Here is a 57,671-nt window from a genome sequence, read left to right on the forward strand (position 1 = left end):
AGTAAAATCACAAGGTGCACTTGTTGAATATGGTAAAGGTATAACGCTTGGTAAAGTTATTACTGCTTTAATGATCGGTATGTTTGTAGCAATACTTAACCAGACGCTTATTAATGTAGCACTACCGGTATTAATCAATGATTTTAGTATTTCAACATCTACAGCACAATGGTTAACAACAGGATTTATGCTCGTCAATGGTATTTTAGTACCGATTAGTGCATATATGATTCAGCGATTCACATATCGTCAGCTTTTCTTAACAGCGATGTTATTCTTTACAATCGGTTCAATTATTTGTGCCATTTCATTCAACTTCCCGTTAATGATGCTTGGACGTGTTATTCAGGCGGTTGGCGCAGGAATATTAATGCCGTTAGGAACAAACGTATTTATGACGTTATTCCCACCTGATAAACGTGGTGCTGCAATGGGTATGATGGGGATCGCAATGATATTAGCACCGGCGATTGGTCCAACGGTAACAGGTTGGGTCATTCAAAACTATCATTGGAATGTTATGTTCTATGGTATGAGTATTATCGGGATTGTTTCCTTAATTATTGGTTTCTTCTGGTTTAAGATTTATCAACCGACTAAGGACGTTAAACTTGATATTCCCGGCGTAATATTCAGTACACTTGGATTTGGTAGTTTACTATATGGATTCTCTGAAGCAGGAAATAAAGGATGGGATTCAGGTATCGTTATTTCAACGATGGTTATTGGTATTATCTTCATCGTGTTATTTATCTATCGAGAAATGACAATGAAGATTCCGATGATGGATTTACGCGCATTGAAATATAGTGGATTTTCATTCACATTACTCATCAATATTATTGTAACGATGAGTTTGTTTGGAGGTATGCTTTTATTACCTGTTTACTTACAATCTATTCGTGGATTCTCACCACTTGATTCTGGATTATTATTATTGCCTGGATCTCTTTTAATGGGTCTAATGGGACCAATATCAGGTAAATTACTTGATAAGATTGGTATTAAACCAATTGCGATTTTTGGTTTAGCTATTATGACCTATGCAACGTGGGAACTTACGAAGTTAAGTATGGATACAAGTTATGGACATATATTAAGTATCTATATTCTGCGTTCGTTTGGTATGAGCTTTATTATGATGCCGATAATGACAGCAGGGATGAATGCATTACCACTTCGAATGATACCTCATGGTAACGCAATCAGTAATACTATTCGTCAATTAGCTGGTTCTATTGGCACAGCGATCTTAGTTACCGTGATGACACAACAAACAACAGGACATATGGGAGATATTGCAAACCAATTAGATAAGACGAATCCAGCAATAGCTAATTCGATGACGGAAATTGGACAGCAAATGGGTAACAGTAATTTAGGCTCACAAGTTGTAATGGGACAGTTACAGAAGATGGCGACGATTAACGGAATTAATGATGCGTTCTGGGTTGCAACTGCATTAAGCTTCCTTGCATTTGTGCTGGCATTTTTCTTAAAAGGAAAAGATCATTACTCAACTGACGAAGTATAACTGAATATTTTTATAAACAAGGAGATAAAATGATTTATCATCCTTGTTTATTTTTATATAATGATTGGTAAGGAGTGGGTTGTATGAAAACCAAGTATATTGATAAACGCAGCTGGCGCCGTTTAATCAGAAAAGAATATCATGAAATTGATGTCAAAGATGAACAGTTTGAAGGCATTATCGGGGAAATTATCATGGAGAAAGTAAAGTCACCGTTAGTGGTTAATATTATTGGAGAAGACGTTGTCGTTGCAGATGATGGCTATCGCTGGCTACAAATATTACCCAAAGATAAACATTATAGTATAACAGTGATGTATAATCGTGAAAGTCAACCTATTCAATATTATATCGATATAAATGAAGCAAATTTTCCTGAACTTGGTCAGGCAAGAACGCATGATCTTTATTTAGATGTACTCGTATTACCTGATGGTCGTTATGAACTGGTCGATGAACAAGATGCTAAACGTGCATTGCGTAAGAAAGAGATTACGAAGGCACAGTATGATTTTGCGTATCAGACAGCAAATGAGATAATGCAGCATGTAAAGAACAACTTTGGCGATCTGGTAAAGTTGGCGGTCTATTGCAAAGAAAAAATAGAGAAATAAAATGTGCCTATCGAGGATGATAGGCACATTTTTTAGCTTGAAATATAATCTCCGCCATTGATGTGAATTGTTTGACCTGTAACATACGTAGAATCATTACTTGCTAAATACACATATGCCGGTGCGTTTTCACTCGGTTGACCACGACGTCCTAAGGCAGTTTCGTGGCCATGCTTTTCAACCTTCTCAGCCGGGAATGTTGCCGGGATAAGTGGTGTGTAGATAGGACCTGGAGCAACAGAGTTTACGCGAATACCATCTTCAGCAAGACTTTGCGATAATGAGCGCGTAAATGCAGTGATTGCACCTTTAGTCGCTGAATAATCAATTAAAGTCTTAGAACCGCGATAAGCAGTAACACTACTTGTGTTAATAATCGTATCACCTTTAGCAAGATGAGGAAGTGCTGCTTTTGATAAATACATCATACCAAATACATTTGTCGCAAATGTTTCCTGAATTTGATCTGCTGTAATATCTAAAAGACTATCTTGTGGGAATTGTACACCACCGTTATTAACTAATATATTAAGGCTGCCAAAGTCATTAACCACATTTTCAATCAATTGTTTACAATCATCTTCTGATTTTAAATCATGTTGATAAGCTTTTGCTTTTGCGCCGAGTTCTTCTAATCTCTTCACTGTATCATTAGCATCCGTTGATTCATCGAAATAACCGATTGCAACATTAGCACCTTCTTTAGCATACAGAATAGCGACAGAACGACCGATACCTGAGTCACCACCGGTAATCAGTGCAACTTTACCTTTTAATTTGCCACTTGCTTTATAATTCTCATCTTCAGCGATCGGCTTAGGATTCATGTCTTTCTCACTACCAGGCTGACTATCTTGAGTGTAACCTTTAATCTCTTTGTCGATCTTCTCGAATTTATCCATCAATAACGCCTCCTAAGTAAGTATGATTATATTATTCCCTGATTGAAAATTATGAAACGACGTGCAAAATTTGAATTGAAAATTAGATTAAGTTGGGTTAATATATATACAATTCAATAAGAATTTCTTCAGATGAGAAGAGTAACTTAATGACTTATGATAGAGAGCATGTGGCTGGTGGAAACATGTATAAGTTAAAAGTGAATGGGCTCATCATATGAATACTGGTTAACACATATACCAGTCGGAAACATGACCGTTACAACATGTGCGTTATGATAGTAGCGATTAGGTGGTATAGCGAGAGACTCGTCCTTATTTAGGGACGAGTCTCTTTTTTAGAAAAAAATGGGAGTGATGATTATGAAAACGATACTTACAGGTATTAAACCAACTGGGGAGTTGCACTTAGGTAATTATTTAGGAGCCATTAAACCGGCTGTCGATTTATCTCAGGATACAGCAAATCGTTATGCGTATTTTATCGCAGATATACATGCTTTAAACAATGATCAGATTCGTAAAGAAGGTGCAATCAATACATTGTCGTATAAAATAGCAGCAGCATTTATTGCATTAGGCTTAGATACAGATAGATGTCTTTTCTATAAACAATCTGATATACCTCAAATTACTGAAATGACGTTTTATTTAATGAATGAGGCATCTAAAGGTCTACTTAATCGTGCACATGCTTACAAAGCTAAAGTACAAGATAATATTGCAAACAATTTTGATCAAGATAAAAATGTAAATATGGGACTGTTTAATTATCCGGTATTAATGGCTTCAGATATATTAATAATGGATACTGATATTGTGCCAGTTGGTAAAGATCAAATACAGCATATTGAGATCACACGAGATATAGCACAAAGTATCAATCACCAATATGGCGATATTTTTAAATTACCGATTGCTCAAGTGGACGAAACGACAATGTTATTACCAGGAAATGATGGTCGTAAAATGAGTAAGAGTTATGGAAATACGATACCGCTATTTTCGACCGAAAAAGAATTATATAAAAACATTATGAAAATTAAAACGGACTCTATTCCATTAGGGGAACCAATCCCAACTGAAAACTCAGTAGTTTACACTTTATTTGAAGCATTTCTGGACAAAAGTGAAATGATTGACGTAAAGCGACAATTTGAATCGGGCGTTGGTTATGGAAATTTGAAGAAGAAATTATTTGAAGTGATTTATAACGAATTGATAGATAAACGTGAGAAATATTTCGAATTATTGGATGACTATAAATATATTGATACAATATTAGAGAAAAATAAAATAATCGTGCGTGAACAAGCTCAAAAGAAAGTTGATCAACTTAAAAATAAAATGTTGAATCATTGAAAATATATCAAACAAGTCCGATAAAAGTAATATATCGGACAAGAAATCCCCAAATAGCCTATTTATCAATCAAACAAGTCCGATAAAAGTAGGATATCGGACAAGAAATCCCCAAATAGCCTATTTATCAATCAAACAAGTCCGATAAAAGTAATATATCGGACAAGATTCCATCGTGATATAAAGGAGAACAATACTATGTACGACGCACATATTCATCTAGATAAATATTCTGAATCTAGGCAGCAGCATATTCTTCAAAACGAAGCGATTGACGGTTTGATTGCTGTGGCCATGGATTATCAAGGTTCTCAAAAGTTACTCGATTTATCTCAGCACAAGCAAGTTAATGTCGCACTCGGATTCCATCCTGAACAACCGTTAAATTATACTGAAATTAAGGAAATATTATCTCTGATCGATAATCATCATAATCAATTAACTGCTATCGGTGAGGTAGGTTTACCTCAATATTTAAGACGAGAACAGCCAAAGTTAAATGTACGACCATATATAGAGGTACTCGAACAATTTATTATTAAAGCGAAACAATATCGCTTACCGATTGTACTGCATGCTGTTTATGATGATGCACTTGTAACACTAGACTTACTGCAAAAACATGCAATTGAAAAAGCGCACTTTCACTGGTTTAAAGCGAGTGATATTGTAATCAATCGATTATTAGCTACAGATTATATGGTGAGTGTTACACCTGATGTATTGTGGAATCCAAAGACACGTAAAGTTGTCACTTCTTTCCCGCTTGAAAGATTAATGGTTGAAACAGATGGTCCATGGCCCCACGATGGTTTTGAGCAGCATCACATTCATGCTCAGTTATCTGCTATAATAGAAGAAATTGGACATATAAAATCAATCGATACTGAAACTGTTAACCAGACAATAAAAGACAATACGATTCGATTTTATAATCTTTAGAATTGAGGATTGTATATGAAAATTGATGATTACAGATTACTCGTTGCGCTTGCTGATGAAGAGACGTTACGTAAAGCAGCAGACACATTATATATATCACAGCCTGCAGTGAGTCAGCGTCTTAAATCTATTGAAACAGAGTGGGGTACTGAAATCTTTATACGTACGAAAAAGAAATTAATCGTTACAACAAATGGAGAAATGATTATTCAGCATGCCAGAAAGATGTTAAAAGAAGAAACGAACTTAAAAGAGATGATTCATTCATCAGATGGTGTGGTCAACGGTAAACTTTCAATAGGTGTATCTTCTTTAATTGGTCATACTATTTTACCGATAGTTCTAGGAAGATTTGTAGAACGTTATCCGAATGTAAAAATACAGCTGCAAGTAGGTTCATCTGCACGCATTACAAACAATCGACATGACTTTCATGTGTCAGTAATACGTGGGAGCAAGATTATGAATTTACATAACGAGTTATTAATGAGTGAGAAGCATTACTTTATCTATCCAAAAAGTAAGGCACACGAACTTGATCAGTTGCCGATGATTGAATTTCAGGCAGATCCAATTTACCTAAAGGAAATTGAACATTGGTATACCGAGCAGTTTAATAAGGAATATGCACCACAAATAAAGACCGATCAAATTTCCACTTGTAAATCATTGTTATTAAATGGTGTTGGTATGACCGTGTTGCCGGAAATCGTAATGAAAGATATTGACAATGACTTATTTGAAATCCAGTTGTTAGAAGTTGCTAACAACCCATTACTGCGTGAAACTTATCTTTGTTATGAAACGGATATGTTAAGTTTACCGCAAGTGAGTGCCTACATAGAATTGATGAAAGAAGTAACTGCTGAATATCTTGATATAAAGAAATATGTGCCTATTATATAGTGCGAATGCGATGTGTATTCGTACTTTTTTCTGTGTAAATTTGGTATATTAGTCTAGAAGAGAGGGAGTAAATATGGATGTAAATCAAATATTCAGCAAAATTGAAGAACAGACTGAGTTTGTAAAGATGGCAGAAGAATTTCAATATTTCTTTAAAGAATATGAAATGGGACTTCTGGAATTGACAAGTGATATTGAAATTATTAATCTTGAATGGCAGGCACGACATGGCTATTCACCATTTGAACATGTCAAATCACGTATTAAAGCACCACTTTCTTTACGCGAAAAATTAAAGCGTAAAGGCATTCCTATCACACTAGATGATATTAGATCAAATATATTCGATATTATTGGTGTACGCATTGTAACGACATTTGAAGAGGATGTTTATAAAATATGCGAGCTTCTCAGTGGACGAAGTGACTTAAGGATCGTACGTGTAAAAGATTACATCAAAAATCCAAAACCAAGTGGCTATAAAAGTTTACATCTTATTGTTGAGACTGAACTTGTACTGTCAGAAGGTGTGAAGTGGATACCTGCTGAAATTCAAATCAGAACACTAGCAATGGACTTTTTCGCATCAACTGAACATAAATTACAGTACAAATATAATACGAAACAACTAAGTGATGAAATCCGAAAAGAACTAAGAGAAGTTGCTGATGCATCAGCTGAACTTGATCGTAAGATGACTGAGGTACGTAATACAATTCTACTAGGGTAGGTGTAAATATGATAACGTCAGTACTGGCACAAGGTGTTGGAATAATGAATGAGGATGCTGTTGTTATGAATGAAGCGGCAAATATTTATGGGGTAATTGACGGCGTTACAAGTTTGAAAGGTATTTTGATTGATAATATCACACCTGGAAAACGTGCTGCGGATGCTGTTAAAGCTTCATTCGAACAAGTTGATAACAGCATTACTTTAAATAATGCAACTGAACTTGCAAATGCCAGCATTCAAACGGAGATGGAAGCATTGAATATCGCTATCAATCATCCAAAAGATAGATTCCAGTGTTGCCACGCAGTTGTAAAGCTTCATGACAATATAGCCGACTATACGAGTTCAGCTGACTGTGTTATCTACACGATTACAAAAGATAATAAAGTAAATCAAATCGTGCCTGATTATAGTAAGAAGAATGAAAGTGATCGCGTAAGGTACTGGCAGGATAAATATCCTGGTGTGTACGAATCAGATATATTACCTGAAGAAATGATTGAAGCCATTGATAATGCGAAAAGTACAGCAAATATTCCCGGGGGATATTCGGTAATGAATGGTGATGTAAATTTCAATCAGTCATATAATCGTGGACAATTTGATATAACAAATTTATCACATATCCTGATGACAACAGATGGGTTCTTTGATATAGAAAGACTAGGCTTTGAGAAATTCGTTCAGAAATTTATTCATGATGGATTAGACGCTATGCTCGATTATATGATCACGAAAGAATTAGAAGATATCGAGAAAATTCATTATCCACGAGTGAAATTGCATGATGATAAAGCAGCAGTATTAATCACATTTTAAATAAACGTGACTATACAAATTATATTATTGCTTTATAATATAACAGTATTGCAAGAAGTTATAATAAATAGAAAGTAAGTGTATATATGTTTAAAAATTTATTAAGTATAAAAAATTATGTCTTATTTCTTATTAATATGACATTACTCGGTATGGCATTGGCAATTACGGTGCCATTCTTTGTGCTTTATGCAACACAGGAACTTGGTATGACACGTGGTCTATACGGTGTTATGATGGCGTTATTTGCACTTGCTGGATTTGCTGTAAATACGATTGTTGCCAGATTTTCTGACAGAGCAGGATTTAGCAGAAAGTATATGATTATGTTCAGTTTAGCAATGGCATCAGTTGCATTTAGTATGTATTACCTAGTTTCTAATCCATACCTCTTTATTGCATTATATGTATTCTTTGGTGGTATGTCCGCACCTGCGATGCCTCAAATGTATGCATCTGCAAGAGAAAGTATCAATGCATCTGCTTCAAGTAAAAATGCAGTATTTGCAAACACCGTATTGCGTTCAATGTTTAGTTTTGGATTTCTGTTTGGACCATTAGTTGGTACAGTCTTACTTAAACAGTTTGGTTTTGGGGGCATTTTTGGAGGAACTGTAATCATCTACTGGATTGTATTGATTACTTTCTTAATCTTCTTCCACGAAGTAAAGCCTGAGAAAGTTGTCTACAGTTCTAATAGAATTGAGCCTGTTGCTCCAAATTTAGCAAAAGATATGTACTTATTGATTCCGTTTCTAGCATTTGTATTCTTACATGTTGGGCAATGGATGTATACTTTGAATATGCCGCTTTTTGTAACAGAATTTATAAAAGAAGATGAAGCCAATGTAGGATATCTCGCGAGTTTATGTGCAGGACTTGAAGTACCGTTTATGATTATACTTGGCGTACTTGCAAGTAGATTTCAGACAAGGACATTATTGATGATTGGTGCAGTTTCTGGTGGTGCCTATTACTTCTCGATCGGAGTATTTGATAATGTAACAGCAATGTTAATCGGCCAGGTATTGCTTGCGTTCTTCCTGGCGATATTACTTGGATTAGGAATTAGCTATTTTCAGGATATTCTACCTGACTTCCCGGGTTATGCATCTACATTGTTCTCAAACGCGATGATCGTCGGGCAATTAGTTGGTAATCTTTTAGGCGGCGTTATGAGTGGTATTGTTGGATTAGGTAACGTTTTCTTTGTATCAGCATCATTCATGTTGCTTGCATTTATTTTATTAATATTCACTAAACCTGTAAAAATGGAGGATTTAGGATGACATTCATACTATGGACATTAGTTATATTAGCTTTTTTATCAGCATTCGTAGCATTAGTGATGCCAATGATACCTGGTATATTGATGATGTGGGTTGGCTTTTTTATCTATCATTTTGCGATTAACAATAATGAACTATCATGGTTCTTCTGGATAGCGATGGCAACACTTACGATTATTATTTTACTAAGTGATTATGTATTAGGAAGTCGCTTTGTTAAGAAGTTTGGCGGAAGTAAAGCAGGGGAGCTTACGGCAGCAATCGGTATTATACTCGGTAGCTTCTTCTTCCCGCCATTTGGTATTATCATTCTACCGTTTGTTGCAGTATTCATTGTAGAACTACTGATTCAGCAAGATTTTAAACGTGCAATGGATGCGAGTATCGGATCGTTATTAGGCTTCCTTACAAGCACGGTGGCCAAGTTTATCATTTTAATTATTATGGTTATATGGTTTATATTTGATATCATCATTTAAAAAAATCATCCCAAAGCATAAACTTTGGGATGATTTCTTTATCTTATAAAGGCAATTTCCTTATCATTTCGTGAAGCATTAAATAATAGCTTATAGAGTAAGTAAAACGCTACGCCAATGCCGACATTAACATACCAGGGGATATGAACAACTGGGCCGATGTGTACTAAATCTGGTAAGAACATCGAAACGAGGAATGGAATAACCATCACAATCCATAATACAAAAAATATTGTAATTTTTTGTCCTCTTGTTTCATCATCTTTAAAAGCGCTAAGTTGTAAATATTTGAAGATACCAAAAATGATTGCACCGATAACAAGTGAAGTTATAAGATTAGCAGTTAATTCACTACCGAGATAAATCGCATTGTCTCTGTGTAACAGATTTACGATGATAAAATCAGCAATACCTGAAATACCTCTAAATATTGCAAATAGTAGAAATAACATTGAAGCACCAAATATCCACATATTACGCTTCGATTCTTTAGGAATCTCAGCAACTAAATCTTTAGCAAATTGTTCTGGATCATTGCCGAAGAATTCCTCAGTCGTAACATCGTGCATCTGTGCTTCTAGTAAGTGATCTAATAAATCCATTAAAGTCACTTCTGTAACGCGCTCTGAAATTGATAAATCACAGCGTAAATACATCAATACTTGTTCGTAAACTTTTAAATTTTCTGGTGTCAGTTCTTCACGTTTTAAATTGTTTTGTTCGATAATATCTTTTGTTTTCATGACATTCACTCCTTATTAATCAAATGAGATATTGGTCCGACAATTGCATTCCATTCTTCGACCATGTTCTCGAGTTCTTCTTCACCCTCAGGCGTAATAAAGTAATATTTTCGTTTCGGTCCGACATCACTTGCCCGCATTTCACTGGTAATCAAATTTTTCTTTTGTAAACGAAGAAGAACTGGATAGATTGTCCCTTCGCTGATGTTACCAAGTCCGGAATCGAGTAACTTCTGTGAGAGTTCATAACCATAGACTTCTTTTTCTTTAATGATTGAAAGGACGCATGCATCGAGTAATCCTTTCAATAACTGAGTGCGCATACTCAAAAGTTTCACCTCTATTTTGTAATACAAGATAGCTATTCTTTTAAAAGCTACTTTGTATTACCAAGTAGCTTATTTATAATATATAACTTCTCGTTTTGGATGTCAAATATTGTTTTAAATAATTTGAGTGGGCTGAATTTATGGTATTCAGCCCACTCACATCAATTCATTTAACTATTTTCTTTTTCCCATCTTCGCATTACGATTTGCTTTTCCTTGTTGGGTCATCTTCTTCCATTTGTTACGTTCAGCGCTCATCTTTGCTTCATCATTACGTCGTTCCACAAATGCAAGTTCTCTTAAATATTTATTATATCGTTCAAATCGCTCTTCAGTTAATTCACCTGATGTTATAGCAGCATTGACTGCACACCCTGGTTCGTTCGTATGGGTACAATCATTGAATTTGCATTGTACGATAAGTGATTCAATATCTTCAAATTCAGTTACAAGTCCTATATTCTCTCCGGTACTCCAAAGCTGGAACTCACGCATTCCTGGTGTATCGATTAATATTCCACCATCATCTAGTACAATGAGTTCTCGGTGAGTTGTCGTATGTTTCCCTTTATCATCGGTCAATCTGATTTCACCAGTATCCATCACTTCTTTTCCTAATAATCGATTGATTAAGGTAGATTTGCCGACACCACTTGATCCAAGTAATGTGCCTGTTTTATGTGCTTTTATATAAGCTTTAATAGTTTCTATATGATTATCACTATCGTGCTGTACAAAATAGACGGGTACCGCTGGTGCTACATTGCTTAATTCAGCAATCATAATTTCTTTTTCTAATTCTGTAATTAAATCAGCTTTCGTCATAATGATAATCGGTGTTGCACCTGAATCATATGTAGCGATTAAGTAGCGTTCTAATCGATTGGTGTTAAAGTTATCGTTACAACTCATCGTAAGAAAGGCATAGTCGATGTTCGTCGCGATTATTTGTGGTTTCGTTTGATTACCGGCAGCATTTCTGATGAATTGTTGTGTTCTTGGTAATATATGTTGAATAATACCTTTATGTTCATTTGGAAATGGTTTGACCAGCACAAAGTCTCCGACTGCAGGGATTTCTATAAGATCATGACTACTGAATTTATCTTTACCAGAGAGCTGAACGAGGTATTCATCATCTTCAGTAAGTGCACGATACATCCCTTTATGTTGTACAGTTATTCTTGCTTTAAGCAATTTTTCATCGATTGCATTTGCTTGTTTCATTCGTTCTTCGTTATATCCTAATTGAGTTAGAAATTCCATTATATTGCTCCTTTTCTATATAAAAATACCCGTGGCGATATATCGTCACGGGTATACGAGCAATAAATTAGCGAGTAATGTCCATGACGAAATAAGATGTAGCATTTACCAAATTAAATTTCGCCATAAAACATCACTCCTTTCTTTTTTATTATCATAATAAGTTTTATGGATTATGTCAATATAGCATTATAGGTAAATGTGAGACATCATTATTTCGTTTAAATGGTGTTTCATCTGGAATGTTGGTATATTAAATGTATTAACAAGAAGGAGGTATTTCAATGTTTCGTATTAAACAGGATTTTATGAATCAATATCGTATGGAAGCAAATACGACAATCGCATGTCTAAAAGAGTTAACTGACGAGTCTTTAGATCAGGCAGTATCAGAATTAGATCGTACTTTAGGGGAGATTGCTTGGCACGTTATTTCAAGTGTCGGAGGTTTTGCCGAACGTGCCGGTTTAAAAGTAGCAGGTGCAACATTTGATTCAGCTAAACCAGAAACAGTTGCTGAAATGGTAACAGCTGCTGAGGAAATTTATAATAATACGTTAGCTGCTTACGATGCTTCGTTAACAGACGAAAGTTTAATTGAAGATGTTGATTTCTTCGGTCATAATATGCCGAAAGGTCATCTGCTTTATTCGATGATTGCTCATCAGGCACATCACAGAGGTCAAATGACAGTATTGATGAGACAGGCTGATTTAAGAGTCCCACCAATTTATGGTCCATCTCGAGATACGCAATAATTTATATGTAATAAACTTGAAAGTAGGTAGTCGATTGCAGACTGCTTACTTTCTTTAATTTTGATAAACTTTTATGTGATATTGATTAGTTTAGGGGTATAATTATTTATCATTATAGATAAATAGAGGTGACAAATGGAAATTTTTATTATTATTTTAAGTCTTGTATTTGCAATCATTGTCTCTACGATTGTTAATTATTATTTTCCAAAGGTGCCACTCGCCTTCATACAGATCATTATCGGGATGCTTATATTCTTAACACCGATTCCTTTACATGTTGAATTTGAACCTGAACTTTTTTTGATGGGGATTATCGCTCCACTTTTATTTTTAGAAGGTTATCATGTATCAAGATTAACTTTTATAAAATATTTAAAGCCAATCATCTTAATGGCGATGGGACTGGTATTTACAACAGTGATTGGATTAGGTTATATCGTACACTGGATGATGCCATTTCTTCCACTCGCAGCAAGTTTTGCACTCGCTGCAATCATTTGTCCTACAGATGCTGTAGCAGTGCAGGCAATCGCTAAGGGAAAGCAACTGCCTAAAGGATTAATGACTATTCTAGAAGGTGAGTCGTTACTTAATGATGCTGCTGGTATTTTAAGTTTTAAGATTGCTTTGCTCGCATTAACAACCGGTACATTCAGTGTTAGTGAATCAGTATCACAGTTTTTTATTGCTACTGGTGGTGGTTTACTGATTGGTTTATTTGTCGGTCTATTGTTTGTACAGCTGAGAATTTTCTTAATCAGAAAAGGATTCTTTAATGAATATATCTTTATTTTAATTCAGCTTTTAACACCGTTTATAATTTACGAAATTGCTGAACAAGTTCACGCGTCAGGTGTTATCGCGGCTGTAATCGGTGGAATCGTACACGGTATTGAGCGCGATAGAATGAGTCAGGCAACGACACGTTTACAGATGGGTTACAATAATACTTGGGGATTATTATCAACTGTATTAAATGGATTCGTCTTTACTTTACTCGGTTATTTAATCCCTGAAGTGACTACTTCTCTTGTTGAACATGGTAATGAAGATATCTTTTCGACAGTGATGTATATGCTTATTATTGCGCTTCTTGTATACTTCTTTAGATTTATCTGGGTATTTTTCCTATATGATATGTTTTATATTCGAGAAAGTCGTTTTGAACGTATATTAAATCGAGAGAATATTGATCAGAAAGAAGTTCGACCAAATCGATTCAAGTATGCGTTGATTGCAACTGTATGTGGTGTACACGGTACAATCTCTATGGCAATTGCATTGACGATCCCAAGAGAGATTGTTCACGGAGAAGTATTTAATTATAGAGATAATCTATTATTTATAGCTGCAGGTGTTATTGTCATCAGCTTAGTTGTCGCACAAATCTTCTTGCCAATATTGACGCCGAAAGTTAAAGAGGCTGTTGATGAATCGATGCTTAGCTTTAATGATGCGCGTATCAAGTTAAAAGAATACGGTATTAAATATATTCATGATAATACGACAGAAGAAAATAGTATGATTGCTGGAAATCTAATTCGTCAATATACGATGCAGGTTGGTTTTTATAGTGAAGTAACCGATAGAAATCATAGTCCGAAAGAAATTGATCGCCTGCATGCGATTGCGATGAATGTGGAAATGAAGACTTTAGATGAAATGATTGATTCAAATGAAATTACTCAAAGTTCATTTAACAACTATGTACAATATATTGAACGTTCTAAAATATTTCACTCTACTAACTTTTTTAGACGTATGCTGTTTCTATTTAGAATGCATCGCAAACGTAAAGAATTTGCAAATCGCATTAATCAGGCGAGTTCTTTATCGATAAAGAATAATTTATATGAAATACAAAAGGTCGCTGCGCGAGTTCATTACAATGTCGTTCAGCGTTTAAGTGAAGAAATGACTTTAGACAATCGTGTGGAAATTGCATTAGTATCAGATAATTATTTAAATAGGGTGAATCAATTAAAACGAAATGCAACAAGTGAGACACTAGAAGATGACGAAACGTTATTTGCACTAGATGTATTAAATGCTGAGAAAGATTTAGTCAACCGTCTTTTAGCTAGAGGAAAGATAACGACAAGTTTAGCAGTAGAACTCAGACAATCGATTAACTATGATGAAATGATGTTGCTCGATACATATGAGGATGACTAACATAGAGATAGTGAATACGAAAGAAGCTTCCAGCAAATCAAATGCTGGAAGCTTCTTTTAATTATTTAGTGGCGTCTTGCCTTTAAAGTTTACAAGATCATATGCAAGTTTTACATCTTCATCACTCGGTGGTTCAACATCAGATAAAGGATATTGAATACCTAATGCTTCCCATTTATGTACCCCAAGTTGATGATAAGGAAGTATTTCAAATTTTTCTACGTTCTCTAGACGATTGATAAATTCGCCGAGTTTGATTAAATCTTCTTTATCGTCTGTTATACCTGGCACAAGTACATGTCTGATCCAGACAGGTTGTTTTCTTTCTGAAAGCATTTGAGCAAATCTTAATATATGAGTATTAGGTTTACCTGTTAGTTTCAAATGTTTCTCATTATCAATATGTTTAATATCTAATAGAAATAAATCGGTGTTCTTCTGCATTTCATCGAAATGATGCATAAATGCTGGTGTCTCATTAAAGCAACCTGCAGATGTATCAACACAAGTAGAAATACCATGCTGCTTTAACTTTGCAAATAACTCTTCAAGGAATGGTAACTGCAGTAACGGTTCACCACCACTAACAGTTACGCCACCACCTGAAGCGTTAAAGTAGGGGATGTAAGGAACTACTTCTTCTACAATTTCATCAGCAGTAACTTCTCTTGAAGGTGCACCGATTTCCCATGTATCAGGATTATGACAGAACTGGCAACGTAGGAGGCAACCCTGTGTAAATAATATATAGCGTAAACCAGGTCCGTCTACCGTACCTAAACTTTCTACTGAATGAATATGTCCTTTAATCATTTAAATCCCCGTCCTTTAATTACTTAGTGCATTGTTATATACTACATTTTTTCATGGAATGTTCTTGAAATAACATCTAATTGTTGTTCTCTTGTTAATTTAATAAAGTTTACTGCATATCCTGATACACGGATTGTAAGTTGAGGGTATTCTTCTGGATGTTCCATCGCATCAAGTAAAGTTTCTCTGTTAAATACGTTAATGTTTAAGTGGTGACCATGCTGCATTGCATATCCATCAAGTACACCAACTAAATTTTGTTGTTGTGAATCATCTTCTTTACCTAATGATTTAGGTACGATTGAGAATGTATTAGATATACCATCTTTACAGCAATCATAAGGTAACTTCGCAACTGAAGATAATGAGGCTAAAGCACCGTTTTTATCTCTGCCGTGCATTGGGTTAGCACCTGGTGCAAAAGGTTCTCCTTCTTTGCGACCATCAGGTGTATTACCTGTTTTCTTACCATATACAACGTTTGAAGTGATAGTAAGTACTGACATTGTATGTTCTGAATCGCGGTAAGTTTTGTGTTTACGTAATTTACCCATAAATGATTCTACTAATTCTACAGCGATATCATCGACACGTGCATCATTGTTACCGTATTGAGGGAAATCTCCTTCAGTTTCGAAATCTACAACTAAACCATCTTCGTTACGGATTGTTTTCACTTTAGCGTATTTGATTGCTGATAATGAGTCGGCTGCAACTGAAAGACCTGCAATACCTGTAGCCATTGTACGAATAATTTCAGTGTCGTGTAAAGCCATTTCAATTCTCTCATAGCTATATTTATCATGCATATAGTGGATAACGTTTAATGAGTTAATATAAACGCCGGCTAACCATTCCATCATTTGATCAAATTGTTTGTAAACTTTATCATAATTTAAAATTTCATCAGTGATAGGCGCGAAGTTTGGTCCAACTTGAGCGCCGCTTACTTCGTCAACACCACCGTTGATTGCATATAATAATGTTTTTGCTAAGTTTGCACGTGCACCGAAGAATTGCATTTGTTTACCGATCTTCATTGCAGATACACAACAAGCAATTCCATAGTCGTCGCCATAACTTTCACGCATTAAGTCGTCATTTTCATATTGAATTGAGCTTGTTTTAATACTCATTTTTGCACAATATTTTTTGAAGTTTTCAGGTAAACGTGTAGACCATAATACAGTTAAGTTTGGTTCTGGTGCTGGACCTAAGTTATCTAATGAATGTAAGAAACGGAAAGAGTTTTTTGTAACTAATGGACGTCCATCAATACCGACTCCACCGATTGATTCAGTTACCCAAGTAGGGTCTCCAGAGAATAATGCGTTGTAATCTGGTGTACGTGCAAATTTAACTAAACGTAATTTCATGATGAAGTGGTCGATGATTTCCTGTACTTCGATTTCTGAAATTGTACCAGCTTTTAAATCACGTTCTGCATAAATATCTAAGAATGTAGATACACGACCTAAACTCATTGCAGCACCGTTTTGTTCTTTAATTGCTGCTAAGTATGCTAAGTAAGTCCATTGAACAGCTTCTTTAAAGTTTTCAGCTGGACGAGAAATATCAAATCCATAAATATTACCTAATTCTTTTAATTCATTTAATGCACGATATTGTTCAGAAACTTCTTCACGTAAACGAATAATGTCTTCTGACATTACTGATGATAAGTTATTGAAGTCTTTTTGTTTTTCATTCATTAAGAAATCTACACCATATAATGCAACACGGCGGTAGTCACCGATAATACGACCACGTCCGTAAGCATCTGGAAGACCGGTAATGACACCAGCTTTGCGACAAGCTAACATTTCTTTAGAGTAAGCATCGAATACACCAGCATTGTGTGTTTTACGATAATCTGTAAATGTTTTTTCAGTTTCTTTATCTAATTCATAGCCATATGCTTCACAAGCAGCTTTTGCCATACGAATGCCACCAAATGGTTGCATAGAGCGTTTGAAAGGTTTCTCAGTTTGAACACCGACAATTGTTTCAAGATCTTTATTTAAATAACCTGCGTCATGCGATGTGATAGTAGATGGTATTTTTGTATCCATATCCCACATACCACCACGTTCACGTTCTTCTTTTGTTAACTGCATAACTTGATTCCATAATGTCTTAGTTGCTTCAGTTGGTCCAGCTAAAAACTCATCTTTACCGTCATATAAAGTGTAGTTTAGTTGGATAAATTCACGAACGTCGATTCTTTTGTTCCATTTACCAGTTTTAAAACCTTCCCAAGCATGTGTTTTTTTAGTTTCTTCTTTAAACATATTAATCCCTCCAAAATTTCATTATGTTAATTCCTTCACAATTCCATTATAACAACTTTACGTGAAATTAATCACATTATTTTTGGAAACGGTTAATTTTTTTAAAAATGTTGATTTAAAGCTTTTTATCTGTAATGGTACACATTATTATTTTGTTTTTTGTATATATAACAGTTAAGATTTATAGCTTTTGGAGTCCATTAATATTTAAGTTTAGTGTGGAGTTATCAAACATATCCATGTACAATAAAAAAGGTGAAATAACATGAGGAAATTATTGATAAATGAAACAATTAAGATAAAAGAAATTGCGGCATTACATGAACATATCCCATTAACTTACGATTCATCATATAAAGTAACACCTTTGGATATTGATTTGCGATACGAATCAATTCAATTACTGATGAAGAATAAGCAAGATCAGATTATAGTCCTGGAACAAAACAACAAAATCTGTGCATACATTTGGTATGCAATAGATGATGGAATACATATTAAATCAACATTTGTTTATCCGGAATATCGTAATCAAGGATACGCGATACAACTCAAGAACTTTGTTGAAACAATCGCCAAAGAACAACACATTGGTATTATATACAGTGATGTTGATACGAGAAATTTTCCGATGAAACAATTAAATGAAAGATTAGGCTATCAATTTAAAGAGCATAGTAATCGAATGATAAAAATAATAGAGGTGCAAAATGATTAGAACGCTTTATATTGATGAAACGAATACGTTGCATGTTTGTGATTCACCCTATGATATAGAAGTAACGCCGAAATGGTTGTGGGTGGATATGAGTGAACCAACAAAAGAAGAGAATTTACTGCTAAGTCAGTTTTTTCACTTTCATCCATTATCTATTGAAGATGCAACGACGGTTAAACAACGCCCGAAATATAAAGAATATGATGATTATTTATTTTTCGTCTTTCATGCAATTGACTTGCGTACGATGAAACCTGAAGAAATTGATATCTTTATCAATTCAACCCTTATTGTGACTTATCATAAAGAAGCTTCTGAAGAGGTGGATAAAGTCTGGCATACGATGCTAAACAAAAAGCCGAATGAAAAGGTTACGACAAATGAAGTGATGTATAAAACGCTTGACGCCATCGTCGATAACTATTTTCCTTTCGTATATGATTTAGAGGACAAAGTATTCTCGTTTGAAGATAGGCACTCAGTAGATATATCAACTGAGAACTTAATAGATGAAACGTTTGATTTGAGAGAAGATCTATTATTGATTAGACGTACAGTATTGCCAATGCGAGATTTAGTATATCGACTATTAGAAGGCAGAGTATTGGCATTAAGTAAGAAACAGAAAATATTTCTGCATCATATTAATGACCATTTAATTAAGCAGGTAGAGATGATTGAATCTTCCCGTGAGATGACAGCGGATATTCGTGATAATTATATCTCTCTGAACTCTTTTAGAATGAATAATATCATGAAAATTTTAACAATATATTCAGTAATTTTTATGCCACTGACTTTAATTGCAGGAATTTACGGGATGAACTTTGATGTCATGCCTGAATTGCACTGGAAATACGGATATTTAGCAGTATGGATTGTGATGATTGCTATTACGGTTGGAATGATAGGCTACTTCCGAATAAAGAAGTGGTTTTAATATAAAAGGAGCAGAATTAAATTTCTGCTCCTTTTATCATTATTTCACATATGTACTACAATAATAAATATTGTGCCATTCTTTAAACATTACACCTTTGTCACCTTCGATAGGGTCGTGTTCTGGTAACTTTACACTATTTATCGTACTGTTAATTGTTTGGATTTCTTCATAGCTTGTTAACGTTTCAACATCAATATCTGTTGGGTATGCACCGACTACTTTAAAATCTTTACTTGCTTCGAGACTTTTATGACCATAGCCTGCAGGGAGTAATAATGCATCACCTTGTTTTACTTTTAACTGACTTCCTGATTCACCGCCTATCATTAAGGTTGCTTCACCTGAAGCGATACCAAGCACTTCATGTGTATTAGGATGGAAATGATGATAGTCAAATACACCATTTGTCCATATACCTGTCCATTGATTATGTTTAAATATTTCAGTAAAATCTCCTTCAACTTCCTGATAGACGATAACTGGCAGGATCATGTGATTCGGTGTGCTTTTTGATACAGGACTATGAATTATTTTATATTTCATAATTATTCCTCCTCTTAATGATATATTATTATTGTTCGTTATTTCTTTTTATAAAGCAAAAGATAAGATTTTAACCAAATGTTAATTCCATACGAAATTTATATTCTATGTTAAAATAAAGATAGAATGATGAAGGTGGGATTAACTTGAAAAACTTTGCGTACTTAGCAATTTCAGGTGCTTTATTTTTAACTGGCTGTAGCAATGATGATACAACAGCGATAAAAAAAGATATAGAATCATTAAAGCAGCAAAAAGATAAATCAGAAAAAGAATATAAATCATTACAGGAAGATAATAAATCGATTGATAAAGAAATTAAAGAAAAGCAGTCTGAAATAGATACGCTGAAAAAAGAAAAAGAAGCTGAAATAAAAGTTCAAATTAAGCGTGAAGAAGCTGCGAAGAAAAAGCAGGAGGCTATCGATAGACGCAATCGATTGATCGCAAAACAAAAAGCTGAACAGGAAGCTAAAGTGCGTGCGCAGAAAGAAAAGAAAACAGCACAGGCAAGAAATAAAGCGACCATGCCAAACACAATTGCGGCAAGTACAAATGGTAAAATTCAAACGATTAAATCAATTCGTAACGTCGGACTTGATTTTAATGATGCCGGCATGAAGACATCAATTAACCGTATACAAATATTTAAAGTAACAGATATGCCCAAAGATCAGGTCGTACTGTTCGATGGTGAGACAGAAGGTTATGTACTAATCTATGAAGTAACTGCAGAGAATACTTTAGATAAGCCGTTATATTATAATAATATCGGTGTTCTGGATTTAGGTGATAAGAAAATATTTTCTGAAAATGCTTCTTTTGTACCACCGGAATTACAGGAAAGTTCAATGAAGAAAAGTAAGAATAATTACAGTGAATATGCGCCAAAGGAAAAAACAATAAGTTATAAATCAATCGCTATTAATAAGGAAGACTATAAGCAGGTCGAAGCAGGTAAAGCGCATCTATTTATTAAAGGTGGCGTTTCACAGGCGAAAGATATGAAAGATAAAACAGATACGCAGTCAACAGGATATTTAATTCAGCAGTGAAAGAGCTAGATATTTTGAATGTTTTTTACGGATAGAATCGGGAATATGTAAGAAAAGACTACGGAGGCGTTCGATATGCATGAAGAGAAATTTGTACTGCTGGAAGGTAAATCATTTAAATTATCAGAAATAGCACGTGAACTTGAAGCAATTACGGGTTACACTGTTAAAGATAGTTATGGAGATATCAATCGCATTGTTGCACAGAAACCAAACTTTGATCAGGATTTTGAAAGTTATTTAGTTACTTATGAATTCAACGAATCAGATGATTTAGCAGATGTAACTGTTACAACACCGAAAGATGAAGATGTCAATTTTCAAAATGACAAAGTTAAAGTGAGATTAATTTCTTATAAAACTAAATAGTAACAACAAAATAAACTTACAGTAGTGTATTAGTGTATATGTCATAATATATATTAATACACTATTTTAATGAGGATGCATATGAAAAAAATAACAGCATTATTTGCAGCAACGATATTTCTAACTGCTTGTAATTCGGCAGATGAATCTAACACAACAAAACTTAAATCTGATGACGCAAACGAAATATTATTTGATGCTTCGCATGGCGTGACTGCTGGTGAAGCGGATTGGGTTATCGATGGTGGATTTTCTACGTTTAATGATGACATTAATAAGTTAGGTTTCACAACAGCTTCTACAGATTATCAGGCAGAGATTACACTGAAATTATTAAAACAATATAAAGCATTTATTATGCCGGAACCAAATATACCTTTAAAAGCAAGTGAGCAACAAGCGATTAAACATTATGTCAATAGTGGTGGTAGCATCATGATGATTGCAGATCATTATAACGCTGACAGAAACTTAAATCGCTTTGATGCCTCGGAAATTTTTAATGGATATCGACGCGGTGCATTTCGCAATATTACAAAAGGTATGTCACAGGATGAAATAAATTCTGACAGAATGCAGGGATGTTACATCAAGCGATTATTTAAGTAAAACTTTCGGAGTACGATTCAGATATAATGCATTAGATGATGTCGTATTGTCAGCGAAAGACGAAGACAATGCGTTTGGACTGCTCGATAATGTTGAGAAAGTAAATATGCATGCCGGCAGCACAATCATGATAGCTAATCCTGAAATCGCTAAAGGTATCATCTACCCTGAAAAATTATCGAAACATGATAAATGGTCGCATGCGGTAGATCAAGAGGTCTATACGAATGGTTTTAAAGATGAAGGTGCCTTTATAGCTATTAGTAAACTAGGAAAAGGCAAAGCCGTATTTATCGGTGATTCATCAATCGTTGAAGATAACACACCAAAATATGTGCGTGAAGATAATGGTCAGGAAAAGCAGACATACGATGGTATTCGCGAGATGGATCATCAAACTTTAATGGAAAATCTCGTAAAGTGGATGATGAAACAGGAAGACTATTCTTCTTTAAATGGTAAGTTTTCTTTGGATAAGCCAACGAAAGTGTTAAAATTTGAAATACCTGAGCAATCAACAGAACCGAAACGTGAGCCTTGGGGAACACCTGGACATAATTATAAATGGTACGATCCATCAACTTTTGAACCAGGTAGTTTTGGCAAAGATACAAAGCATGTAACTGTACCAGGTAGCAATCATCAACAGAATAATAAATCTATAAATAATAAAAAAGAGAATGAAGATAGTAAAAGTACACGGGAAAAAACGATAACCGGAAGTAAAATTGACGTCCAGTATCCAAAGACGGTAAATATCGGTCAGCGTTTCACCGTGGATGTTTATACTCAGGAACAGCTGGATCAAGTTTCAATTGAACTGATTGATGCAGATGGTGAGCAAGTCGGTCTTTTTGATGGCAATCCGCCCGGACAATCGCGTGCTTATGATACTAAAAAAAATGAAAATCGTTTTCATAGCTATTTTCATGGTAAGATAGCTAGAGAAGCGAACGGTGAGATTACGATTAATATATATGCGAAAAATCAATTAATACAAAAAGAAAAGATGATTGTGAGGTAAGGCAGTGAATATATTCATTAAAAGATTATCAATAGCAGCAATTTCGACTGTATTGTTACCAACGAGTATGGCATATGCTACAAATACACAAGTACCAAAGACAGAAGAAGAAATTAAGTTTGATAATACCGATAAGATTAAAGTGAATGAACCAGTACTTAAATCAAGCGCTACTGTTGCCAATAAAGTGCCGGCATTTAAAAAAAGGATTTATCGTGAACAACCGATGAAAGAAAAAGTGCTTGTCGTGATGATGGACTTCAGTAATAGCCCGGCGTCTACTTTGACGAAAGCTGATACTGAAAATTATCGTAAAGTGTATGACAAGTCATATTATGAGCAGTTATTCTTTGGAGATTCAATTACAGGACCCGATCAGAAAAAGTATGATTCTATTAAAAAGTATTATCAGAATGTATCTGGAAATAGTTTAGAACTACAAGGGCAAGTAACAGGATGGTATCGTGCGAAACATCCTCTTAATTACTATGGTCATAATGAAGATGAAAAAGTAACTGAGTTAATTATGGAAGCAGCTGTGCATGCAGCCCAGGATAAAAGTATCGATATGAATAAATATGACCAATATGATTATTATGATTTAGACCAGGACGGTATTATGAAGGAACCGGATGGCATCGTCGATAAATTTGTCGTTGTATTTAGTGGTATCGGTGAGAGTGAAGGAGGAGGTAAGTTCTTACAGAATTCAATTTGGGAACATGTTTCTGAAGTAGCGCTTTCGAAAAATGGTAATCCAAAGTCTATTCCAGGGACGTACAGCAAACATTCAAAATTCTATAAAAATCGTCTAGGTATCGCTGAATACGGTATTTTAGCTGAAGATAGTACCGTGGGCACATTCTCACATGAATTTGGACATATGCTTGGTTTGATTGATGAATATGACACAGCGCCGAATGCAAATAATCATGCCGGAGAACCAGTAAGATTCTGGTCATTGATGAGCTACGGTGCAGATGCGGGTATTATTCCCGGTATGGAACCAGTCGGTCTAAGTCCATTAGCAAAGTCAGATTTACAACAAATTTACGGCGGGAACTGGATACTAGGTAGTGAATTGAACTATAAGAATATTTCTTCGAAGAAAAGATATTATTTATTAGATCAGGCAAGTATTAAAGGTGTTAATAATGATGTCGTGAAAGTGAATTTACCACCAATACGAAAGAAAGACAAGAATGGCAAAGTGAAAAACTATAATCATTATTATCTGTTAGAATGGCGTTCACATAATGGTGTAGATAAAGGACTTTCGCATATAAAGGATCCTTTTGGTATCAATCAATATGGTAAAGGTTTATTAATCTGGTATGTAAATGAAACATTCCCAGATAACGCAAATTTATCTAAACACTTTGGTAAAAGTTTAGTTGGTGTAGTTGATGCTAGTCCATCTAATATAACAACACCGGATGGTTTAATACCGATGTCAGATACGCAAGTGTTTGATGCACCATTTAATACGAAAAGTTATGGTCAGTTTAATAAAGCAAAAAATTATTTCTTTAAGAAAAAATCAACTAAACCTGTAACTTTATTTACAGATAAACGTTATAGTTTATCTGCTAGAGATCACATGCAGGTACCAGATAGTAGTCGTATATTGCCGCAACTTGGTATAAAGATTAAAGTTGAAGATCAAAATACGGATGGAACAGTAGCGAAAATCAGTATTTTCAAGTAAATAATTTAGAGAGAGAGGCTGGGACAGAAGTGTTCTGCCACAAGCAAAAACCGAACAAAACTAATAAATCGCTCTTTGATTTATAGTTTTTGTTCGGTTTTTGTCGTAGGGGCAACTTCTGTTCCGCCATTTAAGCTGTTAAACAGAAGAGGGCTAAGACAAATTTCTCATCCACTTTTTGTTACATATTTGTAATAATAAAAATGTTAAAAATATATTTACAATTCTGAAAATTTAGAAGATAATAATTAAAGAAACAAAATTTAAAAACATTCGGGGGCTAAGCAATGAGAAAAAAACAACTATTTTCTTCACTACTTGCGTTATCTTTAGGGTTTTCAAGTCTTGGTTTAACAAGCGGTGCAGCATATGCTGATACGAAAGTACAGACGATGAGTGGCAGTGGTTTTGATGCGGGTATTGCAAATGAAGAACGATTAATAAAGATGTTACAAAAAGAAGGAATACTTTCTAAAACGGCTTCTAGAGCTGAAGCAGAGAAAGCAGTACAAAAATTTTTAAAACATAAGCAGGAGCAGTCTAACAAATACATAAAAAATAAAGGTGCATTTGATAAGAAATATAATAAAGTCACAACAAAGAAAAATGCAAAAAATGCACAAAATAAATATACAAAAGGCAAAGGGAAAAAATTAGGACACGCTAAAAATTTACCATCGGTAGTACCTGAAGCGTATTCAGGTGAAAAGCGTACAGACAAAGTCTTACTTTTAGCAATCGACTTTCCGGATCATAAAAACTCTACAATCACTAAAGAAGAATCTGATATGTTCTATGAAGATTATCCGATGAGTCATTTCCAGGACATGGTATTTAGTAAAGATGGTTACAAAGGTCCTAATGGTGAAACATTAGTAAGTATGCAACAATATTATAATAACCAGTCAGGAGGCAGTTACGCATTAGACGGAGATGTGCATGGCTGGTATACAGCGAAACATGAAGCAGCTTATTACGGTGGAAACTATCCGGATGCTGATGGAAGTGATCAACGACCGAAGGAGCTTGTTAAAGAAGCGCTTGAAGCTGCAGCTAAAGATCCTAATGTCAACTTAGAGGAATATGATCAGTGGGATAGATATGATCTTGATGGAGATGGTGTATTAAATGAAAAGGATGGTATTGTAGACCACGTTATGATCATTCACGCATCACCAGGTGAAGAAGCTGGTGGTGGTCGTCTAGGTGCAGATGCTATCTGGAGTCATCGATGGAATTTAGACTTTGACGAACAAGGTGAACCATACAGTATTCCAAATACTAAATCAGGTCAGGATCGCTTCGGAGGAAAACTTGCTGTTATCGATTATACGATTCAACCTGAGGATGGTGCTGCAGGGGTATTCTCACATGAGTTTGGACATGACTTAGGCTTGCCAGATGAGTACGATACAATTTACTCGGGTAAAGGTGAACCTGTTTCATCCTGGTCACTCATGTCAAGTGGTAGCTGGGCTGGTAAAATACCTGGTACAGAGCCAACGGGATTTGATCCTTACATGAAGGAAATGTTACAGGATTTTCATGGTGGTAACTGGCAAACAGGTAGTGAAGTAGATGTTAAAGATGTAACAAGTGTGCCTCAGGAGTTTTTATTGGATGAAGCGACAACGAAAGGTACGAATAATGATGCGGTGAAAGTAACGTTACCAGATAAAGTTACTAACATTGTAACTCCTAAATCTGGATCTAAATTGTATCATAGTGGTTCTGATAATGATTTAGAAACAACACTGTCAACTACTGTTGATTTAACAGGAACAAAATCTGCTGAATTTACATTTGATGCTTGGTATGACATCGAAAAAGGTTATGACTATGCATATGTTCAGGCTTCTACTGATGGTGAGCAATGGACAAATTTAGAAGGTAATATTACGAATAATAATGATCCTGAAAATAGCGGAGCTAATATGGGTAATGGTATCGATGGTACAAGTGATGGATTTGTTGATGCTAAATTCAATCTAGATCAGTTTGCCGGTGAAAAAGTTCAGTTACGCGTACTTTATAAAACCGATAGTGGATTTACTGCACCAGGACTTTACTTAGACGATTTAAAAGTAACTGCAGATGGTAAAGTAGTATTAGAGGATGGCGCTGAAATAACACCAAAGTTTGAGTTAAATGGTTTCAGTGTATCTGACGGTAAGAAATACAGTAAAAACTATTATTTATTACAATGGAGAAGCCATAACAAGATTGATGGTGGATTAGCACATATTAAACGCGGTGATGGTTTCTTAACTTATAATCCTGGTTTAATCGTAGAATATGTCGATGAATCATTTAGTGACAACCATGTCGGTAAACACCCAGGTGAAGGTTATGTTGGTATTGTAGATGCAGATCAAAATGCACTTGTTTGGGATGGAGAAAGTCCAGATCCAGCATCAACACAATGGCAAATGCGTGATGCAGCATTTAGCTTAACTAAACAAGATCCACTAAAAATAACATTAGATGAAAAAACTAATTTAGTAGATAAATCATTAGTTGCAAATTCTTTATTCGATGACAATAAAGACTATTCAAATAAAGCACAGCCACATGCAGGGAAAATCCTGCCGAAATATGGCTTGAAAGTAAAAGTGGTTGGAGAATCAAAAGATAAAACGACAGCGAAAATTATTGTTTATAAATAATTCATTATAAGAGTGAAACAATTTTATTTGTTTCACTCTTTTCCTATGTCTTCATTTAAGTTAGACGTTGAATTTGGTATATTTATATCAACAGGAGGATATCATGATATATTTTGAGACCGAGAGATTATTATTTAGAGATTGGCAGGAAAGTGATTTACCAAAATTTCAAGCAATGAATAGTGATTTTGATGTACGACGTTATTTTCCGGATGTAATGAGCAGTGCGAGAAGTGACATTGCCTTTTATATCATGCAGGCTGAAATTGCACAATATGACTTAGGCCTTTTCGCAGTTTCCTTAAAAGAAACAAATGAATTTATCGGTTTTATCGGGATGCAGTATTTAATTCCGACAAGGCATTTTAATCTACCTTTTATGCCTTGTTATGAGATTGGCTGGCGTCTAAGAAAAGAATTTTGGCATCAAGGATATGCTACTGAAGGGGCACGTGGTGTATTACACTATGCTCAGCAAAAAGGAATCAAAGAAGTATATAGTTATACAAGTTTAATGAATAGACCGAGCAGAAGAATAATGGAAAAATTAAATATGACATTTGTTCGTTCATTTCAACATCCATTGATAAATGAGTATCATCCCCTGAATGAACAAGTGTTATTTCATAAATATCTATCTGGAAGTGAGATCAATGATATTAATCAGTAGTTGTTTAATAGGAGAATATGTAAGATACGATGGTGGCTCGCAAGGTGTTACACGTCTTATAGAACTCATAAATGAAGGTAAAGCGATACATGCTTGTCCCGAACTTCTGGGGGGGTTAAATGTACCGCGTGAACCTGCTGAGATTATCGGAGGAGACGGATTTGATGTATTAGATGGCAATGCAAAGGTGTTGACGGTTAGCGATAAAGATGTAACTGAAGCGTTTCTCAAAGGAGCAGAAGCCACTTTAAAGATCTTGTTAGCAGAAAACATTGATACAGTTATCTTAAAGGCTAACAGTCCGAGCTGTGGAAACAAACAAATATATGATGGAACATTTAGCGGCATAAAAAAACAAGGCGCTGGAGTAACGAGCGCCTTGTTAGAACGAAATGGTATTAAAGTGATGAGCGAGCAAGATTATTTTTCATCATAACGTTTAATACTTATAGGTGTTGCATTGTTCATCTTGTCAATCAAAGTATCAGGATTACTTTCAACGATGGCAAGATGACGATAATGTTCACCTATAAATCCATCCTGAATCATTTTTTCAAGCATTTCGATTAATGGATTATAGAAGCCGTCGACATTCAGAATGCCAATCGGTTTTTGGTGCAGGCCGAGTTGCGCCCATGTAAATATTTCAAAAAATTCTTCAAGTGTTCCGGCACCACCTGGCATCATGATGTATCCATCACATAATGAAGACATCATATCTTTACGTTGATGCATCGTGTCTACAGTATAAAGTTTCGTTAGATTTGGGTGTGCTACTTCTTTTTCCTGTAAAAAGTTGGGGATTACGCCAATTGCGCGACCATCGTTATTGATGACACTATCAGCAATAATACCCATTAAACCAACTTTACCGCCACCAAACACTAATCCTATATTATTTTTAACGAGTGTTTGACCAAGTTCAGAAGCAAATATCTCATAGTTAGGATTAACTCCTTTATTTGATCCGCAATATACAGCGATATTTTTCATGTAAAAAATCCTTTCTTTTATGGTATTATAAGTTGTAATGAAATGGAGTGAATATCTTGATTAACATTAAACCGGTAGACACAATAAATGACATCGATTTGAGTCATTATGAATTACCAGCAAGACAAATGGTGTATGCAGGTCATCCAAGATTTATACTAACACGAAATAAACCACAATACATCCCCTTTATCATTGAAGAACAGGACCGTCTCATCGGTGTATTTGCATTAGAGGCAGGCGAGATATTAGAGACGATTGGTGCACCTCAACATGCAGTATACTTACGTGGCCTTTCAATTAATTTTTCTGAGCAGAATAAAGGTTATTTTAAAGCATCGCTTGCAGCACTAGAACGATATTTATTAGAATATCATCCAGAAATTACAGCGATTTATTTAATGGTAAATGTAAATAATGATGCATATTATGCTTTTATTAAATCAGGATTTAAAGATGAGAAACGCATTGTTCGTCAAGGATTATCAAAATTAAAAGTATTATCAAAAAAACTTAGCAGTTAAGGTGCTAAGTTTTTTCAATACATTGTTCTAATTTAGTTACAAAACTATGGCGATCATTCAATGTAAACTTTGAAGGACCTTTTATTCGTTTTCCTGCATTACGTTCAATCTGATTATGATAACGTGTTAATAACAATAGATCGATATTATCTTTCGTATATATATTACCATTGTGATGCATCACGATAGCATAATTGATTAATAGGCTTGCTAAACCGTAATCTCCAGTAACGATGATATCACGCTTCGTAGCAATCCTTTTAATTTCGTAATCTGCACTATCATTACCTGTATCAACATATTTCGTTTCAACAAAATCAGGAAAATCTTGCATTGTAAAGTGTGAGAAGTCTTTAACGAGCAACACTTTGAGCTTGTACTTTTCAGCGATATGAATCACTTCTTGAATGACAGGAGAACTATCTGCATCGACAATAATCCGATTAACGATTGTCAATTTGCTGTGCCATTAACTGACGATGCTTTTCAAATAACTGCGCATTATCATAGTTTTCATCAGCTTTAACAGCAGTTTTTTGAGTCTTTTCTTTTTGTGGTGTAGGAGATGCAGATACATTTGTATTATTTACATATGGTTGTGATAGTGATTGTATATTATTACTAGCATTTATTTCTTCAGGAAGTTTTACTTCATAGTTTTTATATTGTTTCATTTCTTTTTTTAGTTCTTTTTGTCGTGCATTTATATTTTTATTTTCTTCATTGCGACGATCTTCAATATGTTGAGATAAATTCTTGTCTAATTTATTAATTTCTTTTTGAAGTTTCTTTTCATTTTTTTGAGCTACTTTTTCGTTCTTTTTATATAAATTCATTTGTTGATTATAGTGATGTTTTTTCTTAGTATCCTCTGCTTTTTGGCTTACAAATTGAGCAGTACCAACGGATACACTTTTAACAGTATGAGCAGCTTTGGCCACGTTATGAGAAGTATGTACGACTTTTTCTTTCGTTTTAGCACCAACTTCTTTTGTAGTATCCATTGCTTTCAAAGATAAAGCAGTCGCTTTTTGAACTTCTTCATGATCTTTAATGCGATGACGTTCATTATAAAGTGGTACTAATATTAAAGCAGCTACATTAACTACTGATTTTATCGTTTCTTTTTTCATAGCCTGATTCTCCTTTTAACCTATTAATAGTCATTATTATATAGTATTTACCCTTATATATAAAAAGATAACGAAGTTATTCATTTAACTTCGTTATCTTTTAAAAACTATTCATAAGTGACATTGTCTACTATTTTCTTGCTATATGCCATAAGTTTTTTATAGTCTTCAACATCTAGTTTACTTCCTTTAAACATTTCAAGAGGTACTTTAAATAAATCTCTAACTAATGATTCACCTTCCTCAGTCAGTTGAATCATCACGATACGTTCATCAGCATCACTTCGATGACGAGAGACGATACCACGCGCTTCCATCTTTTTTAAGATTGGAGTAATTGTTCCAGATTGAAATGCTAGGCGTTCACCAAGTTGAAGAACCGGCATCACTTTTTCTTCATGCAATACCATTATTACTAGATAATGTTGGTAACTTAATTGTTTGTCTTTTAATAAATTTCGATTATAAAATTTAATAATCTCACGCTGTGCAAGATACATTTGATAGTCTAACGAATTTTGTGGCATATATGCTCCTTAAATGTCTTGTGTAAATAATATATTTATTGTATCACTTATTAAATCAGAAATATAATAAAAATCACTGTTTTCACTATGAAAATGTGAAATAAAAATACAACTCACGTGTGAGTTGTATTAAATAGTTATGTTAGATTCCATGACCAATCCCGAATCCGTAATATAAAATTGCAATCACAGTAACTAATACTAAACGATAAATAGCGAAAGGGATTAATTTAACGCGATTGATTAAATTTAAGAATAATTGAATCGATAATACACCGAAAATAAATGCACCGATAAAACCAACTAGGTAGAACATAATCTGATTGCTCTCGATATATTCGATATTGCTGATTAAACTTTTAGCACTTGCAGCAAACATGATTGGCACAGCCATAATAAAAGTGAAATCACTTGCTGCTTTATGATTCATCTTCAACAGAACACCTGTAGAAATAGTAGAACCTGATCTTGAGAAACCTGGCCATAATGCTAAACATTGCGCGATACCAATAATTAAAGCATTTTTGTAACTGATCTCATCTACTGTTGTTGGATTAGGGACTTTCTTAGCATAAAGATCTGCAGCGATCATCAGTAGGGCACCTAAGGCTAAACCAACTAATACAGTTGGTACCGAAAATAAATGCGCATCGATAAAATCATCAAATAATAAACCCATAATTCCTGCAGGTAATAACCCGATAAAGACATGTAATAAATTTAGTTTTTTCCCAGAAGGATGAGGTGTTTTATCTTTTTCGAGATGAAACATTTCTAAGAAGCGATGACGGAAAATCCATGCAGCAGCAAAAATAGAACCAAGCTGAATCACAATCTTAAATGTGTTGGCTGATTCCTGGCTGCCGAGCACTTCTTTTGTTTGTAACCACATATCATCAACAAGTATTTGATGCCCTGTTGATGAAACAGGAGCGAACTCTGTTAATCCTTCAACAATACCAAGGATGAGCGCTTTAATTAATTCGAAAAATTCCATGAGTGAACCACCTTTAATATACTTTTTAAATTCTATAAAATTATAGCATAATCCGCCTGAAGGCACTATTTATACTTAATGTTCAATAAATGCTATAATACATTCAAGGAGGGATTATGTGAAATTTTTAACACAACTTACTAAACCATTTATCGGTATACATATACTGTTATTTATATTAAGTATTATGCTAAGCGTTATTATTATTATGCAGAGTTTAGAAATTGGTAAAGTCATTGACTTTATTTTAACAAAACACCAATATCAAATCTCTCAGACTTTAGTTGTAATTTTATTGATATTAGTCTCTAGGGCAATCATCCAGTCATTGATAAAGTACAGTGGCCATCTTTTAAGTAATAAAATAAAAAATAATATAAGAAGTAAGATTTTATTTAACAATAATGATGCCGGAGAATTGATGAATTTAAGTCAGCAAGGGGTAGAAGGAGTGCATCCATTTTTTGCTGATTATCTACCGCAAGTTTATAAATCGATGTTAATTCCATTGATGATCATCTTATTTCTATTTAAATTTCATTATCAAACAGCACTGATTATGTGTATCACAGCACCCTTTATACCAGTTTTTTATATTATTATCGGGATCAATACCGCTAAAAAAGCAACGGATCAGATGCTTTCATTAAATCATTTTTCAAATTATTTTTTAAATGTCATGAAAGGAATTATGACGATTAAACTTTTTAAATACGATGATAAAGCGATGGGTAAAATTGAAGGATACTCCATTCAGTATAAAAATAATACGATGAAAATATTGAAGACAGCTTTTTTGTCTACGCTGATGCTTGAATTTGTATCCATGTTATCCATCGGTATAATTGCTTTGGAAATTGGTTTGTCATTAATTGTATTTAAATCTGTGTCGTTTTATGTGGCAGTAGTTGTGCTTATGTTAGCACCTGAATTTTATAATGCATTAAAAGATCTAGGCTTAGCATTTCATACCGGGAAACAATCGAGTGGTTATGGTGAGTTAATTGAATCAACGCTAGAAGAAAAAGAGCAGACAACAGAAGTTTTATATCACGCCAAAAACGCAATCATTTTTAACGATATGAAAGTGACATATGCTGACAGTGATTATGAACTATCCATCGATACTGAAATACCGATGCAACACTATGTAATAGCAGGACCGAGTGGAGCTGGTAAATCTACACTTGCTAAAGTGATTGCTCAGCTACAGTATGCAACAGGTGAAATGACATTACCAGAATATTTGAAGGATAATATCGTCTATTTATCTCAGGATCCAATTATATTAAACACATCGATAATGAATAACATTACGATGTTTCAGAACATCGACGAGAATATTATTTATCAGTATGCAGAACAATTAAAATTACATGATTTGTTTAAGAATATGCCTGAAGGATACGAGACGATCATCGGCCAAGGTGAGCGACAATTATCGGGTGGTGAAGCAAGACGATTAATGTTACTGAGAGTCTTTGTTCAACCTAAATCACTCGTTATCTTTGATGAACCGACAGCAATGTTAGATATAGAAAGTGAACTCATCATAAATGAAGCAATCAATAAACTTAAAGACATAAGTACCGTATTCGTTATCGCGCATAATAAGCATACGATAGAATCAGCATCACATGTAGTGCTCGTAAAAAATGGCCGTGTAAGTATACATCAAAAAGTAAAAGTTTCGGAGGTGATATAGTGCGCTATATTTCAAAAATGACAAGAAAATCACTTATCATCGCTATTATCATAGGAACGATTGGTGGCCTCACTGCAATCGGTATGTTCAGTCTTAGCGGACTGATGTTGTCTAAAAGTGCGTATGAAGTACCGCTTTATACTTTGATCACATTAGTTGCCACTATTAAATTATTTGGTGTCGTACGTGCGATCTGTAAATATTTCGAACGATTAATAAGTCATGATGCTACATTTGAAATGTTAAAAGATGTCCGTGTAACCACTGTACGTCATCTACTCGACAACTTTATAACAATTCACTCAAAGTATCATTTATCTACACTGTTAAATCGTACTGTAAATGATGTTGAGAAACTACAGAATCTTCTACTCAGAGTCATTTATCCGCCTGTCATCGCTATGATTACTACAGTAATTGTAACTTGTATTTATGCTCAGTATAGTATATATGCGGTTATGGTATTATTTATTGCAATGTTGCTATTAACAGTCTTACTACCGACATTGATTACGCGATTTCTAAAAAGGATAGTGAATAAAAAAATAGAAGCGACAAATCAATTTGAGCATCACCTTTTAGATTATCATCTAGCACAGGAAGCACTTACAGTATTTGATAAAACAAATAACTATCAGCAACAGCTAGTGCAAAAACAACGCGATATGCAAAAAGCAATTAAGAAAGAACATAGTGTCATCATTCTGTATGATTTTTTATTAAACCTCATCGCGATGATTGCAATATTTTTAGTAATATATTTAATGATGTTTGATCCAACCCGAGATACAATGATGTATTTAAGTATCGTAATGGTTGCCATAACACTTTTTGAAATGAGTATACCTATGATTCACTATCCATATCATAAAGTAGAAACTGACCAATCGATTAATCATCTTGATACATTAAATGAACGCGTCCACTATCAAAATATAGAAGAAAAGGTTCATACAATTCAGCTGAAAGATGTAACCGTCGATCAACGGCTTTCAAATATTAATATGACTGTTCATCAAGGTGAATTTGTGGGTATAGCTGGGCAAAGTGGTGCAGGTAAATCGACTTTATTAAAAACTATTCTTGGATTAGAACAATTGAAAGGTAACTATTTATTAAATGGCAAGAAGATAATAACACCGGCTAATCTTTTACAGATGTTTAATGTAATGGAACAGCATAACCATTTCATCAATGGAACTGTTGCAGAAAATATGTTTGTAGATGTAAATCCTCATCAGTTAAATCAGCTTTTAGAGCAATTTCAGTTGCCGTTTAACAGTGAAACAGTGATTCATTCATTTGGTGAGAATTTATCTGGAGGAGAAAAGAAACGATTACATTTTATACGCATGATTTTACGCAATAAGGATGTATGGATAATGGACGAACCATTTAATGGTGTCGATAAAGCGAATCAGAAGATAATGCTTGATTATTTAAATCAATTACAGTCGACAACAATTATAATGGTTTCTCATGATTTATCGGTATTTAATCATTGTAATCAGCTTTATCTTATAGAAGATGGTCAAATGATTGAAAAGGGTCCAGGGTCTTTATTATACAATCAAAATTCAAGATTTTATCAGTTGCTACAGAAACAATTATTATTAGTATAAAATAAAATAATGATAATAACCTTATTCACAACCTCAATTAAAACTTTTAAATTAAACTATTGTTATATAAATTAAATATTTGAATCATTTTATGATATGATGAAATAAATAAAAGGAGGTACACGATGAATAAGATTGCATGGGTTACAGATACGGCATCAGGCTGTATAATAGGTGAGAAAGATACATTTGTAGTGCCGATGGGCGTTATTTTGAACGAAAAACATTATCAGGATCAGGCAGAATTGTCTGTAGAAGAATTTTACACATTGCTAAAAGAATATGGTGATGGTGCAAAAACAACACAACCAAATTTTCAGGCGATTCACGATGTTTATGAAGAAATTGAAAAGTTAGGTTATACACATGTCATCGCAGTACATCCTTCTAGTAAACTCACTGGGTCATTTCAAAGTTCAGTTATAGCAAGCCAGGAAGTAAATATTACATCAGCAGTAATTGATAGTAAAATTGGTAGTTATCCGATGAAAGCAATGATTGAATCTGGTAAACAGATGAATGCTGAAGGTAAGTCGTTCGAAGAGATCGTAGAAACTTTAAAAAGTTATGCTAAAGATGCAGTATTAATATTAAATCCAAAAAATTTAGATCAAATGAAGAAAAGTGGTCGAGTGTCAAGAACACAAAGTTTTATGGCGGGATTATTAAATATTCATTTAGTATTACAATTTGAAGATGGCAGTATATATCCAGTTGATAAAGTAAGAACAAAGAAAAAAGTAGTAGATGCAGTAAAAAAGCAGGTTGAGAAAAACCTTACTGAATTTAAACCGAAAGAAATTTGTGTTGTATATGGTGGCGACAAAGAAGAAGCAAATATTTATATCGATTGGTTAAAAGAAGACTATCCTGAAATTAATATCGTCAGTGAAATATTAGTACCTGTAGCAGGTGTACATCTAGGATATGGTACAATTGGTATCTCATGGATTAAACGATAATAAAATACCGAACACAAACTATAAGTTTGTGTTCGGTATATTCATTTATTCTTGTTCTCGTAAGCTGTGGATTAATTTATTCAGCATCTTACCGAATTCATTATATTCATCATCAGTAAATTGAGAAGCTTCTTTTAATATATCTGTAGCACCTTCAAGGTGTGATTGAATTTCTTTGCTTTTATCTGTTAGATGAACAAATACTTCCCGTTGATCTAATTCTGAACGTACACGCATAATTAAACCATTCGTTTCCATACGTTTTAGTAACGGTGAGATTGTACCTGTATCTAACGAAAGTTCAGTAACTAATTTTTTAACGTTAACTGGAGAAGATGTCCAGAGTATTTGTAAAACAAGATACTGTGGGTATGTTAGGTTATACTGCTTAAAGATCTTGTTGGAATAATATCGGTTTACTTGTCTTTGCGCGTTGTATAAGCTGAAACAAAGCTGATTGTCTAGCTTGAAATGTTCTGCCATTTTGTGCCTCCTATATATGTATGCTAAACAATTAATGTCATGTAAAGGTATACAATTTAATAACAGTATACGCTATAAACACGAAATAAACTAATTTGTTCTTAATTAACATATTATATTTACAAATATTTTTCAAGCTAATTTACAATCTTTTTGTATGTAAATTGTTAATAAATTCAAAGGTATATACTTATTACATAAATAAGTCGTTAAATACAATACATATTATTTAAATAATGGAGATGAATAATTTGAATCATGAAAGAAAAATGAATATTTTAATTGTAAGTGGATTTTTGGGAAGCGGAAAAACTACGTTACTTGCGCAAATCATAAAAAAGAATCAAAACAAAAAAATCGCTATCCTTATGAATGAATTAGGTGGTTTTAATATTGATTCTAAAATTCTTGGTGAGGAAACACCATATAATGAGTTATTAAATGGATGCATATGCTGTGATCTTAAAAGTGATGTTGCAATACAAATTAATGACCTATATCATCGTCATCATCCTGAACTTATAATTATAGAAGCAACAGGAGTGGCTCATCCTGTAGAAATTTATGATGCATGTACCGAACCAACAGTTATTAAAATTGCACATGTTTTAAATATAACAACGATTCTGGATTGCTCAAGATTTTTGGATCGCAATAAATTTTCTTATACTGTGAAACATTTAATGGAAGAACAAGTGAAATATGCACATATTGTCATATTAAATAAGATGGATTTAGTCACTGAAGTTGAGCAGCAAAAAATTGTTCAACAAGTAACAGACCTAAATCCAAAAGCAAAGCAGATACAAACTACATATTGTGTGTTAGACACAGCACAGCTTGAATATTATGGTGCTCATATTGAAGAACATAACCATATGCATCATGGTATACAATCAATCGTATATGAGTTTAGTGGAGCAGTTGATGCACGACAATTCGTAGAGTGGCTTAGAACTTTACCGGATGAAATTCTTCGTATTAAAGGATTTATTAAATTTAGAGAAAATCCTACACAGGTTGTGCTCTTCCAATATGCATATGGTATACCTCAATATGAAGAAGAAATAATGAATCTTCCATTAAAGTTAGTCATTATCGGTGAACAATTAAATAAAGAAAAATTATTAAATCAATTAGATTTACTACAATTCGGATAAAAGACGGAGGAGTACGTTATGGAAATGTCTAAAGTAGTTCAGGGATTTTGGAGATTGAATACATAGCAATATAATAAGGAAGCATTAAATAGATATTTACATGAGCTCATTGACATAGGCGTAACAACGATGGATCACGCTGACATTTATGGTGATTATACTTGCGAAACGATATTTGGAGATGCGTTGAGCTTAACACCAGAACTAAGAAAGAAAATGCAGATTGTTACGAAATGCGGGATTGTGTTACGTTCAAAGACAATGCCACAATTTGATTTTCATAAATATGACTATAGTAAAGCACATATTGAAGCATCTGTTGAAAGAAGTTTGAAAGAGCTTAAGGTGGATGAAATTGATCTATTGTTACTACATCGCCCTTCTCCTTTACTTGATGCTGAAGTTGTGGCTGGAACTTTAAAGCAGTTACAGCAAAAAGGTTATGTGAAACAATTTGGTGTCTCAAATTTTAAAGCACATCAGTTTGACCGCTTAAATCAAGCAATGCAGCATGAAGGATTATCGCTTGATTATAATCAGATTGAATTGTCACCGCTGAATCTTGAAAATATTGAAGATGGCACATTAGAAACGATGAAGACAAAGCAAGTTGATATTATGGCTTGGAGCCCACTAGCAGGTGGAAAAATATTTGAAACCGGAAAAGTTCAGACTGTAATAAATGGTATTGCAAATCAATACAACACAACAGTTGATGATATTGCATATCGTTTCATAAATCATTTGCCATACAATATACATCCGATTGTCGGTTCACACAGTTTAGAACGTACGAAGGTGGCTTTACATGCGCAAAATCACAGTCTGACTGATAATGAATGGTTTATGATATATACTGCTGCACTAGGCAGAGATATTCTGTAAATTTAATATACAAGGCGTAAATTATGTATGTTGTTTAACTGACAACATACGTTTTTTTATATTTATTAATAAACAATGACCGTTTTATGACGTTTTTAAAGAAAATTAAATTACTGTGAATGTTTTTGGATGAAAAAGATTGACTTTGATGTTTGGATAAATTAAGATATGAGTGTATTCAGGGAGGGATGACCGTGCTAACGATTAAAAGACATGAAACCATCCTTAATCTATTAGAGGCACATGATGTGATATCACTACAGTTACTGATGGACGTTACTTCAAGTAGTGAATCAACGATTCGCAGAGATTTATCTACATTAGAAGATGAAGGCAAACTTATTCGTGTCCATGGTGGTGCGAAGAAAATCACTGAGAAACATAGGGATATTGCATTTTCAGTCAAATCTAACACTAAAGTAGAAGAGAAAAATGAAATTGCAAAGATTGCTGCATTACAAATCAAAGATCATGATTGTATCTATTTAGATGCTGGTAGTTCTACACTTGCGATGATTCCATATTTAACACAGCAACATATCACAGTTGTTACGAATGGTGCAACACATGTTCCGCAGCTTGTTGATAAAGGGATCGAGGTTTATATGATCGGTGGATTTATTAAAAAAGATACATATGCATCTATTGGTGTTCAGGCAATTGAAAATTTAAAGCAATTCAGATTTGATAAAGCTTTTATGGGAGCAAACGGAATCCACATGCAACATGGATTAACTACACCGGATATTGAAGAAGCTTATATAAAACAATTTGCAGTGGAAATTTCACAGAAATCATTTTTTCTTATTGATGACTCAAAATTTGATGAATATACATTTGCTAAAATTTGCGATCTTGAAAAAGGAAAAACAATGATTATTACAAATGCTCAAAACGATAAGGCAAAGCCATTTGAAAAATACTTAATTTAAAGGAGCACATATGATTTATACAATAACGTTAAACCCATCGATTGATTATGTCATGTTTACACAAGATTTTGATTTAGGTGGATTAAATCGTGCAACAACGACGCATAAGTTCGCAGGAGGAAAAGGAATCAATGTTTCGCGTGTATTAAAAGCACTTGATCAAACTTCCACTGCACTAGGGTATATCGGAGGATTCCCTGGAGAATTTATTAAGAATGAACTTGAATCTGCAAACATTCACACTGACTTTATCCATGTAGAAGAAGATACACGTATTAACGTTAAGTTAAAAGGTGATACTGAAACAGAAATTAATGCTGCAGGGCCAGATATCAATGCAACAAATCTTGAAGCTTTACTGAATCAGATTAAAGCACTTTCATCAGAAGATTACGTCATAATTGCAGGATCTGTACCAAAGTCGATGCCAGATGATATTTATGCCACGATTGCTCAAGTTTGTGCAGAGAAAAATATTCCATTTGTCGTTGATGCAGAGAAATCATTACTTACCCAAACATTGATGTATCATCCGGAGTTCGTGAAACCTAATAAAGTAGAGTTAGAAGAAATGTTTAATCTTACTATAAAAGATAATAATGATACGATTCAGGCAGCACGTTTATTGATAAAACAAGGTGCAAAGTATGTACTCGTATCCTTAGGTGGAGAAGGTGCCGTACTTGTTACGGCTGATGCTTGTTATAAAGCAACAGTACCTAACGGTAAGGTCATCAATACAGTTGGATCAGGGGACTCAACAGTCGCAGGTATGGTTGCTGGCCTTGCACAAAATAAGTCAATAGAAGAAAGTTTCAGACAGGCAGTATCATGTGGCACAGCAACTGCATTTACAGAAGATTTGGCAACAAGCGAGCAAATCGCTGCAATAATAAATAAAGTTAGTATTACAAAAATTGAAGGAAAATAGGGGTGTAAACATGAGGATAACAGATTTATTAAAAGAATCTACGATTGCAATGGATCTATCGGCTACAACTAAAGATGGTGTTATCGATGAACTGGTTGATACACTTTATAATGCTGGTGTGTTAAATGATAAACAAGCATATAAAGAAGCAATACATGCACGTGAAGCACAAAGTACAACAGGTGTCGGAGAAGGTGTGGCAATACCTCATGCTAAGACGGATGCAGTGGCTAAACCGGCAATTGGTTTTGGTAAATCAATTGAAGGTGTTGATTATGAATCACTTGATGGACAGCCCGCAACATTATTCTTTATGATTGCAGCGCCAGCCGGTGGAGCACAAACACATCTAGATGCATTAGCTAAGTTATCAGGTATATTGATGAATGAAGAAGTACGTTCTCAGTTATTACATGCAAAGACAGCTGAAGAAGTATTAGAAATTATTGAACAAAATGACGAAGTAGAAACAAAAGAAGAAGTAGTATTAGCACCAACGGGCAATGCTACAAATGACAATTTAGTATTGGCAGTTACAGCTTGTCCAACAGGAATTGCGCATACGTATATGGCAGCAGATGCCCTTAAAAACCAGGCGAAGAAGATGGGTGTACCGATTAAAGTTGAGACCAATGGTTCTGGTGGGATAAAAAATCGTCTGACTGATGAAGAAATAGCACGTGCTAAAGGGATTATTGTAGCAGCAGACGTTAACGTTGAAACAAATCGTTTCCATGGTAAGAACGTTGTAATGGTACCTGTAGCAGATGGTATTAAACGACCTGAAGAGTTAATCAATATGGCGCAAGATGACTCGCGTCCTTTATTTGAAGCAAAAGGTGGACAAGCGAAATCAACAGGCAGCAAAGAGAAAAAAGGATTCTATAAACACTTAATGTCAGGTGTATCAAATATGTTACCGTTTGTTATTGCCGGTGGTATTTTGATTGCATTAAGTTTCTTCTGGGGTATTAAATCAGCAGATCCAAAACACGAAACATTCAATGCTTTTGCAGCACTGTTGAAAAATGATATAGGCGGTAATGCATTTACCTTAATGATTCCGATTCTAGCTGGATTCATTGCAATGAGTATTGCGGATCGCCCAGGATTAGCACCTGGTATGGTTGGAGGTATGATGGCTGCAAGTGGTGGATCAGGATTTTTAGGCGCTCTTGTCGCTGGTTTTATGGCTGGTTACTTAATGATACTTATTAAAAAAGCATTTGATTGGTTACCACAATCTTTAGACGGTATAAAACCAACATTGATTTACCCAGTATTTGGTGTATTAATTACAGGATTATTAATGAATTTTGTAGTTAACCCGCCAACTCGATGGTTAAATGAAGCGATGACTAATGGTTTAAATGGATTAAGCGGTACGAATATTGTTATCCTAGGCTTGGTTTTAGGAGGTATGATGGCAATAGATATGGGTGGTCCTTTCAATAAAGCTGCTTATACTTTTGGTATTGCAGCATTAGAAGCTGGTAATAATGCACCAATAACAGCAGCAATGATTGGTGGTATGGTTCCACCATTAGCTATTGCATTATCGATGATAATTTTTAAAAAGAAATTTACAAAAGTACAACGTGGTTCGATTGTTTCCAATACGGCTATGGGATTATCATTTATTACTGAAGGTGCAATTCCTTTCGCAGCAGCTGATCCTGCGCGTGTTATTCCATCAATGATTGCTGGTAGTGCAACAGCAGGCGCACTCGCTATGGCATTTGGATGTCGTGTACCAGCACCACATGGTGGTATCTTCGTAGTTGGATTAGATAAAGGTCACTGGCCAATGTTCTTATTAGCATTAGTAATTGGTGTTATAGTTTCAGCAGTTCTTTATGGAATGCTTAAAAAGAAACCAACAGAAGCGGAATTAGAAGAAGAAGCAGAATTAGCATAATTCATAAAAGTATTTTAATCATCAAAAGAACACTTGAATATAACTCAAGTGTTCTTTTGATTTATAAAATTTTACGATATTTCCTGAGAAATATTGAAAACGATCACAAAAAAATATATAGAACCGTGGTATAATATAATTATATTGGGTATAATTTAATATTAATAATTAGAGCTATATAATTAAGAGAACGGATGATTAACATGTTGTATTATAAAACTTATATAAAAGATGAATCAGCACCTTGGATAACTTTTATTCACGGGGCTGGTGGGAGTTCTACGATCTGGTTTAAACAAATCAGATACTTTCGCAAAGAATACAATATATTACTTGTAGATTTAAGAGGACACGGCAAGTCTACGGAAGTTGTATGGAAGAAGACAGATTCATTTAAGACGCTCGCTGCAGAGGTTATTGAAGTAATGGATGAATTACATATCGAAAGCACGCATATCATTGGGATGAGTCTTGGGACTATCGTTTCACAAACGATTGCTGATAAATATCCAGATCGTGTTCGTTCACTTGTATTAGGCGGAGCGATTATCAGCCTGGATGTGCGTACAAAGTTTTTGTTGATGATTGGTCGTATTTCAAAGAATTTTATTCCATACATGCTTTTATATAAACTTTTCGCTTATATTATTATGCCACGTAAAGAGCATGAGGAGTCTCGTCTTGCATTCATCAATGAAGCAAAGAAAATGAGTCAGAAGCAATTTGTGAAATGGTTCAGTTTAACGCGACTTATCAATCCGTATTTAAGTCATTTACAAGTTTCGACGAAAAAGATTCCGACTCTTTTTTTAATGGGTGACGAAGACTATTTATTTATTCCACCTGTGCAGAAGGTAGTTGATAACTATTCTAACTTCGATTTAGAAATAATAAAGCATTCTGGGCATGTTTGTAATATTGACCAGCCAGATATTTTTAATGGCTTAAGTCAAAAATTTATCGCAACATATTCGTAAGGATTGTAATACTCCTCTTTAACACAAAGGAGTATTTTTGTGTTAAAATAACTCTAGTCTTTCAATTTTTATCTCAGGAGGTGACTACCATTGGGAAGGCCATAAATTTACAGCTTGATACTTACGCAATTCCATTTAATCTTTTAAAAATTATCAAACAAACATTTGTGACTTCAGTAGTCACTAAACAAAAACCGGAGGTGAATCCCTAGTCATAGGGAATTAATTGGACATACATACCATATCAAATTTATTATTATTTGCTTTATTAATATTGCTCACTGCTTTATTCGTTGGATCAGAATTTAGTTTAGTGAAGGTTCGAACGTCACGTATAGATCAACTTGTTAGTGAGGGGAATAGTGCTGCCAAAATTGTACAGCATATGGTCCATCATTTAGATTACTATTTATCTGCATGTCAATTGGGTATTACAGTAACAGCGTTAGGTTTAGGTTGGATTGGAGAATCTACCTTCGAAACTTTAATTCACCCAGTGCTTCATTTGTTACATATTCCAACAGATATGAGTAAGCCGATAACTGTATTTTTAAGTTTCTTTATCGTGACTTTTATTCATGTGGTTATTGGTGAACTTGCTCCAAAATCATTAGCGATTCAGTACGCAGAAAAGATGACATTAGCATTTGCCAGACCATTATATTTCTTTGGAATTATTATGAAACCATTAATTTATACAATGAATGGTACGGCCCGTTTAATCTTAAGAATATTTGGTGTGCAACCTGCTGATCATGAACAGGCAATGAGTGAAGAAGAACTTAAAATTATTATGACGCAAAGTTATCAAAGTGGTGAAATTAATCATACTGAACTTGCATATATGCAAAATATCTTCAGCTTTGATGAACGTTTAGCTAAAGATATTATGGTACCACGTACACAAATGATCACGTTAACACAACCATTTAATATTGATGAATTATTAGAAGTTATTAATGAACATCAATTTACACGTTATCCGATTTCAGAAGATGGTGATAAAGACCATATTATTGGGTTTATTAACGTGAAAGAATTTTTAACGAAGTATGCTTCAGGTGATCCTGTTCGCATTAAAGACCACATTCATGACTTACCATTGATTCATGAAGTAACACGTATTAGTGATGCACTGATTAAGATGCAACGCGAACGTGTACATATTGCTTTAGTTATTGATGAATATGGTGGGACAGCTGGTATTTTAACGATGGAAGATATTTTAGAAGAAATCGTTGGTGAAATTCGAGATGAATTCGATGAAGATGAAGTTAATGATATTATCAAAACAGGTGATAACACTTACCAGATAAATGGTCGTGTATTATTGGATGATATCGAAGAGAAATTTGGCATCGTTTTTGAAGATTCGGAAGATATAGATACCATTGGTGGATGGATGCAGGCACAAAATCCAGATATCGAAAAAGATGATTATGTCGATACAAAATATGATAAATGGGTTGTGTTGGATGCCGAAAACCATCAGATTAAATCTGTTGCATTGCATAAAGAATTTAATGCATCTCGTTCAGAAACAGAAGAAGTTGGGGATGTTATAGATGAATAATCAGACATTAAAAAGTGTATTTCGATTTTTTGGATTTTTAGAAGGTGGATCACTACTCTTGCTAATAGGTATTGCAATGCCATTAAAATATATGGCTGGTAAACCTGAAGTTGTTACAGTAGTTGGATCTATTCACGGATTTTTATTTACGATATATCTTGTTACTTTAATGTTGATGACGATTCAGGTAAAGTGGACCTGGAAATGGCCACTTGCAGGTTTTCTTGTTGCATTTATACCTTTTGGAACATTTATATATGATCACTATTTCGTACGTTCTAAATATTATTAAAGATAAGAGCTGAGATGCTCTTTCTTTTTTTGGAGGCATTTATGATGAGAATCAATAAATTTTTATCTGAAGCAGGCATTTGTTCGAGACGTGGTGCGGATAAATGGATTGAAGCAGGACGCATTAAGATAAACGGTGTGAAAGCTGAACTTGGGAGCAAAGTTTCAGAAAGCGATGTCGTTGAAGTTGATAATAAAGAAGTGACTTTAAACGTTGATAAAGGCTATGTCTATATTAAACTCAATAAACCACGTGGTATTACATCTACAACAGAACGTCATATAAAAGGCAATATCGTTGATTTTGTTGGACACTCGGAACGTATATTTCATATCGGACGTTTGGATAAAGATAGTGAAGGTTTAATATTACTGACGAATGACGGAGATATTGTTAATGAAATTCTGCGTAAAGAAGGCAAACATGAGAAAGAATATATAGTGACAGTAGATAAGCCGATAACAGCGGACTTTATTAAGCAAATGTCTGAAGGTGTTGAAATTTTAGACACAGTAACTTTACCTGCTGTCGTTACAAAAGTGAATGCTAAGACCTTTAAAATTATACTCACGCAAGGACTTAACAGACAAATTCGACGTATGTGTGAAACGCTAGGATATGATGTAAAGCAGTTACGTCGACTACGTGTGATGAATATACTAGTTGATGACTTGAAGTTAGGACAGTGGAAAGATTTAACGGATAGTGAGAAAAATGAACTGTTTGATATGTTAGGATATACACCGAAGCGATAGGTAAGAGTGTTGTAGAAGAAGGCAGTTTAATACCATCTCATTCAATCAAATAATGAATAACATGAGTTTCATCACCTAAAAAAGCATCCCTCAACCAAGGGATGCTTTTTCAAATATTATAATTAATCAATTAATCACTAAACATATCGAATAATCCACCGATACCGCTTTCGCCTGTTTGTTTACCTGTCACTGGTGCTGCAGCAAAGATTCTTGATGCAAATCTAGAGAATGGCAGAGATTGAATATATACAGTACCTGGACCTTGAAGCCTTGCTAAGAAGATACCTTCGCCACCAAATAATTTTGTTTTAAGTCCTGGAACGGTTTGAATGTCATAATCAACATCTTTAGACATACCTACAAGACATCCTGTATCGACAAGTAATACTTCACCAGGTTGTAAATGCTTACGCATGATTGCGCCACCTGCATGAATGAATGCCATACCGTCACCTTGCAAACGTTGCATAATAAAACCTTCACCACCGAAGAAACCTGCACCTAATCGTTTTTGGAACGCAATACCAACGCTTACACCTTGAGCTGCTGCTAAGAACGCATCTTTTTGACAAATAAATTCCCCATCTACTTCAGATAAATCTATAGGTATGATTTTACCTGGATATGGCGCTGCAAAATATACATGTTCTTTGCCGTGTCCACGGTTCGTAAATGTTGTCATAAACAAACTTTCACCAGTTAACGTTCGTTTACCTGCTGCAAATAATTTATCCATAAATCCACTGCCACCTGATGAAGAACCATCACCAAAGATAGTTTGCATTTCAATCGATGGATTAATCATCATCATTGATCCAGCTTCTGAAACGACAGTTTCGTTCGGATCTAATTCGATTTCTACATATTGCATATCATCGCCGTAAATCTTGTAATCAATTTCGTGGTTATTCACAATAGTCGCCTCCAATATATTATTTCATTTTAATTATACAAAACAATTGAGTTCTTCGCTTATATAAACCCATAACTTTTGAATAAATAATGTGTTAGTCGTAATATTAGGTAAAGGAGTGAATCATATGACAAAAAGAGTGACATTAAATAATGGTATTGAAATGCCAATGTTAGGTCTAGGTGTATACAAAATAACGGATGAAGAGATGCAGGATACAGTTGACGCTGCAATCAAAGCTGGGTACCGAGCATTTGATACAGCACATTTTTATTTTAATGAAGCCTCTCTTGGTAAAGCATTGAAGAGTAGTGGTGTACCTCGTGAATCTTTATTTGTGACAACTAAACTCTGGAACGATGATCAAGGCTATGAGAATACAAAGAAAGCGTTCAATGATTCTTTAGAGAAGTTAGGACTTGATTATATCGATTTATATTTAATACATTGGCCTTGTCCGGATAACGATCTATTTATCAAAAGTTATCAGGCGATGGAAGCGTTATACGCTGAAGGCAAGATAAAAGCTTTAGGCGTCGCTAACTTTAAACAACACCACCTGGAAAAATTACTAGCAGTAGCTAAAGTTAAACCTGTAGTCAATCAAATAGAATTTCATCCGATATTTAATCAGAAAGATTTACAAGCCTATTGTGAGGCACAGGATATATTAGTTACTGCATGGAGTCCATTAATGCGAGGTGGCGATTTGTTTAATAACGAAGTATTACAAAGTATCGCAAAAGAATATAACAAAACTGTACCACAAATTATATTACGCTGGCATATTGATAATGGACGTATTGTAATTCCAAAATCCAGCAATCCTGAAAGGATAGCATCGAATTATGATATTTTTGATTTTGAATTAAAAGAAAAGGATATACAAGCAATTGATACATTAAATAAGAACGAAAGACAGTTTAAAGACCCTGATGAAGTGAATATGGGAGATTTAAAATAATTAACTATATAACTATATATTTATTTTAACTGTATTTAAACTGTATTTAAACATTATTCATACCTCTTTAATATCGTCATTAAATTGATATATTTAAAGAGGTATTTTTTATATATCTTTTAGTACAATAGTTGTTGAGGTGATAATGATGAAATTTAAAAAGCCAAATCAACACGGTGCATGGGCAATGATTATTATGCCTGTATTATTTGGAATGTTTGCGAGCCGCTTTAATGTGTATCAGCTATTATTTTTTGCTGCCTGGTTTATGATTTTCTTCTTTATCGATAATGTATTATTTTATGTCAAACAACGTAAGAAAAATATTGCTTATATTAAAGGGAGTCTTTTATTTTTAACGATTGCTATTGTGTTGCTTATTCCTGTTGTATTATACGATTACCGTATATTATTATTTTTTGCTGCAATGCTTCCGTTTGGAGCGATTAACTTATATTTTGCTTCTAAACGTAATGAACGTCATCTGCTAAATGACTTTAGTGCAATTACAATTTTTTCGATTGCGGGATTACTATCATATTTTATTGGAGAAGGTCAATTTGATAAAAAGATGGTATATATCTTTTTGATTAGCTTTCTTTATTTTGTAGGAACAACATTTTATGTGAAGACGATGATTCGCGAGAAGAAAAATATTAAATACAAATATGTTTCATATATATATCATTTAATCGGACTGATGCTCGCATTTATTGTACATCCATTAATAGGTATCGCATTTATTCCAAGTTTAATGAGAGCAGTCGCATTTTATGGTAAACAGATGAAACCGATTAAGATTGGGATAGCAGAAATCGCGAATGCTATATTCATAACGGTCTTTGTAGGAATCTTTATTACACAACATTTAAATTAAGACATAAAAAAAAGCCCAAACGGGCTTTTTTAATTAACGACGTTTGTGCATCATTTGTAAAACGATAGACACGATAGCGATTAATAATACTGTACCAACTAATGCTGGAATAATATGAACGCCACCCCATTCAGGACCGAAACCTGGGATTAAGTAACCACCTATAGAAGCACCAAGTAAACCTGCAATGATGTTACCAATTTTTCCACCTGGAATATCAGTTCCCATAATCATTCCGGCTACCCAACCTACAAGTCCACCGACAATTAACATAATAATAAAGCCCATATAATAAACCTCCTAATAAATTAAGTATAGAATAAAAACATAATAAGCTTTTGCTTATAGTAGTTAATACCCGTACAAAAATTGTATAAACATTTAAATGCAATTTATTTATGTTTCTTTGAATAGGTGGGTTTTCTTTATATAGAATATGTATGTTATTCCGACAACGACATAGAAGAAACTATATGGTAGAAATAGCGTGAGTAAACAATAACTTATAGCAAAAAATATTTCACCTAGTTGCTTCGGATGCTTAATATAGCGATATGTATTGATACGTCCAATTTGGAACCATCTCACAGGACGATCAATTTCAGAAAGCTGATATAGGATCAATCCAAAAATAAAAACTGATACACTTAAATATGCACTAGATTGATAGATTGATTGTGGTGATGTGATCAAAATAAATGGTATAGATATATTAATTATCATTGCAAATATAAAATGTATGTAGCGATTCTGAATGTATATATGATAATGTTCATAATGATAATATCTTAAATAAATGTGAACGATGCTTATCACCATTACAAATAATACAAGTGTCTTTGATATAAAGTTACTTGTTCCAATCACTGGATAGTTGATGAGCGTTACAAACAAACTACTAATTACGAGTGGTATATAGGAAGGTTTTAATTCTTTTTTATAGAAGAATAGAAATATGGTGCATGTAATGAAAATATTGAGTAATAATACTTTTTCCAACATTTCTACCTCCTTTTTTAGCCACATAAAAGAATTATAACAAGTAAGGCGTTTAATGCATAGATTAAACGCCTTTTTTATTACTCCATAATAATGTATGTAGTTGAGGTAAAACATAGCAGTCATTCATTGTATTATCCTGCATTACTTTATCAATTAACGCTTCATATCTAGCGAGTAATTTTTCTGTATGATCATTAACAGTTTCATCTAAATATGGATTACCAACCTGTAAGTAAAATTTTATATTCGGATAACGATGATGAATCATCTGAGCAAATTTATAATCATCATCATTAAAAATTACTACTTTTAACGATACTTTATTATATTCCAGTTGATTGATGACAAAATCGAGTTGATGCATATCCTGATGCATCTTTGAACTTGGCGGTTTTGGACTTATTGTCAGTTGGTCAATATCTGTCATCCATGGCTGGAATTTACTCCCTTGTGTTTCAAGTGCTACTTCTATATTATGTGCGTGTAAAAAATCGACGAGTGCTGCAATATTTTTAATCAATGCCGGGTTACCTCCGGAAATCGTTACGTGATTAAAGTTATTCGGTGCGAGTTGCTGCAGGCGTTCAAAGATAATATCTGCAGTAAGCATTTCTATGTCGTCTTTTGCGCTACCGTCCCAGGTAAATTTAGAATCACACCAGTCACATTTAAAGTCACAGCCAGCTGTTCTGACAAACATTGTTTTACGACCGATGACTGCACCTTCACCTTGTATCGTAGGCCCAAATATTTCGAGTACAGGTATTTTCATTGTAAACCTCTATACACCACGTAGCTTGTCGGTGTTTCACGTAAGAAGACTTGTAATACTTTTGGTGCATGTGGCAGTGTATTTAAATGATTGTCAATCATATCGAATATGGTTTTCGCGACAAGTTCTGTTGATGGCATTTTATCTTTTAACTCGGGTAAATCATTGATTAATGTATGGTCGAATGTATCATTTATTATTGATTTAATATCTCTGAAATTCACTAAGAATCCCATTTCATCTAATTGATTGCCAGCGATTGTCACATTGACAAAGTACGTATGTCCGTGCGTTCTACTGCATACGCCAGCGCGTTCGTCTGGTATATAATGCGCTGCTGAAAAGTTCATATCTTTATTTAATTCGAACGCATAGTTATGGTTAACTTGAGGATAAATTTGTTGCATCATGATAAAACTTCCTTTTCATTTAAATAATCTTTGAGTCCTTTGTTGCGGAGTATACAGCTTGGACATTCTCCACAACCGTCTGCAGGTATACCTTCATAACAAGTGAGCGTTTTATTTCTAACGTAATCTAGTTTACCAAGTGCATCAGCGAGCGCCCATGTTTCTTTCTTATTAAGCCACATCAAAGGTGTGTGAATTTCAAAGTTAACATCCATCGATAAATTTATCGTTACATTTAATGACTTTATAAAGTTATCACGACAGTCAGGATATCCTGAGAAGTCTGTTTCGCACACACCTGTAATAATGTGTTTTGCTTCTATTTGATAGGCAAGTGCTGCTGCAAAGCTCATAAATAATAAATTACGTGCCGGCACAAACGTATTCGGAACATTATTATCATGAGTGATTGCAACATCATGACTTGTTAACGCATTAGGTGAGAGTTGAGTTAACAATGACATATCTAAAATATGATGTTTAATGCCTTGTTCATTTGCAATTTGTTTAGCAACATCAATTTCTAGTGCGTGTCGTTGACCATAATTAAATGTCACAACTTCAACATCACTATATCTTTCCATCGCCCAGAATAGACAAGTTGTACTATCTTGCCCACCGCTGAAAACGACAAGAGCTTTGTTGTTGTTTAATTGTTTTTCCATTATAATTCCTCTTTTCAATAAAAAAAGACACCTTCCCCTAGCAAGATGTCGAACTAGTTTTTTATAGAGGGTATGTGCTAGGAACCTCTTATTAAATTTCGTTTCTCATTATAACATATTAAAGTTATAATAAAATCATTAAATCAATAAATCGTATTAATCACTAAATAATAAATGAGGCATTAACATGATACTAATGATTGATCACCACGATTCGTTTACATATAATATTGTGCATTACATAGAGCAGTTAGATGAAAAGGTCGTGACAAAGACAATAGATGAAATCACTATAGAAGATATAAGAAAAATAAATCCATCGCATATTATTTTATCGCCAGGACCGGGTCATCCTAGAGATGCGAAATTGGCGCATGACATTTTAGATAAATTTGGTGGAACAACACCGATACTTGGAGTCTGTTTAGGGTTTCAGGTTATTATGATGCATTATAATAATGTAATAAAGCAGTTAAGACCGGTACATGGCCATCAGGTAGAGATCTTTCATGATGGTAATATGATTTTTAAAGACATTGCTTCACCTACAAAAGTAGCTAGATATCACTCGTTAGGACAAAAGGGAGAAGTAGAATTACCGCTTAAAAAGACCGCCTGGACAGAAGATAACATTATTATGGGTATTCGTCATGAAGCGTTAGCGATTTACGGCATTCAGTTTCATCCGGAATCGATTCTTACAACTGATGGATTAAAGATGTTAGCATCATTCATTAAAGGAGATATATATGAAAGCTGAAATTAACTTTAAATATATTGCTGAATCAGATAGGAACTATCATTTTAAGTTCGAACAACCATTGAAGGTTGTTGATGTTAACGATGCAGATAAAGTTGGAGCAGCACTGCGTGAGGCGGAAACAAGTGGATATATTGTACTTGTAGTGATGAAATATGAAGCAAGTAGATTGTTCGATCCTTTGCTTAGCACAAAAGATAGCGACCAATTAATAAAATTATATTATTTCAATCGTGAGAGTGTGATAAATAAGTCTTTCAATGAAGAAGCACCAAATATAACCCTTGATTTTCAATTTATGCAGGATAAAGCACATATCATAAAACAGATTGAAGCCATTCAGCAGGAAATCAGACTAGGTAATACGTATCAGGTGAATTACACGACAAGATTGCAGGCCAAGAATAATGAACACAATCTTTATAACGTATACGAAAAGCTCTCAAAGCAACATGGTGATTATACTGCATATATTGAAGATGACACACAAACAATCGTCAGTATATCTCCAGAACTTTTCTTTCAGTATGATTTCAGCACAAAAGAGGTTCTGACGAAACCGATGAAAGGTACTATGCCAACAGACAGCAACTCAGCAAAAGACATACAAAACTTTCAGTTTTTAAAAGGCTCCGTCAAAGATAGAGCTGAAAATGTAATGATTGTCGACTTATTACGCAATGATCTGAGTAAAATCGCGAAGAAAGGCAGTGTAAAGGTACCGTATCTCTTTACGATTGAGCGATTTATATCGGTCTACCAAATGACTTCAACGATTACTGCTACATTAGAAGACAAAAGTTTATATGATATCATGAAAGCATTGTTTCCGTGTGGCTCAATAACAGGAGCGCCGAAACAGTCTACGATGAACATTATCGATCGTCTTGAAGACACAGAACGTTCAGTATATTGTGGCACAATTGGTTTAATCGTGCCAAATGAAGTTGCAATCTTTAATGTACCGATTAGAACGCTTGAATATAACCATAATGAGGAAGTAGTGACTTATGGAGTTGGTGGAGGAATCACAATTGATTCGAATCCTGAACTTGAGTATGACGAAATGGTAGCTAAGTCTAAAATACTAGATTATATCCGTGATACAAAGGGAACTTTACCAAAAGATTTCCATATTATTGAAACGATGCGTGTTGAACGTGGAGAAATTAAAAGAAAAGCATATCATAGAGCGCGAATGATGAAAGCATTGAATCATTTTAAGATTGATTATGAAGAAAATGAACTGGATAGTCTTTTTGATTCAACCTTTCATGATACAAAAGAAGTTGAACCTCTCATGTTGCGAATAACTGTTGATGTTGATGGTAATATTTCTAAGACAAATAAATCCATAGGATCAATTACTCCCAATGCAAAGTTATGTAAGATACAGTTTAATAAAAAAGAGTTCCATCAAAATAAGACCTCAGAGCGCAGTCAATATACATCTGATGGCATAACATTATTTCATGATGGTACATATCTACTTGAGTTTAATATTGGAAATGCGGTTATCGAAAGTGATGGGGTGTACTATACCCCAAAGCATGACTACATTCTGAATGGATGTATGAGAAGTGAGCTATTAGATCGTGGTGCAGTGAAGGAAGCGGGAATTGAAGTTGCAACTTTTATTGAAAAGTATCGTGCTGGAGAAGTTAAATTATATATGATTAATAGCTTAAGAGAATGGGTTCAGGTAGAATTACAATTAAATTAATATATTCCTGGTTTATTAATACACTCAAAAGCGTTATAATTAATGCTATTAAAGTGTAAAATCCGAAAAATAGGTGAAGCAAATGATGAATTTCCTCATGATTTTATTTCTACTAGCAGGCTTATCGCTATTAGTCTATATAATGAATCGATATATCATCAAACTTTTTAAAGATGATAAGACGAATAATGCTTTGGTGATGTTATATGTGACGATGATCGCATCTATAATAATTGTTACGTTTATCGCTTTTTGTTTTAGAACCATATTGATTGATATTACCGATATATTCTACCGATCATAAGCGGTAGAATTTTTTTACGACTTTAGGCCGATGTAAAGGTTATATTAATATTGTAAAATAAATGGGAAGGGAAATATAACAATGTCTATCATATTTCAAACAGCAGGTATTTATACAACTTTTCAACAGTTAGAAACTAAAGAAAATGCTTCATTATCTTTAAATGGCCCATGTGATGCATTATCTCATATATTAGGAAATGCTTTAGTTGGTAATCCAGTTAACACACCAACGATTGAAATGACTTTCCAGGCACCGACAATACAGTTTCGTGAACCGACGTTAATAGCTCTAATGGGAGCTGAGTTTTACGCTTATACTGATGAAAAACGTATCATGCCGATGAAAGTTCATCTTATGGAAAGAGGAGAAACGCTTTATTTTGGTCAACCTAAAAAAGGTACGCGTGTTTATATGGCAATTGCTGGAGGTCTGCAAATCGATAGTTCACGTTTAAAAGCCACAGAAGATTACATCATTCAATCAGGTGCTCGTTTTGAATTAGCACGTAGTTACACACCATTTCAGAAAAAATTATTTGAAAATATAGTGAAACGAAAAGAAACGACTTGGGGCATTGACGCTTACTCACTGGCACGTATTTATTATTCAGATGTTTTTCATCTGGAGTCAATAAGCGAGAATGAATTATCAGGTGAAACTAAAAAAGCATTACAGGAAGATATTTATATCGTAACGAATCGATTTGATAGAACCGGCTTTATTCTTGATGGGAATAGAATAACTTGTAAGGCATGCACATCAGACGTCCATATAAAACAAAGTGGTGCTTTACAACTCACACAGGACGGGGATCTTGTTGTCGTATTAAAGAGTATACATCAGGACAGTGATTTCTCGTATATCGGTAATATTGCACCGTATCATTTACCAAAACTTTCACAAAAGAAACCAGGGTCGAAATTGTACTTTAAATGGGTTTCTAAAACAGAATTAGCGCGACAACAAAAGAGTTATGAAAACTGGCTAAAGACAGTACTCGCGCAAATTGAGTTTCTCCATCAACAGGAATTAAATGTATAGACAAGTTTGTCATAATTCAGTCACTTTTTACACTAAAAAGATACTTATGAAGTAAAAACACTTGAAATTTAGGTTGAAACGGTATAAATTAATATATTGTACACAGAAAATAACATTACGTTTATGTTACAATATATAATAAAGTGTAAATGTTACTAAGTAATGATTAATATTATAAATAGCATCACTATAGAAATGTTTGTTTAATGGAGGAATACGTATGAAAGAAAAGAAAATATCGATATTTATGTTTTTTTTATTGACAGTACTCGCTGTTTCTATCAAAACATATTTTGCATACTATATTGATTTTTCACTAGGTGTTAAAGGACTTGTTCAAAATTTAATATTACTAATGAACCCTTATAGTTTAGTAGCGTTAATTTTAAGTGTTTTTCTATTTTTTAAAGGTAGAAAATCTTATTGGTTTGTGTTTATTGGTGGTTTCTTACTGACATTTTTATTGTATGCTAATGTCGTTTACTTTAGATTTTTCTCAGATTTCATTACTTTCAGTACATTAAATCAAGTAAGTAACGTTGAATCAATGAGTGGGGCTTTGTGGAGTTCATTTGAATGGTATGATCTTGTATACTTTATTGATACTTTTGCCTTTCTGTTTATTTTATTGTTTAGAAAAGAGATGTTATCTACGAAATCGTTTAAAAAGAAATATGTGCCTGTGCTTATGGGGGTATCAATTTCTTTATTCTTTTTAAACTTAGCGTTTGCTGAAACTGACAGACCAGAGTTATTAACAAGAACATTTGACCATAAATATTTAGTGAAATATTTAGGTCCATTTAATTTCACGGTCTATGACGGAGTAAAAACGATTCAGAATAACCAGCAAAAAGCATTAGCAAGTTCTGATGACTTAGCTAAAGTACAATCTTTTACAAAGACAAAATATGCTGCACCAAATGGCGCAACATTCGGAATTGCAAAAGAGAAGAATGTGATTAAAATTCATCTAGAAAGTTTCCAGACATTCTTAATTAATTACAAAGTCAATGGTGAAGCAGTAACACCTTTCTTAAATTCTCTTGCTAGTGGTCAAAAAGATTTTATCTATTATGATAATTTCTTCCATCAAACTGGACAGGGTAAGACGAGTGACTCAGAATTGACAATGGATAACAGTATATACGGTTTACCTCAAGGTTCTGCATTTAGTTTAAAAGGTGATAACACTTATCAATCATTACCAGCAATCATGCATCAACAACAAGGTTATTCGTCTTCAGTGATGCATGGTGATTATAAAACGTTCTGGAACCGTGATCAAATCTATAAACACTTCGGTGTAGATAAGTTTTATGATGCATCGTATTATGATATGTCTGAGAAGAATTTAGAAAATCTTGGTCTTAAAGATAAAGAATTCTTTGATGAATCTATTCCATTCTTAAAAGAAGAAAAACAACCCTTTTATTCGCATTTAATAACGTTAACGAATCATTATCCTTTCACTATTGATAAGACAGAAGCAACGATTGATTCACCGAATACAGGCAATCCAACAGTTGATGGATATGTTCAGACAGCACGTTATTTAGATGAAGCAGTAGAAGATTTTATTAATGACCTTAAAAAAGAA

Annotated in this window: 59 protein-coding genes and 1 pseudogene (2 of these 60 running past the window's edge); 41 read left to right on the forward strand and 19 right to left on the reverse strand. The window is 34.1% G+C overall.

The genetic code is table 11. The annotated features are described in order from the left end of the window. Positions 1–1,534: the 3' portion of a DHA2 family efflux MFS transporter permease subunit gene (locus BHX94_RS06855; protein ID WP_111745456.1), read on the forward strand. Its footprint begins 242 nt before the window's first position; the window shows 1,534 of its 1,776 coding nt (coding positions 243–1,776); the start codon falls outside the window, past its left edge; the stop codon is at positions 1,532–1,534. A gap of 83 nt (positions 1,535–1,617) precedes the next feature. Further along, positions 1,618–2,148, forward strand: coding sequence for a ribonuclease FAU-1 family protein (locus BHX94_RS06860; RefSeq protein WP_111745457.1), 531 nt, complete (start codon positions 1,618–1,620; stop codon positions 2,146–2,148). A gap of 32 nt (positions 2,149–2,180) precedes the next feature. Here BHX94_RS06860 and BHX94_RS06865 read toward each other — a convergent pair whose 3' ends face one another. Continuing rightward, complete coding sequence (locus BHX94_RS06865) at positions 2,181–3,050, reverse strand: SDR family oxidoreductase (protein ID WP_111745458.1); 870 nt, start codon at positions 3,048–3,050, stop codon at positions 2,181–2,183. A gap of 363 nt (positions 3,051–3,413) precedes the next feature. Here BHX94_RS06865 and trpS point away from each other — a divergent pair, with 363 nt between their 5' ends. From trpS to BHX94_RS06900, 7 genes are all read left to right on the forward strand, one after another. Then, positions 3,414–4,412 carry a tryptophan--tRNA ligase gene (gene trpS / locus BHX94_RS06870; protein WP_242446669.1) on the forward strand — a complete coding sequence of 333 codons (999 nt, stop codon included), beginning with the start codon at positions 3,414–3,416 and terminating at the stop codon, positions 4,410–4,412. A 198-nt stretch (positions 4,413–4,610) separates the two neighbouring features. Then, the gene (locus BHX94_RS06875; RefSeq protein WP_111745459.1) at positions 4,611–5,354 is read left to right on the forward strand and encodes a TatD family hydrolase; all 744 of its coding nucleotides are present in this window, start codon (positions 4,611–4,613) and stop codon (positions 5,352–5,354) included. 15 nt (positions 5,355–5,369) lie between these two features. Then, entirely contained in the window at positions 5,370–6,260 is an 891-nt protein-coding gene (locus BHX94_RS06880) for a LysR family transcriptional regulator (RefSeq protein ID WP_096077186.1), read from the forward strand. 73 nt (positions 6,261–6,333) lie between these two features. After that, on the forward strand, positions 6,334–6,990 hold the full coding sequence (locus tag BHX94_RS06885; protein ID WP_111745460.1) for a GTP pyrophosphokinase: 657 nt from the start codon (positions 6,334–6,336) through the stop codon (positions 6,988–6,990). A gap of 8 nt (positions 6,991–6,998) precedes the next feature. Beyond that, complete coding sequence (locus tag BHX94_RS06890; protein ID WP_111745461.1) at positions 6,999–7,814, forward strand: hypothetical protein; 816 nt, start codon at positions 6,999–7,001, stop codon at positions 7,812–7,814. A gap of 86 nt (positions 7,815–7,900) precedes the next feature. Continuing rightward, entirely contained in the window at positions 7,901–9,103 is a 1,203-nt protein-coding gene (locus tag BHX94_RS06895) for a sugar efflux transporter (RefSeq protein WP_111745462.1), read from the forward strand. Next, positions 9,100–9,582 carry a DUF456 domain-containing protein gene (locus tag BHX94_RS06900; protein WP_111745463.1) on the forward strand — a complete coding sequence of 161 codons (483 nt, stop codon included), beginning with the start codon at positions 9,100–9,102 and terminating at the stop codon, positions 9,580–9,582. Before BHX94_RS06895 ends, BHX94_RS06900 begins: the two co-directional genes overlap by 4 nt. 38 nt (positions 9,583–9,620) lie before the next feature. Here the strand turns inward: BHX94_RS06900 and BHX94_RS06905 are convergent, their stop codons facing one another. From BHX94_RS06905 to rsgA, 3 genes are all read right to left on the reverse strand, one after another. Then, entirely contained in the window at positions 9,621–10,325 is a 705-nt protein-coding gene (locus BHX94_RS06905) for a DUF1129 family protein (protein WP_111745464.1), read from the reverse strand. A 5-nt stretch (positions 10,326–10,330) separates the two neighbouring features. Beyond that, on the reverse strand, positions 10,331–10,654 hold the full coding sequence (locus tag BHX94_RS06910) for a PadR family transcriptional regulator (RefSeq protein WP_096077180.1): 324 nt from the start codon (positions 10,652–10,654) through the stop codon (positions 10,331–10,333). Positions 10,655–10,828: 174 nt separating this feature from the next. Beyond that, positions 10,829–11,920, reverse strand: a complete 1,092-nt coding sequence (rsgA, locus tag BHX94_RS06915) for a ribosome small subunit-dependent GTPase A (RefSeq protein WP_111745465.1) — start codon at positions 11,918–11,920, stop codon at positions 10,829–10,831. A gap of 284 nt (positions 11,921–12,204) precedes the next feature. On the opposite strand from rsgA, the gene BHX94_RS06920 reads away from it, so the two are divergent. Continuing rightward, the gene (locus BHX94_RS06920; RefSeq protein ID WP_111745466.1) at positions 12,205–12,678 is read left to right on the forward strand and encodes a DinB family protein; all 474 of its coding nucleotides are present in this window, start codon (positions 12,205–12,207) and stop codon (positions 12,676–12,678) included. 135 nt (positions 12,679–12,813) lie between these two features. Next, on the forward strand, positions 12,814–14,856 hold the full coding sequence (locus BHX94_RS06925) for a cation:proton antiporter (protein ID WP_111745467.1): 2,043 nt from the start codon (positions 12,814–12,816) through the stop codon (positions 14,854–14,856). A gap of 57 nt (positions 14,857–14,913) precedes the next feature. Here BHX94_RS06925 and pflA read toward each other — a convergent pair whose 3' ends face one another. Together pflA and pflB are read right to left on the reverse strand one after the other, a co-directional pair. Next, a complete protein-coding gene (gene pflA, locus BHX94_RS06930; RefSeq protein ID WP_096077176.1) occupies positions 14,914–15,669 on the reverse strand; it encodes a pyruvate formate-lyase-activating protein in 756 nt (251 codons plus the stop codon). A 41-nt stretch (positions 15,670–15,710) separates the two neighbouring features. Next, on the reverse strand, positions 15,711–17,960 hold the full coding sequence (gene pflB / locus BHX94_RS06935; RefSeq protein WP_111745468.1) for a formate C-acetyltransferase: 2,250 nt from the start codon (positions 17,958–17,960) through the stop codon (positions 15,711–15,713). Positions 17,961–18,225: 265 nt separating this feature from the next. Between pflB and BHX94_RS06940 the strand changes: the two genes are divergently transcribed. Further along, positions 18,226–18,678 carry a GNAT family N-acetyltransferase gene (locus tag BHX94_RS06940; protein ID WP_111745469.1) on the forward strand — a complete coding sequence of 151 codons (453 nt, stop codon included), beginning with the start codon at positions 18,226–18,228 and terminating at the stop codon, positions 18,676–18,678. Then, on the forward strand, positions 18,671–19,618 hold the full coding sequence (gene corA / locus BHX94_RS06945) for a magnesium/cobalt transporter CorA (RefSeq protein ID WP_096077173.1): 948 nt from the start codon (positions 18,671–18,673) through the stop codon (positions 19,616–19,618). The genes BHX94_RS06940 and corA overlap by 8 nt, the downstream gene beginning before the upstream one ends. Before the next feature lie 39 nt (positions 19,619–19,657). Here corA and BHX94_RS06950 read toward each other — a convergent pair whose 3' ends face one another. Continuing rightward, on the reverse strand, positions 19,658–20,164 hold the full coding sequence (locus BHX94_RS06950; protein WP_096077172.1) for a cupin domain-containing protein: 507 nt from the start codon (positions 20,162–20,164) through the stop codon (positions 19,658–19,660). Positions 20,165–20,310: 146 nt separating this feature from the next. Between BHX94_RS06950 and BHX94_RS06955 the strand changes: the two genes are divergently transcribed. The 8 genes from BHX94_RS06955 (at position 20,311) to BHX94_RS06990 (ending at position 28,701) form a co-directional block, all read left to right on the forward strand. Further along, positions 20,311–21,219, forward strand: coding sequence for a DUF5068 domain-containing protein (locus BHX94_RS06955; protein WP_111745470.1), 909 nt, complete (start codon positions 20,311–20,313; stop codon positions 21,217–21,219). 75 nt (positions 21,220–21,294) lie between these two features. Then, positions 21,295–21,588 carry a hypothetical protein gene (locus BHX94_RS06960; RefSeq protein WP_111745471.1) on the forward strand — a complete coding sequence of 98 codons (294 nt, stop codon included), beginning with the start codon at positions 21,295–21,297 and terminating at the stop codon, positions 21,586–21,588. 81 nt (positions 21,589–21,669) lie between these two features. Continuing rightward, positions 21,670–22,197: a putative periplasmic lipoprotein gene (locus tag BHX94_RS06965; RefSeq protein ID WP_111745472.1), complete on the forward strand. Its 528-nt coding sequence runs from the start codon at positions 21,670–21,672 to the stop codon at positions 22,195–22,197. 46 nt (positions 22,198–22,243) lie between these two features. Further along, positions 22,244–23,221: a hypothetical protein gene (locus tag BHX94_RS06970; protein WP_111745473.1), complete on the forward strand. Its 978-nt coding sequence runs from the start codon at positions 22,244–22,246 to the stop codon at positions 23,219–23,221. Between the two features lie 4 nt (positions 23,222–23,225). Further along, positions 23,226–24,929: an immune inhibitor A domain-containing protein gene (locus BHX94_RS06975; protein WP_111745474.1), complete on the forward strand. Its 1,704-nt coding sequence runs from the start codon at positions 23,226–23,228 to the stop codon at positions 24,927–24,929. A gap of 287 nt (positions 24,930–25,216) precedes the next feature. Further along, positions 25,217–27,595, forward strand: coding sequence for an immune inhibitor A domain-containing protein (locus BHX94_RS06980; protein ID WP_111745475.1), 2,379 nt, complete (start codon positions 25,217–25,219; stop codon positions 27,593–27,595). 100 nt (positions 27,596–27,695) lie between these two features. Then, a complete protein-coding gene (locus tag BHX94_RS06985; RefSeq protein WP_111745574.1) occupies positions 27,696–28,265 on the forward strand; it encodes a GNAT family N-acetyltransferase in 570 nt (189 codons plus the stop codon). Further along, positions 28,249–28,701 carry a 2-thiouracil desulfurase family protein gene (locus BHX94_RS06990; protein ID WP_111745476.1) on the forward strand — a complete coding sequence of 151 codons (453 nt, stop codon included), beginning with the start codon at positions 28,249–28,251 and terminating at the stop codon, positions 28,699–28,701. The genes BHX94_RS06985 and BHX94_RS06990 overlap by 17 nt, the downstream gene beginning before the upstream one ends. Here BHX94_RS06990 and BHX94_RS06995 read toward each other — a convergent pair. Then, positions 28,686–29,258, reverse strand: coding sequence for an LOG family protein (locus tag BHX94_RS06995; protein WP_111745477.1), 573 nt, complete (start codon positions 29,256–29,258; stop codon positions 28,686–28,688). The genes BHX94_RS06990 and BHX94_RS06995 overlap by 16 nt on opposite strands. 56 nt (positions 29,259–29,314) lie before the next feature. On the opposite strand from BHX94_RS06995, the gene BHX94_RS07000 reads away from it, so the two are divergent. Then, positions 29,315–29,782: a GNAT family N-acetyltransferase gene (locus BHX94_RS07000; protein ID WP_096077164.1), complete on the forward strand. Its 468-nt coding sequence runs from the start codon at positions 29,315–29,317 to the stop codon at positions 29,780–29,782. A 4-nt stretch (positions 29,783–29,786) separates the two neighbouring features. Here the strand turns inward: BHX94_RS07000 and BHX94_RS07005 are convergent, their stop codons facing one another. From BHX94_RS07005 to BHX94_RS07020, 4 genes are all read right to left on the reverse strand, one after another. Next, the gene (locus tag BHX94_RS07005; RefSeq protein WP_242446670.1) at positions 29,787–30,239 is read right to left on the reverse strand and encodes a YaiI/YqxD family protein; all 453 of its coding nucleotides are present in this window, start codon (positions 30,237–30,239) and stop codon (positions 29,787–29,789) included. After that, positions 30,226–30,915, reverse strand: coding sequence for a methionine aminopeptidase family protein (locus tag BHX94_RS07010; RefSeq protein ID WP_111745478.1), 690 nt, complete (start codon positions 30,913–30,915; stop codon positions 30,226–30,228). The genes BHX94_RS07005 and BHX94_RS07010 overlap by 14 nt, the downstream gene beginning before the upstream one ends. Positions 30,916–31,022: 107 nt before the next feature. Continuing rightward, positions 31,023–31,442: a MarR family winged helix-turn-helix transcriptional regulator gene (locus BHX94_RS07015; RefSeq protein WP_111745479.1), complete on the reverse strand. Its 420-nt coding sequence runs from the start codon at positions 31,440–31,442 to the stop codon at positions 31,023–31,025. Between the two features lie 142 nt (positions 31,443–31,584). After that, positions 31,585–32,439, reverse strand: a complete 855-nt coding sequence (locus BHX94_RS07020) for an undecaprenyl-diphosphate phosphatase (RefSeq protein WP_096077161.1) — start codon at positions 32,437–32,439, stop codon at positions 31,585–31,587. Positions 32,440–32,557: 118 nt separating this feature from the next. On the opposite strand from BHX94_RS07020, the gene BHX94_RS07025 reads away from it, so the two are divergent. The 3 genes from BHX94_RS07025 (at position 32,558) to BHX94_RS07035 (ending at position 36,728) form a co-directional block, all read left to right on the forward strand. Continuing rightward, positions 32,558–34,144, forward strand: a complete 1,587-nt coding sequence (locus BHX94_RS07025) for an ABC transporter ATP-binding protein/permease (protein WP_111745480.1) — start codon at positions 32,558–32,560, stop codon at positions 34,142–34,144. Further along, complete coding sequence (locus BHX94_RS07030) at positions 34,144–35,766, forward strand: amino acid ABC transporter ATP-binding/permease protein (RefSeq protein ID WP_111745481.1); 1,623 nt, start codon at positions 34,144–34,146, stop codon at positions 35,764–35,766. Before BHX94_RS07025 ends, BHX94_RS07030 begins: the two co-directional genes overlap by 1 nt. Before the next feature lie 125 nt (positions 35,767–35,891). Continuing rightward, positions 35,892–36,728, forward strand: coding sequence for a DegV family protein (locus BHX94_RS07035; RefSeq protein WP_111745482.1), 837 nt, complete (start codon positions 35,892–35,894; stop codon positions 36,726–36,728). Between the two features lie 45 nt (positions 36,729–36,773). Here BHX94_RS07035 and BHX94_RS07040 read toward each other — a convergent pair whose 3' ends face one another. Next, positions 36,774–37,211, reverse strand: coding sequence for a MarR family winged helix-turn-helix transcriptional regulator (locus BHX94_RS07040; RefSeq protein ID WP_111745483.1), 438 nt, complete (start codon positions 37,209–37,211; stop codon positions 36,774–36,776). A 251-nt stretch (positions 37,212–37,462) separates the two neighbouring features. Here BHX94_RS07040 and BHX94_RS07045 point away from each other — a divergent pair, with 251 nt between their 5' ends. The 9 genes and pseudogenes from BHX94_RS07045 to BHX94_RS07085 all read left to right on the forward strand — a co-directional run bounded on the left by BHX94_RS07045 (position 37,463) and on the right by BHX94_RS07085 (position 46,634). After that, the gene (locus tag BHX94_RS07045) at positions 37,463–38,371 is read left to right on the forward strand and encodes a CobW family GTP-binding protein (protein ID WP_170120786.1); all 909 of its coding nucleotides are present in this window, start codon (positions 37,463–37,465) and stop codon (positions 38,369–38,371) included. Between the two features lie 81 nt (positions 38,372–38,452). Continuing rightward, positions 38,453–39,256 (forward strand): annotated as a pseudogene (locus BHX94_RS07050) (aldo/keto reductase); the annotation flags it as partial. Between the two features lie 188 nt (positions 39,257–39,444). After that, the gene (locus BHX94_RS07055) at positions 39,445–40,188 is read left to right on the forward strand and encodes a DeoR/GlpR family DNA-binding transcription regulator (protein ID WP_242446675.1); all 744 of its coding nucleotides are present in this window, start codon (positions 39,445–39,447) and stop codon (positions 40,186–40,188) included. Between the two features lie 10 nt (positions 40,189–40,198). Further along, positions 40,199–41,119 carry a 1-phosphofructokinase gene (gene pfkB / locus BHX94_RS07060; RefSeq protein ID WP_111745486.1) on the forward strand — a complete coding sequence of 307 codons (921 nt, stop codon included), beginning with the start codon at positions 40,199–40,201 and terminating at the stop codon, positions 41,117–41,119. Positions 41,120–41,129: 10 nt separating this feature from the next. After that, positions 41,130–43,037: a PTS fructose transporter subunit IIABC gene (locus BHX94_RS07065; protein WP_111745487.1), complete on the forward strand. Its 1,908-nt coding sequence runs from the start codon at positions 41,130–41,132 to the stop codon at positions 43,035–43,037. A gap of 203 nt (positions 43,038–43,240) precedes the next feature. Beyond that, a complete protein-coding gene (locus BHX94_RS07070; RefSeq protein WP_111745488.1) occupies positions 43,241–44,014 on the forward strand; it encodes an alpha/beta fold hydrolase in 774 nt (257 codons plus the stop codon). 226 nt (positions 44,015–44,240) lie between these two features. Next, a complete protein-coding gene (locus BHX94_RS07075; protein ID WP_111745489.1) occupies positions 44,241–45,587 on the forward strand; it encodes a hemolysin family protein in 1,347 nt (448 codons plus the stop codon). Beyond that, positions 45,580–45,879, forward strand: coding sequence for a DUF3817 domain-containing protein (locus BHX94_RS07080; RefSeq protein WP_111745490.1), 300 nt, complete (start codon positions 45,580–45,582; stop codon positions 45,877–45,879). Before BHX94_RS07075 ends, BHX94_RS07080 begins: the two co-directional genes overlap by 8 nt. 44 nt (positions 45,880–45,923) lie before the next feature. Beyond that, the gene (locus BHX94_RS07085; protein WP_111745491.1) at positions 45,924–46,634 is read left to right on the forward strand and encodes a pseudouridine synthase; all 711 of its coding nucleotides are present in this window, start codon (positions 45,924–45,926) and stop codon (positions 46,632–46,634) included. A 130-nt stretch (positions 46,635–46,764) separates the two neighbouring features. On the opposite strand, the gene BHX94_RS07090 is transcribed toward BHX94_RS07085, so the two are convergent. Beyond that, the gene (locus BHX94_RS07090; RefSeq protein WP_096077148.1) at positions 46,765–47,550 is read right to left on the reverse strand and encodes a TIGR00266 family protein; all 786 of its coding nucleotides are present in this window, start codon (positions 47,548–47,550) and stop codon (positions 46,765–46,767) included. Between the two features lie 127 nt (positions 47,551–47,677). Here BHX94_RS07090 and BHX94_RS07095 point away from each other — a divergent pair, with 127 nt between their 5' ends. After that, positions 47,678–48,514, forward strand: a complete 837-nt coding sequence (locus BHX94_RS07095) for an aldo/keto reductase (protein WP_111745492.1) — start codon at positions 47,678–47,680, stop codon at positions 48,512–48,514. A gap of 145 nt (positions 48,515–48,659) precedes the next feature. Beyond that, positions 48,660–49,391 (forward strand): YwiC-like family protein, encoded by a 732-nt coding sequence (locus BHX94_RS07100; RefSeq protein ID WP_111745493.1) that lies wholly within the window; start codon positions 48,660–48,662, stop codon positions 49,389–49,391. Positions 49,392–49,424: 33 nt separating this feature from the next. On the opposite strand, the gene BHX94_RS07105 is transcribed toward BHX94_RS07100, so the two are convergent. The 5 genes from BHX94_RS07105 to queC form a co-directional block, all read right to left on the reverse strand. Further along, a complete protein-coding gene (locus tag BHX94_RS07105; RefSeq protein WP_111745494.1) occupies positions 49,425–49,679 on the reverse strand; it encodes a GlsB/YeaQ/YmgE family stress response membrane protein in 255 nt (84 codons plus the stop codon). 108 nt (positions 49,680–49,787) lie between these two features. Further along, positions 49,788–50,390: a hypothetical protein gene (locus tag BHX94_RS07110; RefSeq protein WP_146606909.1), complete on the reverse strand. Its 603-nt coding sequence runs from the start codon at positions 50,388–50,390 to the stop codon at positions 49,788–49,790. Positions 50,391–50,454: 64 nt separating this feature from the next. Further along, a complete protein-coding gene (queE, locus tag BHX94_RS07115) occupies positions 50,455–51,165 on the reverse strand; it encodes a 7-carboxy-7-deazaguanine synthase QueE (RefSeq protein ID WP_111745496.1) in 711 nt (236 codons plus the stop codon). Next, the gene (queD, locus tag BHX94_RS07120) at positions 51,162–51,572 is read right to left on the reverse strand and encodes a 6-carboxytetrahydropterin synthase QueD (RefSeq protein ID WP_199798145.1); all 411 of its coding nucleotides are present in this window, start codon (positions 51,570–51,572) and stop codon (positions 51,162–51,164) included. The genes queE and queD overlap by 4 nt, the downstream gene beginning before the upstream one ends. Continuing rightward, entirely contained in the window at positions 51,572–52,240 is a 669-nt protein-coding gene (gene queC, locus BHX94_RS07125) for a 7-cyano-7-deazaguanine synthase QueC (protein ID WP_111745498.1), read from the reverse strand. Before queC ends, queD begins: the two co-directional genes overlap by 1 nt. Before the next feature lie 187 nt (positions 52,241–52,427). Between queC and BHX94_RS07130 the strand changes: the two genes are divergently transcribed. The 5 genes from BHX94_RS07130 to ltaS all read left to right on the forward strand — a co-directional run. Next, positions 52,428–53,000 (forward strand): anthranilate synthase component II, encoded by a 573-nt coding sequence (locus BHX94_RS07130; protein WP_111745499.1) that lies wholly within the window; start codon positions 52,428–52,430, stop codon positions 52,998–53,000. Next, positions 52,990–54,723: a bifunctional chorismate-binding protein/class IV aminotransferase gene (locus BHX94_RS12835; protein ID WP_170120787.1), complete on the forward strand. Its 1,734-nt coding sequence runs from the start codon at positions 52,990–52,992 to the stop codon at positions 54,721–54,723. Before BHX94_RS07130 ends, BHX94_RS12835 begins: the two co-directional genes overlap by 11 nt. Positions 54,724–54,820: 97 nt before the next feature. After that, the gene (locus BHX94_RS12840) at positions 54,821–55,027 is read left to right on the forward strand and encodes a hypothetical protein (RefSeq protein ID WP_170120788.1); all 207 of its coding nucleotides are present in this window, start codon (positions 54,821–54,823) and stop codon (positions 55,025–55,027) included. An 81-nt stretch (positions 55,028–55,108) separates the two neighbouring features. After that, a complete protein-coding gene (locus BHX94_RS07140; RefSeq protein WP_111745500.1) occupies positions 55,109–56,071 on the forward strand; it encodes a 5-oxoprolinase subunit C family protein in 963 nt (320 codons plus the stop codon). A 220-nt stretch (positions 56,072–56,291) separates the two neighbouring features. Further along, positions 56,292–57,671, forward strand: the 5' portion of a protein-coding gene (gene ltaS, locus BHX94_RS07145; protein WP_379875132.1) for a polyglycerol-phosphate lipoteichoic acid synthase LtaS. Its footprint extends 558 nt past the window's final position; 1,380 of the gene's 1,938 nt are visible here — the first part of the coding sequence; it begins with the start codon at positions 56,292–56,294; the stop codon falls past the right edge of the window.

The sequence above is a fragment of the Macrococcoides bohemicum genome, from assembly GCF_003259675.1.
GTDB classification, from domain to species: Bacteria; Bacillota; Bacilli; order Staphylococcales; family Staphylococcaceae; genus Macrococcoides; species Macrococcoides bohemicum.

Excerpts from the sequence above, each read along its gene's own strand:
- BHX94_RS06860 (WP_111745457.1), top strand. The coding sequence starts at position 1,618 with ATGAAAACCAAGTATATTGATAAACGCAGCTGGCGCCGTTTAATCAGA.
- BHX94_RS06865 (WP_111745458.1), bottom strand. The coding sequence starts at position 3,050 with ATGGATAAATTCGAGAAGATCGACAAAGAGATTAAAGGTTACACTCAA.
- trpS (WP_242446669.1), top strand. The coding sequence starts at position 3,414 with ATGAAAACGATACTTACAGGTATTAAACCAACTGGGGAGTTGCACTTA.
- BHX94_RS06875 (WP_111745459.1), top strand. The coding sequence starts at position 4,611 with ATGTACGACGCACATATTCATCTAGATAAATATTCTGAATCTAGGCAG.
- BHX94_RS06880 (WP_096077186.1), top strand. The coding sequence starts at position 5,370 with ATGAAAATTGATGATTACAGATTACTCGTTGCGCTTGCTGATGAAGAG.
- BHX94_RS06885 (WP_111745460.1), top strand. The coding sequence starts at position 6,334 with ATGGATGTAAATCAAATATTCAGCAAAATTGAAGAACAGACTGAGTTT.
- BHX94_RS06890 (WP_111745461.1), top strand. The coding sequence starts at position 6,999 with ATGATAACGTCAGTACTGGCACAAGGTGTTGGAATAATGAATGAGGAT.
- BHX94_RS06895 (WP_111745462.1), top strand. The coding sequence starts at position 7,901 with ATGTTTAAAAATTTATTAAGTATAAAAAATTATGTCTTATTTCTTATT.
- BHX94_RS06900 (WP_111745463.1), top strand. The coding sequence starts at position 9,100 with ATGACATTCATACTATGGACATTAGTTATATTAGCTTTTTTATCAGCA.
- BHX94_RS06905 (WP_111745464.1), bottom strand. The coding sequence starts at position 10,325 with ATGAAAACAAAAGATATTATCGAACAAAACAATTTAAAACGTGAAGAA.
- rsgA (WP_111745465.1), bottom strand. The coding sequence starts at position 11,920 with ATGGAATTTCTAACTCAATTAGGATATAACGAAGAACGAATGAAACAA.
- BHX94_RS06920 (WP_111745466.1), top strand. The coding sequence starts at position 12,205 with ATGTTTCGTATTAAACAGGATTTTATGAATCAATATCGTATGGAAGCA.
- BHX94_RS06925 (WP_111745467.1), top strand. The coding sequence starts at position 12,814 with ATGGAAATTTTTATTATTATTTTAAGTCTTGTATTTGCAATCATTGTC.
- pflA (WP_096077176.1), bottom strand. The coding sequence starts at position 15,669 with ATGATTAAAGGACATATTCATTCAGTAGAAAGTTTAGGTACGGTAGAC.
- pflB (WP_111745468.1), bottom strand. The coding sequence starts at position 17,960 with ATGTTTAAAGAAGAAACTAAAAAAACACATGCTTGGGAAGGTTTTAAA.
- BHX94_RS06940 (WP_111745469.1), top strand. The coding sequence starts at position 18,226 with ATGAGGAAATTATTGATAAATGAAACAATTAAGATAAAAGAAATTGCG.
- corA (WP_096077173.1), top strand. The coding sequence starts at position 18,671 with ATGATTAGAACGCTTTATATTGATGAAACGAATACGTTGCATGTTTGT.
- BHX94_RS06950 (WP_096077172.1), bottom strand. The coding sequence starts at position 20,164 with ATGAAATATAAAATAATTCATAGTCCTGTATCAAAAAGCACACCGAAT.
- BHX94_RS06960 (WP_111745471.1), top strand. The coding sequence starts at position 21,295 with ATGCATGAAGAGAAATTTGTACTGCTGGAAGGTAAATCATTTAAATTA.
- BHX94_RS06965 (WP_111745472.1), top strand. The coding sequence starts at position 21,670 with ATGAAAAAAATAACAGCATTATTTGCAGCAACGATATTTCTAACTGCT.
- BHX94_RS06980 (WP_111745475.1), top strand. The coding sequence starts at position 25,217 with ATGAGAAAAAAACAACTATTTTCTTCACTACTTGCGTTATCTTTAGGG.
- BHX94_RS06990 (WP_111745476.1), top strand. The coding sequence starts at position 28,249 with ATGATATTAATCAGTAGTTGTTTAATAGGAGAATATGTAAGATACGAT.
- BHX94_RS06995 (WP_111745477.1), bottom strand. The coding sequence starts at position 29,258 with ATGAAAAATATCGCTGTATATTGCGGATCAAATAAAGGAGTTAATCCT.
- BHX94_RS07010 (WP_111745478.1), bottom strand. The coding sequence starts at position 30,915 with ATGAAAAAAGAAACGATAAAATCAGTAGTTAATGTAGCTGCTTTAATA.
- BHX94_RS07015 (WP_111745479.1), bottom strand. The coding sequence starts at position 31,442 with ATGCCACAAAATTCGTTAGACTATCAAATGTATCTTGCACAGCGTGAG.
- BHX94_RS07020 (WP_096077161.1), bottom strand. The coding sequence starts at position 32,439 with ATGGAATTTTTCGAATTAATTAAAGCGCTCATCCTTGGTATTGTTGAA.
- BHX94_RS07035 (WP_111745482.1), top strand. The coding sequence starts at position 35,892 with ATGAATAAGATTGCATGGGTTACAGATACGGCATCAGGCTGTATAATA.
- BHX94_RS07040 (WP_111745483.1), bottom strand. The coding sequence starts at position 37,211 with ATGGCAGAACATTTCAAGCTAGACAATCAGCTTTGTTTCAGCTTATAC.
- BHX94_RS07055 (WP_242446675.1), top strand. The coding sequence starts at position 39,445 with ATGACCGTGCTAACGATTAAAAGACATGAAACCATCCTTAATCTATTA.
- pfkB (WP_111745486.1), top strand. The coding sequence starts at position 40,199 with ATGATTTATACAATAACGTTAAACCCATCGATTGATTATGTCATGTTT.
- BHX94_RS07065 (WP_111745487.1), top strand. The coding sequence starts at position 41,130 with ATGAGGATAACAGATTTATTAAAAGAATCTACGATTGCAATGGATCTA.
- BHX94_RS07070 (WP_111745488.1), top strand. The coding sequence starts at position 43,241 with ATGTTGTATTATAAAACTTATATAAAAGATGAATCAGCACCTTGGATA.
- BHX94_RS07080 (WP_111745490.1), top strand. The coding sequence starts at position 45,580 with ATGAATAATCAGACATTAAAAAGTGTATTTCGATTTTTTGGATTTTTA.
- BHX94_RS07085 (WP_111745491.1), top strand. The coding sequence starts at position 45,924 with ATGAGAATCAATAAATTTTTATCTGAAGCAGGCATTTGTTCGAGACGT.
- BHX94_RS07095 (WP_111745492.1), top strand. The coding sequence starts at position 47,678 with ATGACAAAAAGAGTGACATTAAATAATGGTATTGAAATGCCAATGTTA.
- BHX94_RS07100 (WP_111745493.1), top strand. The coding sequence starts at position 48,660 with ATGATGAAATTTAAAAAGCCAAATCAACACGGTGCATGGGCAATGATT.
- BHX94_RS07105 (WP_111745494.1), bottom strand. The coding sequence starts at position 49,679 with ATGGGCTTTATTATTATGTTAATTGTCGGTGGACTTGTAGGTTGGGTA.
- queE (WP_111745496.1), bottom strand. The coding sequence starts at position 51,165 with ATGAAAATACCTGTACTCGAAATATTTGGGCCTACGATACAAGGTGAA.
- queD (WP_199798145.1), bottom strand. The coding sequence starts at position 51,572 with ATGCAACAAATTTATCCTCAAGTTAACCATAACTATGCGTTCGAATTA.
- queC (WP_111745498.1), bottom strand. The coding sequence starts at position 52,240 with ATGGAAAAACAATTAAACAACAACAAAGCTCTTGTCGTTTTCAGCGGT.
- BHX94_RS07130 (WP_111745499.1), top strand. The coding sequence starts at position 52,428 with ATGATACTAATGATTGATCACCACGATTCGTTTACATATAATATTGTG.
- BHX94_RS12835 (WP_170120787.1), top strand. The coding sequence starts at position 52,990 with ATGAAAGCTGAAATTAACTTTAAATATATTGCTGAATCAGATAGGAAC.
- BHX94_RS12840 (WP_170120788.1), top strand. The coding sequence starts at position 54,821 with ATGATTTTATTTCTACTAGCAGGCTTATCGCTATTAGTCTATATAATG.
- BHX94_RS07140 (WP_111745500.1), top strand. The coding sequence starts at position 55,109 with ATGTCTATCATATTTCAAACAGCAGGTATTTATACAACTTTTCAACAG.